This window comes from Pirellulales bacterium, from assembly GCA_033762255.1.
In the GTDB taxonomy this organism is placed as follows: Bacteria; Planctomycetota; Planctomycetia; order Pirellulales; family JALHPA01; genus JANRLT01.
Map to the genome: position 1 here is coordinate 57,672 of JANRLT010000006.1, position 57,671 is coordinate 115,342.

Sequence of the window (57,671 nt, forward strand, 5' to 3'; positions counted from 1 at the left end):
GATATTTTGGATGAAACGCCCCACCTGCGGCAAATGAAATGGCTGGCCACCGATCAATTGGAACCCAATGGTGAAAAGTCATGGCAAAAGCCCCTCGTTAATGGGCAAAGCCTGGCTTTTTTGCAGTATACCAGCGGCTCGACGGGATCGCCCAAGGGGGTGGTGCTGACGCATTCAAATTTGCTGCATAATTCGGCGTTGATTAGCTATGCCTTTGAACATACCCGCAGCGAGGTGGGGATGTTTTGGCTGCCATGTTATCACGACATGGGCTTGATTGGCGGAATATTGCAACCGCTGTACGCGGGCCAACCGAATGTGTTGATGTCGCCGGTTCATTTCTTGACAAAGCCCTTTCGTTGGTTGCAGGCTATCTCGCGTTATCGGGCCACCATTAGCGGAGGACCGAATTTTGCGTATGACCTCTGCCTCAAAAAAGTCTCGCCGCAGCAGCGGGACACGCTGGATTTAAGTTATTGGCGATTGGCCTTTAATGGCGCCGAACCGGTTCGCGAAAACACGCTGGAGGCCTTTGCCCGGTTTTTTGGGCCTTGTGGTTTTCGGCGGGAGGCGTTTTATCCCTGCTATGGCATGGCCGAGAACACGCTGATCGTCAGCGGTGGATTTCGGGCCAAGCCCCCCGTGGTCCGTTATTATGACACCAAGGGGCTTGAGCGGCATCAAATCATCGAAGCCGCGCAGGATGATCCCCATAGCCGCCCCCTGGTGGGCTGTGGTGGACACCTGCTCGATGAAGAGATTGTCATTGCCAATCCGCAGACCTTGGCCCGCTGCCAGCCGGATGAAGTGGGGGAGGTTTGGGTGGCGGGGCCTAGCGTCGCGCAGGGGTATTGGAATCAACCAGAGTTATCGCGGCAGATCTTTCAAGCGCGACTCAGCGATTCGGGCCGAGGGCCGTATTTGCGCACGGGGGACATGGGATTTTTGCGCGATGGCGAGCTGTTCATTACCGGGCGGCTTAAGGACATGCTGATTTTTAATGGCGTCAATCATTATCCCCAGGATATCGAAGAGACATTGGAAATCTGCCATCCCGATTTAAAGGCGGGGGCTTGCGCCGCTTTTGCCATGGAACGTGACGGCCGGGAAGCGCTGATGATCGTCGTGGAAATCGAACGAGGCAAGCATCGCGGCGTGGAGACATTTCAGCCCTTATACGCCGCCATGCAAAGCGCGATCGCGGTCAAACACGAACTACCCGTCAGCGGAATTATTTTGATCAAGGCGGGGAGCATCCCCAAGACCAGCAGCGGTAAAATTCAACGCCATGCCTGCAAGGGCGCGCTGGTCGAAGGATCGCTGGAAATCATCGATCAATGGTGGTCCGGACAGTCGCACGCTCCACAGAATCGCGACGATGGGCAATTCCGCGCGCTTCCCTCTGAAGCCGGGGATTTGGTGTTGGATGCCTGCGGATTTCAAATGAATGGCCAGCATAGCTTTGGCCAGCAAGCCCCGACCCCCCCGCACGCGCAGAATCATCGGGACGAATCCGCGGGGCGGGACCATTTGGGCATGGCACGGGGTCATTCATCCGCCGCAAAGAGCGGCGCCGCCGCGGCGGCATCCGCCGGCGGGGACTATACCGAAAATGTCGCTAAAATCGTTTTTGAACAAGTTCGCCGCGTCGCCAAGGAACGGGCCGGGGCGTTGACCCTGGATACCAATATCTTGGAATTGGGATTGGATTCCATTGAACGGATGGAAATTGTCTCTTCGTTGGAGGATATCTTTGGCGGACGCTTTCCCGAGGCGGTCCTTACCCAAATGGAAACCTGCGGCGAAGTGGTCCGCGGCATCGAACAATATCTGGGAAAAACACCCCGCCAAAAAGGGGCGGCCGCCGCCGAAATTCCCCCCGAAGCTTACAATTTTGAACTCTACCCCGAATACCTGGCCCTTAAGCAGAACATGGCCAATATCGCCGCCGCCGGGGTGATGAATCCCTATTTTAAACAGCATGAACGGATCACCAACGACACCACGCTGATCAATGGCCGCGAGCTGATCAATTGGTCCAGCTACAATTATTTGGGCATGTCCGGTGATCCCGTCGTGCGGCAGGCCGCCCAAGCCGCCATCGACCAATATGGGACCAGCGTGTCGGCCAGCCGGTTGGTATCGGGTGAAAAACCCCTTCACCGGGAGTTGGAACAATTTATCGCCCGCTTTGTGGGGGTGGAAGACGCGATCGTATATGTGGGGGGGCATTCGACCAACGAGACCACCATTGGCCATTTGCTGGGTCCGGGGGACTTGGTCCTGCATGATTCGCTGGCGCACAACAGCATTATCCAGGGTTGCCTGCTTAGCGGCGCGCGGCGTAGGCCTTTTCCCCATAATGACTGGCAGGCGTTGGCCCGGTTGCTCGCGGATTTGCGGGGGGATTACCGCCGGGTGCTGATTGTGATCGAGGGAGTGTATAGCATGGATGGCGATTACCCGGCCTTGCCCGAGTTTGTCCGCCTCAAGCAACAACACAAATGCTTTTTGATGGTGGATGAGGCCCACTCCGCCGGCACGATGGGCTCACAGGGACGCGGGATCGCACAGCATTTCGGGCTGGATCCACGGGAAATCGATATTTGGATGGGGACCCTCAGCAAGTCCTACGGCAGTTGTGGCGGTTATATCGCGGGATCGCGGGCGTTGGTGGAGTATCTGAAGTACACATCACCGGGATTTGTGTACAGCGTGGGTATTTCGCCGCCGAATGCCGCCGCGGCGCTGGCCGCGATGCGGCTGCTGACCGCCGAACCCCAACGGGTGGCCCGCTTGCATGCCAATGCGCGGCTCTTTTTGCACTTGGCCCAGGCGGCGGGGTTGAATACCGGTTCCAGCCAGGATTCGCCGGTGGTGCCGGTGATCCTGGGCAATTCGTTGCATTGTCTGCGGTTGTCGCAGGCGCTGTTTCAACAAGGGATCAATGTGCAGCCGATCTTGTACCCCGCTGTCGAAGAAAGCGCGGCGCGGCTGCGGTTTTTTATCACGTCGCTGCATAGCGAGGCCCAAATTCGCCGCACCGTGCAGGCGGTGGGTGAGACTTTAGGGCAAATCGATCCCCGCCATCTCCACCAGGCCCCCACCCGCTTGCCCGCCACCCGTGGTCCCCAGGTGGCCGTGGGAGGGAAAGACGCCTAAGTGGACGCCGTGGTACAAAAGTGCCCGGGCAGGCCCGGAAAAAACACTTCTTGTCCGGCTTTGTTTTCAGCGGTGGTTCACTTATGATACCTGTTGGTTAAACTGGACGGTTGTTTGATAATATTTTCCCTCTTTTTTATTGGCGAATGTTCCCGTGTCCGCCGTTACTAGTTCGCATCGCTTGATCCTGCCGGCGGATGCCAATCATCATGGCACGCTGTACGCCGGATCGTTATTGCGGCTGGCATTGGAGTCGGCCTATGCCACCTCCGCCCGGGCCGTGGGGCAGGGGGCTAACTTGCTGTTAAGGCGAGTGCTAAATCTGGAGTGTTATCGCCCGGTCAATGTGGGGGAGATTGTCGAAATCCGGGGCCTCCCCCTGCATATCGCCCGCGCGTATATGGTGGTAGGTCTGATCGGCGCGCCGGGGGCCCACCATAACAGCCCCTGGATGGATGGCCTGATGGGTTTTGTGCAAGTGGACGCCGAGGGTCGACTGTGCGAATTTCCGCAGGAATTATCATTGCCCAAGGCAGGTGCCGAATGGCAGCCGCTGCAAGAGCGCATGCAGCGACTCTTAAAAATTCGTGTACGCAACGGTAAAAAAGTGAGCGGCGAGTGGTGAAAAAAGTTTCCAGGGCGTGCGGGATTGCAGGCACCGCGGGGCTGGTCTGCGCGGTGTTGATGGGCCTAGGTCCGCATTCCGTCGGCAGGGGACAGCCAGAGAAGGCTCCACCATCCTCCGCCAACGCCCCGCCCGCCAATCCGCCGGCCTCCCGCGCGCAGCCAGCCCTGCCCGCCGCGGTGACACCCGCGCAAAACTTGTTTGGCTGGTTGGCGGAGTTGGAGCGACTGTTAGTCACGCGTCCCGCGGGAGTCCGAGGACTGACCGGTGTGGATCTGCCCGCGGTCGTAAAGGTTGCCAACAGCATCGAACAATGGTCGGTGGAGGTGGCCCGCATGGGGACGGCGCAGATTCCCGCGGAGGGCGCGCTCTCTCCCGTTCAGGCGACGGAACTGCTCAAGCAGACGGGATATCTGCTGATTGCCAAACAAAAAGTTGATCGCCAGTTGGCCGGTATGTTGGAGCTGCGCGTCCAATTCGCGGATTGGCCCGTCCCGGACGAGGCGGCCCGGTCCGTTCGGCAGGCAGCCCTGATCACCTGGCTGCAAATCAACACCACGCTAATCGACCTGGCGGGCCGGTTGCGGTATTTGCAACGGGACGCGGTGGAGGGGGCGGCTAACGCCCTGGCCGAACAGCCGGCGGATTACGAACAGTTGCTGGATATTTGCGCGCGGTATGAGTCATCTATCGCGGCGATTGTGCTGGCGGATGCGGTGATTGACCCCGTTCCGCGAGAGGGAGAACAGCTAGCCCCGCTCGATCCCCGGATCAAACTGAAAATATTGCGCATGGCGGCCGCCACCCGGGCGGTCGATCTGTTCCCCACGCTGGTGGAAGTGCTAAAAACCCCGGCGCAGCCTCCCGCCGTCCGCCTGGCCGCGGTCCAGGCGATTCGCGCGGTCGGATTGCCCCAACCTCCCCGGGCTGACGATGAAGAGTATCTGCCGGCCATCACTCCGGCCCAGTGCTACGAACAACTCTCCCGCATTCCCCGTGATCAACTTTCCGCCGCCGAACAGGCCGAATTTGCCGATCTACGCGCCTGGCTGGACCAGCGTATGCGCCGGGGAGTTACCGAACCCGCCTTTCGCTATGGACCGGTCGAGGTCATGCCCGGCGATTGGCTCCTCATGCGCAACCCCTCTCCCTATAATATGCTGACCGAGCTATCGCCGGGGCTGTTCACGCATGTGGGCGTGGTCGCGGAAGAAAAAGACGCGGATGGCCAGCGGCGCATGGTGATCGTGGATCTGCCGGAACGGGGTTCCAGCATTCCCGCGACCAATGTGGATAGTTACCTTTCGCGGACGTTGCATTATTGCTTTTTGCGGCACGAGGATCCCCGCTTGGCGGCTAAAATTGGCAGCGCCGCGGCCGAATGCATCGGCAATCCCAGTTCGTTTGATCTAAATTTTCGCACGGATCGCGTCTATGAACTGCGGGATAAGCCGCTGCGGGGAACCCGGATCCACACGTACTGCGCGGGATTTTTGCTGCTCTGTTCGCAGACCACCGGCCGACCCCGCGAGGAATTTTTTCCCATTAGCGAATCCGGCTCGATCGGCCTGACACAAAAAAACTTTGCCCAGTTGGGCCTGGCGTTTGGCGAGGACTTTATTAGTCCCACGGGCGCGCTGTTGGCTCCGCGCATGCAATGGGTGGGGCAGCGCGAACCGATGTATGATCCCCGGCGCGAGGTGGAAGAAGCGATTTTTGACCACTTTGCCATGCGCTGCCGGACAGTGCCGCTGAATGAATCTCCCGACGCGCTGCAGTCCCTGCGAACCAAATTGGCCCAGGCTTCCACGGGCAATCCCCTGTTAGCGCAGGCCCTGGCCAATACGGCGAACGTGTCCGCGCAGATGGATTTGGTGGCGGCCGCAAAGACCGGAGCCGTGGTGGAAACGCTGGATGAGATCGCCTTTGGCAATAGCCGGGATTATGCCAACGCGCGGCTAGCGATTCTGGAAGGGCCCAATCCCCCGTCGGTGGCGGGGCGCACCCGGGAGCAAGTGGCCGCGCTGGCCGCCGCGCGGACCACGCACGCGGCCCTGGCCGCGCGCTGGGATGCGGAGCAACTCTCTCCACGGGCGTTGCGTTTAGAGTTGGTCGCGTATTACATCGCCCGGGGACAGCGGCAACTGGATGAGCGATTTTTTCAAGAAAAGTGAAGTTTACAGATGCTCTATTCAAAAGATGCTCTGGAATTAAATACTTCTTTAAACAGCTATTTTGCCCGGGTCAAATTCCATTCCCCATCAAAGTAAACTTTGCCCGCCGTGTCCGTGACCCGTACATACCATGTTTGATGATCGGCATCCTGGATCTCTCCCGTGCTAGCGGATGTGAGGCCGTTTGGCAATTTGGCTGCAAATGTGAATTTGCGGGCTTTATCGTCCCAGTCTCCGTAAGACGTGTTGTGATGCCCCGCATCGCTAAACCACCAGCTGCGGTAACGTTTGGACTGGGGATCAAAAGAGAACAGCGATAATCCAGAGAGCTTCTCTGTGGAGATCGTGGTATCCTGCACAAACCACCCATCTAATATCCATTGACGCTGGATTTTTATGGTTGTTTGAATTTCCGCCGGTGTCCATTCCGCTCGCCGCGATACATGCCGGCAATCCCAAATCCCAATCAACTGCTCCAACTGTTTGATTTCGGCTGGAAGCGCAACGGTCGGCTCCGCATTTTTTGTCCAGGCGGCCATTTCGGCTTTACCCCAATCCGCTGTCTGCCGCGTCTTGGTCGCCTGGACCGCAAACTCGGTCTCCCCCCGGTTATTTTTTATCCACATGTCCACTTGGGTGGTATTTGCGTCGGGAAATTCATTTTTTCCGGCGCTGGTCCACCCCGGGGGCACATCCGTGGAAACAAAGTCCAAGCTTTTATTCTGCGCATCCCAAGTACCCCGCCATTGTCCCCCCTGGATTCCCGCATTACTAAACGCCCACAAAGGATACTTTTGGGTTTGTTGATCGTAGGTCGCCAGCCACAAAGTTTTCAGGCCGTTTTGCTGGCGGCGAATGCGTCCCAGTAGAAAGCGATCACCCAGGGTCCATGCGGCTAACTCATGATCGGTGCCTGTGCCACCGTTGGGTGTTGCACGTGAAGGCAACTCTTTGATGTCATTTTTCCAATGACCGGCCAAATGATTCAAGGCCCACAAGGGATCATTTTCCGCTGGTTCGGCGGCTAGCAGCAAAGCGCCATATCCCAACGTCAGAACCCAACAAACAAGAGCGGGAATCCCAATAGAAATTGCGCGCGACATGCTAAAACCCGGATCTCAATAAGTATGTATGAACGGAACTTTAGCTGTAACATACCAAAAAACATGTTAAGAAGAAGTATTGCGTTAGAACAACACGAAATAATTAAATAGCCAGTCTAACGCTGGTAATAACCACCCGTGGATTGGCGGCTCTGAGAGATTGGAAGATGTCCACTGTAATTACCGCGCGAGGCATTCCACAAATCACAAGAAGATTACTGCGCTTTCCAGCGATAAGCGGTTAAGGCCAGCAATTCTCGTACGAAGAGTTGGTCGCCGCTTATGGCCAGGTGAGCCCACGTGTCGGTTTGGCCAACTTTGACCGAGCCTAGCAACTCAAATTCGCGGGGATTAGCCCGCACTAAATAGAGGGTGCCATTGGCACTGAGGCATAAAATTCTATCCCCCTGGGCGATCAAGCTGGAATATTTGCCCATCGGCTGGGAGGTCCAGGTGCGTTCTCCGGTTTGCAAATTGACGCATCCCAGGCGTTCATTTTGCAGATGGATATAGAGGTGGTCGCCAATCACCACGGGCGTTGACATGTATCCCTTGGCATTATTGCTCCAGGTTTCATTGAGGCGCCATTGGTCTGATTCTTTTTCCACGGAAAACAGCCAGGATTTGTTTTGATAACTGCTGGTAAAAATGGTATCGCCGCGCACGACGGGGGTTAAAATGTTCATGCCACGAAAAGCGGGGATTTTTTGCGACCAAAGCACTTTTCCCTGCTCAAGTTCGACGCCGGACAAGTTTTCGCGGCCTTGCACCAGTAATTGTTGCTGACCGGCCAGTGTCGCGATGACCGGCGAGGAAAAAGCGGAACCATACATGCCGCCCCCATCCTCCAGCGTTCGCCAGAGAATTTTTCCGGTTACTTTATCCAGTTTGACGGTGGATGCGCCGGCTTGGACATAGACTGCCTGATCCACGACCAACGGGGACGAGACAAACCCAAAGGCGGGAAGCGGGGACTTTAGCTCTTTGACAAAATCAACGCGCCATTGTTCCTCGCCGTTGGCCGCGTTGAGGCAAACCAGCACATCCCGCATGCCCGCAACATAGACCCGTTCGCCATCATAAGCGGGGGTCGAGCGAATCCAACTGCCATTGGACGCGGCAAAGAAAGGGACGGACATGGCCCCTTCCCATTCCGCCTGCCACCGTTGCTTACCAGTCTGACGGTCCAAAGCCTGCACGACTTCGCGTTTTTTTTCCCGGGTCTCGGTGGTAATCACCACATCATCATAGACAATTGGTCCCGAATAGCTGGACTCCAGGGGGACAGACCACAACTTTTCCAGGGAAGTGTCATTCAAAACAGTGGGCCAAGTAGGTCCCCCAACTTGGCCATCCCGCGTGGGGCCGCGCCACTGTGGCCAATCAGGTGCCGCAGGCTGGCCTACCACGGCCGCAGCTTGGTTTTCTTCCGCAATGACGCACCGTGGCCCGTGTAAATTAAATAGTCCGGCGCAGATTAGCAGAAAAAGGGAGGCAAATTCTGGCCGCAAGAAGGTAAAGAAATGCATGTAAGTCAGATACTTTCGCGGGCAAAGATGAATTCTGGCCGGGGAACAGTCGGACGCCATCATTAGTAAATCATACTAAGCGGAACAATGCTAGAGTAAGAGCGCTTATTGCCAACACGCCTCCTTGGCCAATTTGCCACGCCATTGTAAGGGCATGGGCTTTGACAACGATTCGATTTCGGATGAGTCGTAGGGCGCTAGCCACGGTTGGAGCGGTAAAAATCGTGGGCTGCCCCCAGCGGCAGATTTGCCTAACTCGCATCTTTAACTTTGATACAGCACGAGGGTAATTTTTTGAAGAAGTGCCGACATCAGTGCAATGAGGATAGATTGTCCATAATTAAGCCGAGTACGGTATATACCAATTTATCCCTAGCAAATGCGGTTTAACCATTGATGCCAATAAAATTACATTGGTCCGACTGCGATGCTCCGCGAAATACTGGCCGCGCACACAGCAACTCACCAAATTCAGGCCGTAAATGGTCCTAAGCGTCATTTTTCAGTCTGCGGATCATTGGCATTCCCTTTCCAAATTACCGATATTTTACGCTTTTGCTGATAGCAATCGCGTAGTTACAGACTTATCTGACTTTGACAGGGAATGCCCGATTCCTGCGATTGCTGCTGAAAATAATCTAAAATATCCCCGGTTAGCCGCACCGTGACGGATTTCTTAAGCCGGCTAGCGAAAGGATTCTTGCGGGATTTGAGTTTTGATAAATCGTATTCGGCTTTCATGGACGACTCTCTACATAGTGGGTAGTTTCAGATTTTGTTGCCCGACGGGCGGAAATAATTCGAATAGTGTCTCCACTATCGCGTTCGCAATGACAGATCAACAACAAGTTAGCTAGACTACCCATACCTAGCAATAAAAAGCGATCTTCCTTAATCGAATGCTCTTCGTCATAAAATTGAATCGCGAATTCATCAAAAAAAACAGATTTAGCCTCTTCAAAGGAAACACCGTGCTTTCAAAATGGCCGCTGCTTTTTCAGGATTCCATTCAAATTTAATCATATAAACGAATTACGTTGATTGAGTCTCCACAAAAAGTGCCCCCCCTCTAATCCATCTTCCGCACCACGCCTACCAGTACGCCTAGGATCTTAGCCTCTTTCACATAAATCGCCCGCATGCTGCTATTGGCGGGTTGCAGCCGGATGCGATTATGCTCTGGATACCAGTACTTGAGCGTCGCCTCGCCATCCTCGGTCTGGGCGACGACAATCTGCCCTGGGCTGGCGTCCTTTTGCTTGCGCATGACCACGTAATCGCCATCGGCAATCTGGGCGTCAATCATGGAATCGCCGGAGACGTGCAGGACAAACATGTTCTTTTTGTTAAACATCGCCTCAAAATCGACTTTTTCCTCTTGCTCAACCGCCTCATGCAGAACGCCCGCAGCCACCCGACCCCGCAAAGGAAGACCCCGCTCTTCTTCAAAGCCGCCGGTAATTTGAATGGCCCGTGACATGTTTGGCTCGCGGGTGATGAGGCCCTTTTTCTCGAGCGCCTTGAGATGGCACATAACGCCATTAGGACTGGCGATGCCAAATTCCTCGCCAATTTCGCGCACGGTTGGACCATAGCCCCGCCCCCGGATTTTCTCCAGGATAAATTCATAAACGGCTTTTTGACGTTTGGTCATTTCGGAAGTGGCCATGGTGGAAACCTGAATTCAGATTGTGGAAAGAATGTTGCCCCATGAGGGATTATAATATACGTCCGTTCATAAACAAGTGCATCTGTACAGTATTTTGCCAATTTTGCGATTTTTTGCAAGATTTTAGCTCCGATTTTTGGTACTCACATGGATTAATCCTTAGTATGTAGCTGTGAGTTTGCTGCTGCGGCTATCCGCAGGCGTTCAGTTCCTTAATTTTCTTGCTTTTTCGGCTACAGGGGTGAGTTCCCGCGTGGTCATTACCGCCAAAACGCGTAGGCACAGTGGCAGATAGCCAGTCCGTGGGTTAACATCATTGTTTATGGGAATTTTGCATTTCCCAATTTACCCGCCTCGATTGTTCCCGCCTGTTGACTTATCACGGCCGCGTTTTTTCGCTTGCCAGTTAGGCCGGTGGTAAAGTTGTTGTGCTTTGTCCTGGAATGAGTCTCTATGTTGCTAGCGTTTTCCACAAAGTTTTTGTCGCGGCCCTGTCCGGGAGCTAGCCTGTGGGTCGGCTTTTTTTTGATCGTATCAAGCTCCGCCGGACCTTCCCTGGCGCAGGAATGGACCAGGTTTCGGGGACCTAATGGCACGGGACAAGGCCAAGCGGATAACTTGCCTCATCACTGGCAAGAAACGGATATTTTGTGGAAGCAAGAAATCCCTGGTAAAGGGCACGCTTCGCCGGTGTTGTGGGGCAATATCGTATTTATGGTCAGTGCCGACCATGACCAAGGGACTCGTACCATCCATGCGCTGGATGCCACCACGGGCAAGTTCCTCTGGTCCAAAGAATATCCCGCCGCATCACACCGCATCCATGCCCAGAATAGCTTTGCCAGTAGCACGCCCACCTGCGACGCCGAGAAAGTCTACGTGGCCTGGGCGACGCCCGAGGAATACACGGTGGTCGCTCTCACCCATAGTGGTGAGCAAGCCTGGAAATTTAGCCAAGGGGGATATTCCAGTCGGCATGGATTTGGCAGTTCGCCCATTTTGTACCAGGATTTGTTGATTACGACCAATGACCAGGATGGCCCCAGTTCGGTCCTGGCATTGGATATTGCCAATGGTAAACCGCGCTGGACCGTCCAGCGGCAAGTGCACCAAGAACAAAACGCCAGTTATGCGACGCCTATCCTATTTCAGCCGGGAGGGGACAAAGCCGCGGCGACGGAATTGATTATTAATAGTTGGGGACATGGTGTCAGCAGTCTGAATCCGGCGAATGGCCAAACAAATTGGGAGTTTCGCGCGTTCGAGCGCCGTCCGGTTGGCTCGCCGATCGTGGTGGATGGCCTGATCCTGGGGAATTGCGGCGAGGGTGGCGGCGATAACGCCGTGGCCGCCGTCCGTCCCCCGCGCGATGGCAAGCCAGCGGAATTGGCGTTTTCCCTGGATCGTTCTTCCGCCCCGTATGTGCCGTCGCTGATCGCGCGGGACAATCTGGTGTTTTTGTGGGGAGATAAAGGAATCGTTATTTGTATCCGCGTGGTCAACGGTAAATATGAACTACTCTGGCGCGAACGCGTCGGCGGAAATTTTTCCGGCTCTCCCGTCTTAGTCGGGGATCGACTGTTTTGTGTCTCGGCCGATGGCGAGGTCGTCGTTCTGGCCGCGACCGAAAAGCCGCAAGTGCTAGCCCGCAATCAACTAGGCGAGGTCTGTCGTTCCACCCCCGCCGTGGCCAATGGGCGGATGTATATTCGTACCGAAAGCCACTTGTTCTGTATCGGGCGATAAATCTTGGCGTCGAAATATTTAGAAGACTCATTTACTTACTTTTACTACGGTAAGATTATGCTCTTGCGCACACCTTGGTTGGCGGGATTGTTTGCGGCGACGCTGCTCTTTAACCAGGGGTTTCGCGTTTTGCACGCAGCAGACTCCCCCGCCACACCCAAAGTTGATCGCCAGCCATTAAAAGTGCTGTTAATCGCCGGTGGCTGCTGCCACGATTACACCGAACAGGTCAAAATCCTCAGCGAGGGGATTGCCGCGCGGGCCAATGTGCAAGTGACCGTGCATCTGGATCCCAGCACCGGCACCGATGCGAGGTTTAAGGTTTATGATAGTGAGAATTGGGCCGACGACTATGACGTGGTCATTCACAACGAATGTAACGCCGATGTCAAGGACCCCCAATTTACCCAGCGCATTTTAAAGCCCCATCACGCGGGCAAACCGGCGGTGGTGATCCACTGCGCCATGCACTGTTACCGCGACGGCACCGACGAATGGTTCAAGTTTTTGGGCGTGACGTCGCGTGGGCACGGCGCGCATTACCCCTTTACCGTGGTTAATTTGGCGCGGGACAACCCCATCATGGCCAAATTTGGCAAGGAATGGAAAACGCCCAAGGGAGAGCTGTACCATATCGAAAAAGTGTGGGATACGGCGACTGTGCTAGCCCATGCGGAACGTGAAGGGGACGGGCCGAATAAGACGCTGGACGCCACGATCTGGACCAACCAGTATGGCCAGGGGCGGGTCTTTGGGACGACGGTCGGCCATTATAACGAAGAAATGTCCGATCCGGTGTTTCTGGATTATGTGACGCGGGGGCTATTGTGGTCCTGCGACAAACTGAACGACGATTATCTGAAAACCGCCGCGGCAGCGGGGCCAGAACAAGATCAAATCGGGGTAAAATCCCCGGGGAGTGCTGCGGATGCGCCCCAACCAACCCCCGCGCCGGAGGGCGCTTCCGGCGAAAATGTCGCGGTCGCAACCCCGCTGGATCTGACTCCCCATGAAGCAACGATCACCCCCAAAGAAGAACTTCTCAAAGGAATCAAAATTCCCGCCGGATTTAGCGCGCGACTGTTTGCCGCGCCCCCGCGTGTGGGTTACCCCGTGGGGTTGTGTGTCGCGCCGAATGGGGATGTGTATGTGGCGGTCGATGAGAATAGCTCGATTGACCGCGAACCGAACCGGGGTAGGATTCTCCGCTGCCGCGATACCAATAAGGACAACGTGGCGGATGATATTACCACGTTTGCCACGCTCGATTCCCCGCGGGGGTTATTCCATGACGGCGCGCGGTTGTATGTCATGCATCCACCGACGCTGTCGGTTTTGACCGATGAAAATGGGGACGGCGTCAGCGACAAACAACAGGCGCTGGTCGAGGGATTGGGTTTTGACCTGAAGTTTCGCGGAGCCGACCACACCACGAATCAACTGCAGATGGGTAGCGATGGCCGGTTGTATATCGCGGTGGGGGATTACGGTTTTACCGCGGCCAAGGATCGTTCAGGTAGAAAACTAGCCCTGCGCGGCGGAGGGATTGTGCGCGTCGGGACGGATGGCACCGGCCTAGAGATCGTCTCGCGCGGGCAGCGCAATATTTACGATGTGGCGGTCTCGCCCATGCTGGAACTTTTTACCCGCGACAACACCAACGACGGCGGCGGCTGGGATGTTCGGCTGACGCACGTGCTGCCCGGCGCGCAGTGCGGCTATCCGTCGCTGTTTACGAACTTTTCAGCGGAAATCTGGCAGCCCCTGGCGGTTTATGGGGGCGGGTCGCCATGCGGGTCATATTTTATTGACGAGCCGTTGCTGCCGGGAGAAGTGGGCCGGACGCTGTTGACCTGTGATTGGGGGCGAAACTTTGTGTATCGCCACCCGCTGACACCCGCGGGGGGGAGTTATGTCGCCCAACAGGCGGAGTTGTTTGAGCTACCGCGGCCGGTAGACATTGACTATGACGGCGCGGGGCGGTTCTTTGTCGCCAGTTGGAAGGACGGAGGCTTTACCTTTAGCAACGAAAACGTCGGCTATGTGGTCTGTATCCAACATGACGCCACGGCAAAAAACTCCCTGCCGCACGATCCCGCCCAGCAAGATATAGAAACGCTCATCGCCGATCTGCAAAGCGAAAGCCACCGCCGTCGCCTCTTTGCCCAATGCGAACTGCAGCGGCGTCTCTTCCCCCTCTCCCCCCGGGAGAGGGATCCTGTGGCGGACATCACCAACACCAAAAATCCCGCCATGATGCTGGCCAATACCGAACGTGCCAAAATACTTACGACCTTGCGGGAATATTTCTTTGATAAAAATATTCCCGCGCCGGGCCGTTTGGCCATCTGGCCCTTGCTGGCTCGGGATCTGCGCGACGCGGGCGAACCCGAGCAGCGGGATTTTATCAATCGCTTGACCCATCAACTCTTGGCCAATCACGATCCGCTTAGCCCGTTTATCGCACAGATATTGATCCAGCACCCTTTTGCCGAACATGAATTAGCCCCGCAAGCCTTGCGGCAAATGCTGGCCGATGCCGATCCCCGCGTCCGGTTAAACGCCGTCAGTTATGCGGCTGGTTTGCCGATCTCTCGGTTGCTATTAACCATGCTGGTCAAACGCCTGGCCGATGAGGATCCCGCCGTCGCACATCTGGCGGAGCGGACGCTATTACAGTTGGGGGGTAATCTGTCCTCCATTCGCGGTTTTGAGCATCCCTTTAACACCTCCACGCAAAATCCCGAATTTTTAACCGGACTGATCGCCACACTGGGGACGGGCCTAACCGACGACCAACCCCGGATCGTCGCCGCCACCGCCCGCATCCTGGGTCAAATTCCCCTCGCCGCCGCCGTGCGGGAACTCACCACGGTTGCCAAATCCTCGCGGGCGACCGACACGCAGCGCGCGGCGGCATTGGCCGGGCTGTGCCGGGCGTACTTTACCGATAAACAAGCCGGCGAGTGGTGGGGGACCCGCCCCGACACCAGTGGGCCGATGTACGATCCGGCAAAATGGTCGGAAAGCGACGCTATCGGCAAAACACTGACTGAACTGCTGGCCGCCGCCGAGGGGGACGCGCGGGGAGCGATCTTACGTGAGCTGATGCGACACAAGATTGACCTGCCCGAGTTTTTGCCCGCCGCGCGGCGGTTTGCCCGCCAAAATGCGATCTTTCGGGCGGAGCTTGTCCGATACTTTCAGCGGCGGGAACCGGCGGAAGAAGACCGGCTGATGTTAAAGGTGGTGGCCATCGATCCCCAGACGCCGCCGGAATTGCGGGCGCTGGCGCTATCGATCTTGTGGCAGCCGGATCCGGGGAAAGAAAGTTTCAGCGATGGGCTTTCCGCGCTGGCCGCGATCCACCAAGGAGGAGTGGCCGTTGAGCAAATCACTCATTTTGAGAACGAACAATACAACGACAATCGCTGGCGGCGGCACGTGGGGGAATTGACCAAATTGCTTGCCGAGAGCCAGGTGCCAGAGGAGCGCGCGATCCTCGTGCAGCTCTTAACGGCGGCGGCCCGGGGCAAGGAAGAACAGGGAGCTGAGCGCGAACGCTGGATGGCCGCGCAAGGGGAGGTGCGCGCGGCGTTGCGATCGGAAACCTTGGCAACGATGGCCCTGGCCGCCATCGCGCGGCAAGAGGCGCGGGAATTTGCCGAGGATGTCCGCGCTTGCTGCAAATCCCCCGACCAGGCCATTCGCGCCGCGGCGGAGAAAGCCGCCCTGGCCCTGCGGCTAGATCTGGCCGCGGAAAGCAGCGACCAACCGCGAATCGGCCCGCTCAAAGTAGAAGATGTCCTGGCCGCGGCCCTCAAACTACCCGGCGACCCCGCCCGGGGAGAAACGCATTTTACCCGCCAACAATGCGTCAACTGCCACACCGTAAAAAAGGCCGACTCGCCCAAGGGACCCTACCTGGGCGATATTGCCAAGCGTTACAAGCGGGCGGAATTGCTGGAAAGCATTCTCAAACCGAGCGCGAAGATCGCGCAAGGGTTTGAGACGCAGTATTTTGAGCTGGCGGACGGCCTGACGCACGAGGGGTTTGTGGTGCGGGAATCGGCGACGGAGGTGGAGATTCGCAATAGCAAGGGGGAACAGTTTATCTTGCCCAAGGAAGAGATTGCCAGTCGCGTCAAGCGTGAGCAATCTGTCATGCCCCAAGGAGTGGTGGACCAACTGACCGTAGAGGAACTGGCGTCGTTGGTGGCGTATTTGGAAGGGCTGATGGGAGAGTGAGGGGGCGGGGGAAGTTAGAAGTATGAATGAAGAATGAAGAATGGGGTGGCGGGGGGCAGCTCTAGCGGAGCGCAATCTTTATAGCTGGCGACAACCCTGCCTAACATTTTTTAATCCAATTTTTCATTCTTCAATGATCCCCATTCGACGCCAGGCAAAGAAAGCCGCCGATGGCATCGGCGGAACGCGATTCTAGCGAGGCGGGAATCCGGATTTGTTTAGCCGCGACGCGCAGCGGAGCGCGGTGTATTTGGTTGGCTGGCATTTGGCGTTAGGTTACCTGCGCAGTTCCGGAGGAGCGACATCTTTCTAGCCAACGTATTCTATCCTAATTCCTTTCTTGAATTTTCATTTTAAATGACCCGGGTCAGCGCGCAGAGGTGTGCTGACGGGAAGAACCATAAAGCATAATCATGCGGGGGCAGTGGATGAATCATCGTCTTCAATGAATTCCACGAATTCATCCAGGTGCTGAAAGGCAAATTTTTCGATTTGATTGGCAAACTCCGTATCACTAACTTCTGATTCAACGGGTTGCATGAGTTCCAGGTAGACATCCCCGGCATCCGGGTTCAATTCATACTGCTCATTGCAATCAACAGCATAGGCATGCCTGTCCGCGTGGTACTTGCCAACGACTAGCGTTAAAGAGGCTTGTAATTCCCGGTCATCGACAGCATAGCTAGAGTCAAAATAGTGCGACAAACCTCCGCCACAGGTCAAATTGTGATAGGTTAGCACATGTCGGAGCGCACGTTGTATGGGACTCATATCATTAAGCTGAACCGAGGAGTGAACGCAATTGATAACAGCGTTCCACACAATCCAAGGAGTTTTAGCGGATTCACTACGTAAAACTTTGATGCGCTTAACCATGATGATTCTACATATTGGGGATTAACGGTTTGCGATGTAAATTAGGACCACGGTTGCGGCATAAATTAAGCGCGAACGCAAAAAATAAGGGGCGCACGATAAATAACTTCCCGGTGAAAACACCCCAAATATCGTGCTAGCAGGCATTCGGAGTATCATAATCCGGGTCCTTATTTTTCGAGCGATCCTAAAATACTTGCTTTAATAATTGTTCGGCGACCTAGTTCCTAGGCCGCTAACCAATTCGGCAACAGAGTTGCCTCCTACATATTGCCTTCTCCGTGCGCCTGGGTGTCTTCTCCGTTCCTCCGTGATAAATGCATTTTCCGGTCACGCGGGCCCGCGCTCCAAGGCTAACCAAATTTCTCGCTCCCGCAACTCGCATCCCGCCGATGCCATCGGCGGCTTTGTGACGCACATTGCCGAAGCTAGACAAATACCAGCAATCAAACACCAAACATAACTGCGGCAATGAAGTCGCATTCAAAAAATTCAATAAACCACTGCGCACATTATCCTCAATCGTTCAAGACCACTTATAAACATGCCCTGAGTATCGCAAGTGCATGTTCCGTGAATTCTGATGGCGCGGAGGAAATATATTTGGCTTGTCGGGCCTGATAGTCCACGGACTTTGCTTGTTCAATCACGGCAAAGCCTGTCAATGTTGTGTCCTGCGGCACAGCTAAATGAAATGGAATACCTCGATCCGTATTTGTCAAAGGGCAAACAATGGCCATGCCTGTCGCTTTATTAAAGGCAGAATTGCTCAGAGTCAGTGCGGGACGACGCCCGCGCTGTTCGTGGCCGGCTTGTGGGTCAAAACTGATCGAAATAAAGTCTCCTTGTGCGGGTGTATAAACCGCCATCACCAAACTTCCTTTCCTTGGGGTGGACCAAACTCTTCCTCATTCACCTGAAAGTTGGTTGGCATCTTGTTCAGCAAGGATTCCAGATCAATATTTGCTGGCGGCAGGGTGGTCGAATTCAACGGAACGACAACATACACGGTTGCGTTTTCAGGTAAAGCGGCGTTACCGATCAAGCGGACTTGCCCATTCCGCACAATTCCTTCAAACGTTGTTACAGGCATGTTTGACTTTCCATAAAATCCAGAAAGGTATCTCATTTGAAAATTTATTATAAATCTAGCAATGATTGAGTGATAGTGCCATAGAAACGTGGATTTGGCAACGGTGACGCCTTCTCCAAATTGCCGCCGTAAACAATGTATTCAATGGTCCCGCATGTCCGCGCTGCGCATACTACCAAAAACCAGTTTCCAAAAAAAACTCCACCTTATAAAGGGCTCGCTGAGGCTCGACTCCTGCCTCCCACCTCCCGTCTCCCCGCCTCTCGTCTCCCGCCACCTCCCCCTCACGCAAATACCTCTTCCACCACCCGCCCCGCGATCGCCAAGGGACGCTGCTGCGCGTCCCGCACTTCAGTTTCCGGCGACAGGCCCAGGGCCGCGAACATGGTCGCCGCCAAGTCGTCTGGGCGGACCGGGTCGCTGGCGGGATACGCCCCGTCCTTGTCGCTGCTGCCGTATACAAAACCGCGCTTGGTTCCCCCGCCCGCCAAGAGCGCCGTGTAACACTGCGGCCAATGGTCCCGGCTGGCCTGCCCATTCAGCTTGGGCGTGCGGCCAAACTCACCCACCCAGACGACCAGTGTGTCGTCCAGCAGCCCCTGTTCCCGCAGGTCGGTCAAAAAAACCGGCAGCGTCTGGTCCAGCAGCGGCAGGTGGAATTTTTCGATAATGGGATACATGTGTGTGTTATTAAAGCCGTGCGTGTCCCAGCCCCCTTCTTTGGTGCTTTGACCGCCGATCCCCTGGGCAAAGTAAACATTGATAAATTTCACGCCCGCCTGGACCAAGCGGCGGGCCAGGAGCAGGCTCTGGCCATAGGTGGTGCGGCCGTAGCGGTCGCGCATGGCGGCGGATTCGCTGGAGAGGTCAAACGCCCGCTTGACGGCGTCATTAGTGATGAGCGCCAGGGCCTTGGCATAGGTTTCGTCCATGTTCTTGGCCGCGGTCGATTGCTCGCGCAGACGCAACTGATCGTCAATGAGAGCTTGCAGCGCGCGGCGGTCCCGTAGCCGCTCAACCGACACATCGGAAGGCAGGCTCAATTCCGGCAGGCGAAAATCAGCCCCGTTGGGGTCTTCGGTCACCAATAGCGGATCGTGCCGCTTGCCCAGAAAGCTGGCGTGCTGTCCGGGAGAGACGGAGCCATCGCTAATCACATGCGGCAGCGCGGCAAACGTGGGGACGCCCGGCGCGTTGGGGGACAGATGATCGACGATGGAGCCGTACGCGGGAAATAGCTCGATGGTGTCCCGCAGACGGATGTCGTCCACCGGCGGAGCCTTGCCCGTCAGGGCGTAGTACGCGGCGGAGTTATGGTTTTTCATGGTGTGGGTCATGCTTTTGATCAGCGTGACCTGGTCCATGATCTTGGCCATGTTGGGCAATTTGTCACAAACAGGCATTCCCGGCACGACGCTGGACATCGGGCGAAATTGCCCGCGAATGCCGTCCGGCGCATCGGGCTTCATGTCGAATGTTTCAAACTGCGTGGGCCCCCCCCATTGAAATAGAAACACCACGCTTTTGGCGGTGGGCTTGCGGGCGGGGAGGGGTTCCATGGCCCGGGCGGTGCCGGGAGTCAATAGGCCCGAGGAAGTTATTCCCGCAGGCAAAAAATGCTGCATCGTCAGGCCCAGCATCCCCAGGCCACCGATCTGCAGCGCCCGACGCCGCGAAAGCCGCAATTGGCGGAGAGTGGCGGCGTGCTGGAAAGTAACCGGCAAATCCCCAGCGGACTGGGATAAGTGGTTAAACCCAGAAAGGTTATCATCAGGAGTCATAAGCGCGGATTCTCCTGCGGGAATGGAGGGGATATGGGATTTTGCGAGCTACTGTTGTCTTGGGGAGGTTAACCGTTATGTGAATTGCCGTAGGTCAAAACTTCTTCCACCTGCCGTTTACTAACATCGGGAAATCATTCCACAAGGTCATGCACCGTGGCTCCCGTCTCTAAATTCTCAAAGAGTGCCACCGGGACGCGCGTCCCGCTAACCACCCAAGCGCCACTGTAAATGGCGGGATTTTGGGTGACCGCGGGGCAGTGGGACCAGTTAAACATGAAGTCACCTTTTTTTAGCTGTATTCCTTAAATCCTACGGCGCGTATGGATTATCCGATAGCGGCTTGCGAAATTGCGGTGGTGTGGGTGGTGGGGGCGGGGTAGTATCAATCAGATCCAGATCGGTCAATAGGGCCACTTCGCCGGGTGGGGAAATCGGAACCGCATAGTTTGACGCGCTAACTAAGATGATGATCAGGCCCAGTACCATAAAGCCCAACGTCGTAAATGTCCCATATAAGCTAGCATAGTCGCGGTGCATTCCTTGCAAGTGAAAAATCACCCCGGCAATGATCCCCGCGGCAAATGACAAAAAGGGTAAGGCAAACAAAATCCCGCCAAAAACGCGGGCCGTTGTCCCCACCAACTGTTTGGTACGCGAGAGTTTGAACTTGCCGTTAATGATGACCAGCAAGCCCATGACTAGGGGTATTCCCAAAAAGGCATACAGAATCATCGCGCCCCCCGCGTGAAAAGATGTGGCAAATTTATGAAAAAAATTGCTTGTTAAATGAGTGCGGGAGTGGAACAGGGGATAAACCTACGCCCAATCGCGGCCGCTGGCTTTTTTGATGCGGCGTTCGTAATCGCCGATCAGGCCGCCGACCACATCCCAGCGGTCGGGGCGGCGGACTTCGATATCGCCTTGCAGGTTGATCCGGACGAGGCAATTTTCGGTCAGGCCAGCGGCCTGCAGTTCCTCGGGCGAGACCTCGCCGGGAGTCAGGATGGACATGAGCGATTTGCCAGAAAGTTCGATAAAACGCATGGTGGTGGTCGTGCTGGAGTGAGTAAAATCCTTGCCCGGCTAGACTTAGCTTAGATTACTACGGTTTGCCGGGTCAAGCAAGCAGTGGGGGGGCGGAATGGGGTTTGTCGTGGACTTGTTACTATGAATTTACAGAGATTCCCGCGGTCGGACTGTATCCTGGAATAGTAGGTGTAAGAATTATCCGTTCCGTGGTCCTTCGAGAGTTGCCAAATTGGCAAATCATAGCAAACTTTTTCTAGGAGATTTGTGATGCACTATGTATGGCGCAGTTTGGCCGTGGGGAGTTTTCTGCTTGCTAGTGGAGTGGTCTTTTGGCAGGCGGCCGCCGCGGAAAATGAGAATCCGGTGGATCAACCGAATATGGACAGGGCAAAAAAAGAAAACAGGGCAGATACGGACGACAGTGCCGACAATCCGCCGCTAACCACTCAACAACAAACGGAGCTACTAAGCGAACAGACAAGCCAGTCGATTGTCGATCGGATCTCGCAGCGCGCAAAAAATTTGGTGCGGGTGACGGATGCTCCTTACAGCATCGATTGGAAAGTGGCGCAATTATGCAGAGAGCCCACGCCCCAAGAACTACCGCTGGAAAATCCGCATCGCGCACATTGGATTCACGTCCACGTGAATGCGCTGGCGGAAAAACCGATCCAAACGGGCACGGGAGTCTACCCACCCGGCAGCCTCATCATCAAAGAAAAATTTGCGGGTACATTACCCTGGGCTCAACCGGCTCCCCGGAATGAGGCGAATTTGCAAAATGCTCCAGCCAGTCGCAAAGAGCGCCTCAAAACCCCCGAACTCTTCACCGCCATGCTCAAGCGCGAGCCGGGCTACAACCCCGACTGCGGCGACTGGGAGTTCTTGGTCATCGACGGCCGGGCCACACAGGTCCTCGCCCGTGGCAAAATCGAATCCTGCATGGACTGCCATAAAGACTATAAAGGGACCGACTATGTCACGCGGGCGTATCTGCCGGCGGTCACAGAAAATAAACCCCCGCAATAATCCCACTTCGACTGGCTACCCCGCGACGCATTCTCTCACCGGGTAGCCAACAGCGCTGCCCGCCCCCCAAAAATCATTGCACGGCCTGCCACGGTTGCTTTGGCAAGAATGTCGCTCCGTAGGATCGCCATCGTTATAGAAGTAGTGTTTTGTCAACGATTCGTTTTCGGATGAGCCGTAGGGCGCTAGCCCACGGTTTGAGCGGCAAAAACCGTGGGCTAACGCCCAGCGGCTGATCTGCCTAACTCGAATCTTTAACTGTGACAAAGCACCAGTGTTCATGAGCAGTATTTATCCCTCGGGGTCGGGAGTCGTGGGCAGTGCAAACGTCTTTGGCTAAGCAGCCTGATACGCCCAGGACTCCTGTCCCCCTCATGGTTGTCAGGCCGGAGGGGGACGGGAATCCTTGGCGGCAATCCTGTGCAAATGACAGCGCCATCCGCGTTCAAAGCTTGGTTCTGCCGACTGAGCGCGTCAGTAGCTCTCAAATAACCGCGAAACATTCCCGTTTACATCAATGAACAGGTAAATGCTACCCATATCGCCAAACACGGCACAGTTGTCGTCGCCGTAGATTCCATTATTGTTGAAATCAAGTCCAAGCGGGTCGCGCTGGTTTACCCAAGGGTACGGCGCGTATGGAGCGGCTTGAATTGAACCAAGTTGGCAGAGGAAATAATTGTCTGTATCCGCGCCACCTTGAATGAAGTGTGGTAGCCCACCGATTTTTGTACCGTTTAAGATCGGCAGATTGTAGTTTTGCGACACAGCTAATTTGTGGGCAGCATCTCCAGCATCAGGGTAATCGGCTGAGCGGTGGATAGTGCCGTAGAATGAACCAGAAGAACCGATGGCGGAAGGAACGATTAGGTTTTTGGCGGGACTAATGTCCGCCGACATCCAGTGAAAGGAGAGACCATCCTCACACCAGAGCCAATCTTCCTTTGAATCGGTGAGAAGCAAGAGCACCGTACCCGGCAGATTGTCGCCGATGATGTCTATCGAGTCGGCGAAATTAAATTGAGCAAGAAAGTGACACGGGGAACCATCCGGTGCGCTGGGCCACTCTTGATCGGCGGGCCAAAACGGACGGCCACCGACCTTCGTACATGATGGATCATCAGGTTCGCCCTTGCCAAACACGAAAATATCGGTGGGAAACGCCTCGCCAATACGAAGATTATGTCGTTTCCGGAGTGTTTCGACCGAGTACAGATCCCACACGCTAGTGACTAGTTCGCCAGTCAGCTTCTCTGCGGCAGCATATGCGGCGAACGCCTTTGCGGCCGCAGCCATATCGAGTTCGGGATGTGCTTTGGAAGACTTTTTGACGATCATCATGGTGGTCCGTTACGGCAGAACATCTAGTATTCAGATGCCTGTAAATTACCAAACTCACCATATTCTGTCTAAACCATGCTCGTAGTCAAGAGTTTTCTACTAAATCCTGGTCTCTCCTTTTGTATGCTTTCTAGCTAAACGCAGCACGGCTAGCAATTTGTGAAGGCACCCAGCATTTATGGGTTATTTTCGCATGACGCAACCGCGTTGCGGTAGAAATACAGCGGCGGAACACGTTCCGCCCTACGGGGCTATCGGAAGAAGGGGAGGGGGCGAATTCAAAAGCAGGAATGTCGAAAGCAGAATTTCACCGCGTAGCGGTTTCGTATCGTAGCCGTGGGTGTCAACCCACGGTTTGGATAAGCCAGAAAAGTCTAGCCGCGTAGCGGCGAAGTCGTTTTTGGTTGGCGTTTATTTGTGGCTAGGAGAAGGTACATCCGTCACCGCAATGAATGTAGCAGGCACCGTCCCCGGTGCCGTGTCATTCCGTCGCCGCTGCGCGGCTCTGCATCCTGCCCATGCTGCGATCCGGGGGTTTGCACCCCGGCTAGCATCTTGACGCCGCTGCGCGGCTAACCGAGTTATTTTGCTTACCCCGGGTAGTCGCTGCGCGGCAACCCGGGGCTAAGTGCTGTAACCGCTGCGCGGTAGGAAGGCATTCAACCAAAAACTAAATGCCATCCACCAAAAACTAGCAGACACGCGCTCCGCTGCGCGTCGCGGCTTACCAAATTCTTGTACGGCGACGAAACGTCGCCGCTACGGGAGGATCGGCGAGTACAACTTGCCAGCTACGAAGAATACGGCGACGAAACGTCGCCACTACGGGGAGATCGGCGACGCCGTCTGGATGTCTTCTCCGTGCTCCTCGGTATTTTCTTCGTAACTCCGTGATAAACGAATTATCCGGGTCTCTCAATTCTCGCTCCACGTGGCGGCTAAACAAATACTAGAAGTGCAGCGGCGGAACACGTTTCGCCCTCCGAGACTCAATTTTGTTACGTCACCCGTTGCCGCCAGTAATCTGGCAAATTCCGCAAAACGATGCTGGCGAATTTGGGCTTTATGCGCAATCTTCCTCATTTGATTTTGCATTACCCGGCCAATTTGCTTGAAATTAGGCCACGCCCTCTGGTAAAATAAGGGGAGGAAAATCGAATTGCCATGCGGTAAATCGGTTTTCGCCATACAACCGCTACCAGGATAGCATCCTGTGGCCTGTGCCGCTTGGTCGAGCGTGGGGTTGATTCCCCCGTTCCGCTGCTAGGCTGGCAGGGTATCTCGTGGACTGGGAAGAACTGCCCATATGGCATCTTCCCCGCGGTTGAAGGAGTTAATCAGTCCGGCAATAGGTTTACCGTGGGATCCTCTCACTCCGTGAGAGTGGAACTAAGATGAACCGGGCCGTTGGTCCTTACCGCTTGGTTGACGCTTGACCTAGGGCGGCGCTGCGCTTGCCCTAGGCTGGGATAAGTCGGGCCTTTGGCCCGCAAAGAATGAACCCCCCTTTTAGTTGAACGGTAATCCACGAAGCTATCCTCTGTTCCTGTTCCCTGTTCCCTATCCCCTGTTCCCTGACCCCTATCCCCTGACTCCAAACTCCCCCCATGCCCATACTCGCCCAATATTGCCGCTGGTATCCTGCAACGTGCGCAGTCCTGTGGAGTGCGATTACGTTGCTGGTGGCATGTCCCACTTACGCAGAGGATGCGCTCGGAAAGTCGGCGGACCAGCCTCAATCAGCCGATCAACTGATCAAGTACAATCGCGACATTCGGCCAATTCTGGTCGAGAATTGTTTTGCCTGTCATGGGGCGGACTCGGCCGCGCGTCAGGCTGAATTGCGACTGGACAAGCGGGAAGCGGCGATTCAAAAGGGGGCGTTATCTCCCGGCGCGCCCGACAAAAGCGCGCTGATCGAGCGTATCCTGAGCAGCGACCCGGAAATGGTCATGCCCCCGCCCACCACGCATAAGACTCTTTCTCCCGAGCAAAGAGAATTACTGCGGCGGTGGATTGCGGACGGAGCGGAGTATGAGCCACATTGGTCGTATCAAACTCCCCGTCGGCCAGAGCTTCCCCCGGTCAAAAACACCTCCTGGCCACGCAATCCGATCGATCATTTTATCTTGGCCCAGTTGGAAGCCGCCGGCCTGCAACCCGCCCCAGAGGCGGACCGCCGCACACTGGCTCGCCGCTGGAGTCTGGACATCACGGGTCTGCCGCCGGACCCGGCCGATGTCGAGGCGTTTGTGAATGACAACTCCGCCGACGCGGCCGAAAAGTACGTGGATCGGCTGATGGCCCAGCCGGAATGGGGGGAGCACCGCGCCCGCTATTGGTTGGATTATGCCCGCTATGCCGACACGCACGGCATCCATTTTGACAACTTCCGCGAGATGTGGTCTTATCGCGACTGGATGATCAAATCCTTTAACGATAACAAGCCTTTTGATCAATTCACGATCGAGAATCTGGCGGGGGACCTGTTGCCCAACGCCACGCTGGAACAACAAATCGGCAGCGGGTTTAATCGCTGCAACATGACCACCAACGAAGGGGGAGCCATTGATGAAGAGTATCTTGTCCTGTACGCCCGCGATCGGACGGATACGACGGCGCAAGTGTGGTTGGGCTTGACTGCGGGCTGCGCTGTGTGCCATGACCACAAGTTTGACGCCCTCGCGCAGAAAGAGTTTTACGCGCTGTCGGCGTTTTTTAACAACACCACCCAGCGGGCAATGGATGGCAACATTCGGGACACGCCGCCAATCGTCCCTGTGCCGCAATCCGCCGACCGCGCCCGTTGGGAGCAAATCGGGGGAGAAATTGACAGCGCCCGCAGTGCGCAGGTCGCGCGCCGGGAAGCCGCGCGGGGGGACTTTAACGCGTGGTTGGATGCCGCCCAGCCTGAGGAATTGTCCGCGGGGATTCCGCGGGATAAGTTGCAGTTGCACGCTCCTTTAGCCGAAGGATCCGGCGCTAAAATTCAGGCCGTGCAAAATGGCGAAACCAGGGAGCACAACCTGATTGAGGGGGCTACTTGGTCCCCGGGACGGGCAAATCTATCCGCGCTAAAAATCGCCGGCCAGGCACCATTGTCACTTGCCGATGCGGGAAATTTTGAATCGGATCAGCCTTTTTCCTTTGGCGCTTGGATCAAATTACCCGACATTGACGTCACCAGCGCGGTCTTTGCCCGCATGGATGACGGCAATGGCTATCGCGGTTGGGACCTGTGGATCGATAACAATCGCGTGGGGGCCCATCTGGTCAACTCTTGGGCGGGGGACGCCATCAAGGTTTTTAGCAAAGCCCAACTCAAGAAACCGCGCGAATGGCAACATGTGTTTGTCACGTATGATGGGTCGAAAAAGGCCGAGGGGGTAAAAGTTTATATCGATGGACAGCCGCAGCCAATCGAAATCGCCAACAACAATCTCAAATCGACGATTAAAACCGATGTGCCGCTTAAGTTGGGCCAGCGGCACAATAGTTCGCGGATAGAGAATCTCGCGTTGGCCGATGTGCGGCTCTATGACCGCGAACTTTCCGCGACCGAAGTCGACTCCCTCGCGCAGGCGGAGCGCGTGTTGCCAGCCGTCCAAAAAGCCCGCGACCAGCGAAACGAGGCGGAAACCGCGGAGTTGTTCGCCTGGTGGCTGCAAAACCAAGACGCCCCGTCCCGCGAAATTCAAACTAGGATCGCAGCGCTAGAAAAGGAGCAGAACGAAATCAAGGCCCGCAGCACCATCGCCCATGTGATGCATGAAAAGCCGGACATGCCCAAGGCGCATGTCTTGTTCCGGGGCGATTATGACAAGCGGCGGGACGAGGTTGCGGCCGCGGTTCCCGCCGCGCTGCCGCCGTTTCCCGCGGACTTTCCGCGGAATCGCCTGGGCCTGGCCAAATGGCTGCTGCTGCCCGAACATCCCCTGACCGCGCGGGTGACGGTGAATCGCATGTGGCAAGAAGTCTTTGGCCTGGGTCTGGTGCGGACCACGGGTGACCTGGGCATTAGCGGCGAGTTGCCGTCGCATCCGGAGTTGCTGGATTGGCTGGCGGTGGAATTCCGCGAGAGCGGTTGGGATATGAAAAAGTTTTATCGGATGCTGTTGCTGTCGGCGAGCTACCGTCAGGCGGCGCTGAACACGCCGGAGAAATTGGCCAAGGACCCGCAGAATCGACTGTTGTCGCGCGGACCGCGGTTCCGCATGGACGCCGAGATGGTCCGCGACACGGCCTTGGCGGCCAGCGGTTTATTAGTCCGCAAGATTGGCGGCCCCAGTGTCCGCCCCTATCAGCCGGAAGGAGTGTGGGAGGCGGTGGCGATGCTGGAAAGCAACACGCGTAATTATCAGCGCGACCAGGGTGAAAACCTGTATCGGCGGAGCATGTACACCTTTTGGAAGCGGGCCGCGCCGCCGGCTTCGATGGAGATTTTTAACGCCCCCAACCGCGAGACCTGCGCGGTCAAACGGGACCGGACCAATACACCCTTGCAGGCGCTGGTGACGCTCAATGATACTCAATTTGTGGAAGCCGCGCGTAAGCTGGCGGAAATGGCACTGGCCCAGGGAGGACCAACGACCGAAGAGCGGTTGCGGTTTGTCGCCTTGCGACTGATTGGCCGGCCCCTTTCGGCGGCGGAACAAGAAATCCTTTCCCGATCCCTAGCGGATTTTGCCGCGCATTACGCGAGCGCACCGGCGGACGCGGCGGCGCTTTTGGCCGTGGGCGAGTCAAAATCCGACCCAGCCTTTCAGGCGGAGGAACTAGCCGCGTGGACGATGACGGTCAATGTGCTGCTCAACATGGATGAAGCGCTGTGCAAATAACTTCCAATTTTACCACGGATTAGCACGGATGAAACACGAATTATGTAGTTCCCCGAACCTCATTCCCTAACCCCTGTTCCCTCGCCCCGCATCCCTAGCCCCTCGACCCTCGCCCCGCATCCCTCTCTCCTCACCCCACATCCCCCCATGCATCCCCTCGACCAACTACGGCTAAATCTGACCCGTCGGCATTTTTTTCAGGCTGGTTCGCACCTGTTGGGCGGGGCGGCCTTGGCCACGCTGCTAGGACCGCGCGGGTTGGCTTTTGGCAGTGATAACGCAACGCGTGATGCCACGGCGGGAAACACGGGCGAAAGTGCGGGCGCCGTTGATCCCGCACTGACCAGCACGCTGGGCAAGCAAGCCGCACTCTCCGCGACGCATCTTCCGCCGAGGATCAAGCAGGTGATTTATTTGCACATGGTCGGCGGTCCTTCCCAGATGGACCTTTTTGATTATAAGCCGCAAATGGCCGAATGGTACGATAAGGACCTGCCGGAAAGCATTCGCAACGGCCAGCGCCTGACCACCATGACCAGCGGCCAAAGCCGGTTTCCCATCGCGCCGTCCATGTATAAATTTAAACAACATGGCCAGTGCGGCATGTGGGTGACGGAGTTACTCCCCTGGACGGCCAAAATGGTGGACGACATGTGCTTTGTGCGCAGCATGTGCACCGAAGCGATCAATCACGAACCGGCCATTAGCTACATTCAAACCGGCAATCAAATCACGGGACGGCCTTGCCTGGGCTCGTGGTTATCCTACGGGCTGGGGACGCTCAACGAAAACCTGCCGACATTTGTGGTCATGGTGGCCAAGCCCACCAATACCGAGCAGATGCAGGCAATTAGCGGGCGACTCTGGAGCAGCGGCTACCTGCCTGGAGAACATTCTGCCGTCACATTTCGCTCTAGCGGCGATCCGATTTTGTATATTAACAACCCCGCGGGCGTGCCAACGGACATTCGCCGCAAGTCGCTGGACAGCCTGAATCAGCTCAATCAAATGACGTTAGAGCAATTGGGCGATCCCGAGACGCGCACCCGCATCCAGCAGTACGAAATGGCGTTTCGGATGCAAGCTAGCGTGCCGGAACTGACCGCGCTCGAAACCGAACCCGCCAGCACGTTTGAATTATACGGCGAGGCGGCCAAAAAGCCCGGAACATTTGCCAATACCGCGCTCCTGGCCCGGCGAATGGTCGAACGCGGTGTCAGGTTTGTGCAGATTTATCACAACAATTGGGACCATCATGGCAATGTGGCGGGGCGGATGCCGGACCAGTGTAAGGATGTGGATCAAGCCTGCTACGGCCTGGTGCAAGACCTGAAATCGCGGGGACTTTTGGATTCGACCCTGGTGGTGTGGGGTGGGGAATTTGGCCGTACGATTTACTCTCAAGGGGGCCTCAGCAAGACCAACTACGGCCGTGACCACCATCCCCGCTGCTTTACCATGTGGATGGCCGGCGGCGGGTTCAAGGGAGGGACCATCTACGGCGAAACCGATGATTTCTCTTACAATATTTTGGACGAGGCCAAAAAAGTTCACATGCGGGACTTTCACGCCACGGTGCTGCACCAACTGGGCCTGGACCACGCCCGGTTTAGCTACCGCGTGAATGGCCTGGACTCGCGGTTGACCGGGGTGGAACCGTGCCGCGTCGTGCGGGAGCTGCTGGCGTAGGGGGGATGATTGTTTCGGTAACTTTGTGTGGTTGTATTGTATTAGTTGAACAAGGAATCGAATATGTGCAGATTTTTCATCCTGTTCATTCTGATTGCACTTCGTGTTTATAACGCTTACGCCGCCGAAAGTCCCCTCGCCCAGGCCCTCTCTACCAAAGCCGCCGAAGTCAAAAAACTGCTCGCCGACGACCTGCGCATGATCGTCCGCGAGCCATTTATCATCGCCGGAAACTTGAGCGAAAAAAATCTGGCGACCTGGCACCAGCAAACCATTCAACCCGCCGCCGCGGCGCTGGGCAGGCAGTATTTTACCACTCCTCCCAACGCTCCGATCGTTATTTGGCTCTTTACCGACGCCGACACCTATACCCGACACGCCGAGCGGATTTATGGTGATAAGGATATTTCCGTTTACGGTTATTACAAGCCCGACCAGCGGGCACTGGTGATGAACATCGGCACGGGGGGGGGTACGCTCATACACGAACTGGCCCACGCGCTGGCGGCGGTGGACTTTCCGGGCCAGCCCGATTGGTTTAACGAAGGTCTCGCCAGTTTGTACGAGCAAAGTCGCTTCGCCGGAACCGGCGAAAAGCTGCGCATCTATGGGCTGACGAATTGGCGGCTGCCCAAATTGCAAGAGGCGATCAAAGCGGGCAAACTGCAATCGCTAACGGAACTCATGTCCCTGCGGGATTTTCGCGGGGCCAACATGGGACTCAACTACGCCCAAGCAAGATATTTTTGCCAATATTTGCAAGAGCAAGGCAAGCTGGAGGAGTATTACCGGGCGTTTCGCGATAATCGTGAAGAGGACCCCCACGGCCTAAAAGCGGCAAAAAAAGTCCTCGGCGCGGAGGCCTGGCAAATCATCGATGCCGATTATCAGAAGTGGGTCTTGGGGCTGAGGCCAATTAAGAATTAAGAATGAAGAATTAAAAATGAATAAGCATTTCCGCCGCTGACTTATCCAAAAATAGTTCACACCTAGCGTGCCTTTGCAAAATACTGGCCGGGACATCCGGGGTGATTGGCCCCTCGACCGCCCGCGCGACCGCGACGGCTTTGCGTTGGTCGGGAACGGTGCAAATGATCTCCCGGCTGGACAGAATTTGCCGCACGGACATGCTGATGGCACGGCGGGGAACATCGTCCAGCGTGGCAAACCAGCCTTCTCCCAACTGCTGGCGACGGCAGGCCTCGTCCAGATTTACCACCAAATAAGGGTCCGTCGCGTCAAAGTCCGCCGGCGGATCATTAAACGCCAGATGCCCATTCTCGCCGATGCCCACAAACGCCACATCAATGGGCGTGTCGCGCAGGATCGCGCCGACACGCTGGCACTCGGTCTGGGGGTCGCGGTCACCGTGCAGATAATGAAAGTCCGCCAGCGGCAAGGGAAGTTTACTAACAAACCTCCGCCACAGATACAGCCGAAACGAGGCCGGATGCGTGATCGGCAGGCCGATATACTCGTCCAGATGAAAAGCCGTGACGCGCGACCAGTCCAGGTCTGGCTGCGCGACCAGGTTTTCCAGCATTTCAAATTGCGACGCGCCGGTGGCGACAATAATCGCCGCCGCGCCGCGCTCGGCGATTGCCGTGCGGATCAGGCTGGCTCCGGCCGCGGCGGCCGCCCGCCCCAGGGTCGGTTTGTCGGGATGGATGTGGATTTGCATGGCGCAAAAAAGAGAGTTTTAAAATACAAATTTAATCACGGAGAATTGGAGGAGTCACGGAGAAGCATTTAATAAAAATTCAGTAAAGGAATTACCAGTCCATAATTTTAAATTTCAAATTTGACATTACAAATCTTGCATTTCAAATTTGATTTTTCAGGTCTGGCTCTGCTCCGCCAACTTTGCCAAGAGCGTCTTTGCCGCGCCGCTGGCTATTGCCCGCTCTGCCCGCGCTGCGCATACGCGCGGGTCCGTCGCCGCGCCCGCCGTCCATAGTCCCGCGGCGGCGTTGAGAATCACAATCTCGCGTGGCGGGCCGGGTTCGTTGTCCAGCACGCGGTGGATGAGCGCCGCGCTGTCAGCGGGATCGTTGATTAACAGGCTGTCAAGCGGACTTTCTTGCAAGCCAAAATCGGCGGGCGACCAGGTGAATTCGGTTATCTGGCCATCTTGCACGAGCGAGACATCTGTCGCGCCGGCCAGGGTCACTTCGTCCAGTCCGTCCCGCCCACTGACCACCACTGACCGCCGCGTTCCCAGTTGGGCCAGCGCGCCGGCCAAAAGCGGTCTGTACGCCGGCTTTCCCACGCCTAGCAGTTGGCAAGGAGCGCTGGCGGGATTGGCCAATGGCCCCAGCAGATTAAAGATGGTCGGCACGCCCAGGGCGCGGCGGACGTCGGCGACGCGTTTCATCGCGGGGTGGTAGAGCGGGGCAAAACAAAAGCCGATTCCCAGTTCGGCCAGGCAGCGTTCGATAACAGGGAGGTCGGCCGAGATATTGACGCCCAGCGCGGTAAGGACGTCGGCGGAACCGCTTTTGCTGCTGATGCCGCGGTTGCCATGTTTGGCCACGGGGACGCCGGCAGCGGCGGCAACGAGCGCGGCGGCGGTGCTAATGTTAAAAGTCCGCGCGCCATCTCCGCCGGTGCCGCACGTGTCCAGGAATGTCGCGTGGGGGGAGCGGATCGCCCGCATGTGCCGCCGCAGGGCCATGGCGGCGCCGGCGATTTCATCGGCGGTTTCCCCTTTGTTCCGGAGGGCTAGTAGAAATTCTCCGATCTGTTCGTCGGGAATGTCGCCGCGCATGATGGCGTCCAGGGCCTGATCCGCTGTTTCAATAGACAGCGCCTGCCCCGCGATGAGATTCTGACACAACTCGGTCCAATGCTGGATGTTATTCATCGGCGCGGAATTTCAATTGAAAAATCCCCCTTACCCCACGCCTACCATGCTGGCCGCCGGTTGGTGGGCTTCGGCCAGCGCCGTGTCCGCCGTCAGCCGCAGGGTGATGCTCCATTTGCCTTGGGCGTCCCCGGTCACATGCCAGTGCGGGACCACCGCCACCGATTGATGCACCAGTTCAAAGCCCCCCTCGCTTTGACTGACCGTTTGCACCGGGTACGTCCAAAGATGCGTGGGTTGCGAAAAAGCCAAGCCGACGTCGATTCCCAGCCACTCATCGACCAGGCTCAGCTCCGTTTGTTGGCGTAGGTCCAGGCTGGTCCCCAGGTCTCCTAGTCGTTGGCGGCTGGCGTCTAAAAAGTAACGGTCGCTGGCGCCGCCGGGTAGTCCGGCAAAATTAAATTCCACGGCAAAGTGAAACGTGCGGCCGGGGGGAAGACCTTCGATCAAGTAGCCAATCTCGAATGCGGAATGACCCGCCTCCAGGGTGATCCCCTTGGTAATCCGTAGCGGCACACCCCAGGCGTTCCCCGCGCGGGTCATCTGCACCTGAATGCGTCCCGGATTGCGGCGAATTTTGGCCTCGTAGCCACCATGCAAAAAGTCCCCCCGCTCCATCGCTTGGCTGGCGGCAATTGTAGTCAACGACACATCGTCATCATAAAAGTGGTCCAGCAGGCTTTTGCGCTCATAGGCGTCATACTGGGTGACGCGATGTTCCAACCCGGCTTGCTTGAATTTGACCGGCGCGTTGGCGTCAATGACGCTTCCGCCGGCGGCGTTGGGACCGGCTAGCACGCGTTGGTGGTAGGCCTCGGGCCGACGGGTCAGCGTGGCCAATAGATTATGTCGGATCGCGCGGACATCCAGTTCGTAGATTTGGCCGCCGCGGGCCGGGGCAATGAGCGCCAGCAATTTATCATTTGCCAGCCGGACTTCGGGCCGACCGTCAAAGTTGTAATCGTCGCTCGTCGCTTCCACCCAGGGATGGCGGCGGTTTTCCGCCTGATCGAGCAGGTTTTCGGCCTGGATCAGATGTTCGTAAATGGCATTGCGCAGATGGGGCAGATAAATTCCGCCAAACGCGCCATGCCAGTAGGGGCAATTGCACTGGCCGCGATACAGTTCGGTTCGCGCCTGGCGAATCAGGCCCTGGTCAGCGCCATTGGCAACCGCTTCTTGCAGGCGTTTGCTAATCAGCATCATGCGGGCATACATTTCGTTCGCTTCGGGGTATCGGACCTTAAAGTTGCGCCAAAAACCCCCGCGCATAAAATGCGACAGCGTGGGCCAACGGGGATCATCGCGCAGCGACGCCCGCGCTCCTTCGTATTGGATCAGTTGTTCGGGGGGCAACACCCATTCTGTCATTTCGCGGTAGCTTCCCTCGGGTAGATAGACAGTCCCCTGGGGTGGGACGCTGTCGATCAGTTCGCTGGGGAGTGTCAGTTGGATCCAGGGATTTTGGGCGAATTGCTCAAATAATTGCGCCAGCCAGCCGCCGGGTTGCACGGTGTGGCCGGTATCGGGCCATACGCCAAATTTCTCGCCATCATCGGCAAACAGCGCCGCGCAGCCCGGCGCGCGGTGCGATAAATCGCGCAGATAGTCGATCGCCTGGTAAACCGCGCCAAACGGGATGATATAACGCAAAGGCTCGCTCCCCGGCAGGACGCGCAAAGTGCGGCCGTCATCCTCGGTCAGATAATATCCATGCAATTGATCGGGTCGTAACCCGGCGTTTTTAAAGTGTGAATCATCCAGAATAATGTAATCGACCCCCGCCTCGATCAGGTCGCCGGTCATCGACTGTTCCCAGACCCGCTCGGGAATCCACATGCCGCGGACGGTGGCTCCCAAGCGGGTTTCCAGCCATTCGCGAAATGTGCGGATCTGCCCCACGCGGTCGCGGGGGGAAATCATCGACAGGATCGGCTCATAAAACGCGCCGCCGATAATTTCGATCCGGTTGGCCGCCACATAGCGGGCCAGCCGATCCAGGTATTCGGGATGATGCGCGTCCAGCCACTCCATCAGCGGTCCGCTGGTGTGCAAGCCGACCCGCAACTGGGGATACTGATCCAATAGATCCAAAAACGGCCGGTAGCTGTCCTGATATGCCTGTTCAAAGACATGGTCAAAGTTGCCAATCGGTTGATGGTCGTGCAAGACAAAGAGCAGGCGCAGGGAGTTCATTTGATGCAATTAAGAATTAAAAATTACGAATTAAAATGGACTGGGAAAGCTGTGAACATTCGTCGCAATTCAGCGGCCGCGGATTCGGCGCCGACGGTATTAATATAATAACCGCTGGACCACTCAAAACCGGCCTGGATAGTTGTGCGCGGAATAACCTCTATATGCCAGTGATAGTGTGCCAACGGCAAACTGTCAAACGGCCCGCTGTGAATCCACCAATTCCACGCCGCTTGGCCAAAAATCCGCTCATATGCGACTAAAATTTGTCCAATCAAATTCGCCAAATCGGCAAGGTCGCCGTGAGCCGCAAACTCAAAATGACTGTTATGCCGTTTGGGTAAAATCCAAATTTCATACGGGACACGTCCCGCCGCGGGACAAAGCGCGACAAAATTCGCGCTCTCCGACACCCAGCGATCACCTGCCGCTTCACCGGACGCCAGCAATTCGCAGAAGGGACATTGACCTGTTAAGGCGTGACGCTCGGCGGCGGCGAACAGCTCTTGGCGGGGTATGAGTGGAACGGCGGGGAGTGCCAATAACTGGCAATGCAGATGCGCGATTGACGCTCCCGCCGCCGCGCCGCAATTTTGAAAAGCGGCCAACCACTTCCACGGGGCAGTGCCGTTAGCCGCTCCCTTCCGCAATTCGCCATACCGCCGCCAGAGCGCGGTTAATGTCAATTCCCATTGCAATAAGCTGAGGCCCGTGGCCGTGGTCACATGTTCGGGACAACAGACAAGGACCTCGTGTTGGCCCGTATCTCCGCGCGCGGCGGGGTAACGATTGGGGATTAGCCGCGTCAGCCAACCTGGCATGTCGACGGCGGAGCCCGCGGGTCGGTCGGCCCAGACTTCGGGCGGTGTCGCGGATTCGTTTCCCGGACAAAAAGGGCAGGGGGGTTCTATTGGATTTTCAAATGCATTGCCGGGGATTCCGCTCAACAGTGCTTGCGGCCGCGCCGCGCGCTCTTCCGCCACCAGCACCGTATGGGGCAAGAGCCAACCAGGCTGGGTGAATGGTTCGGGTGGCATAGGTTTTACCAAAAAATCTTTATCGCGGGCTTTATCTAGAATAACCGAATCGCGATGTAATTAAATCTACGCAAAGTTGCGAGTAAGACATCTTAGTGGGCCAAAGGCCCAACCTGTCTCAGCCTAGGGCAAGCGCAGCGTCGCCCTAGGTTTATGGCAAGAAAAAAGTGGAAGGGCCAACGGCCCGATTCATCAAATTTGGCTGACAGCAGTTTATCCGCCTCTCTCTTGGGTTGCGGATTGAATTGCCACACCACGTTTCATCAGTGCTTAATCGTGGCCCAATATGATTTCCTGGTGTGGACGAAGTTGATGAAATGGCATGTCGCGCCTTATCCTGCGAAATTATTAACTCCTCCCGCTTTCCTGTCTGCCCCAATCGCCGTCAGCGTGCTAAAATTCCCTGCTGCCGTAGCTTACCAGACAGCCCCCCACTAGAGATTCTTCCATGCCTGTCAAATCGCTTCCTCCCCGCGATAAAGTCAAACCCGCCGATGCCTGGGATTTGACACCCCTGTTTGCCAGCGATGCCGCTTGGGAAAAAGCCTTTCGCAAATGGGTGGCGCTCATTCCCAAGTACCAGGAATTTGCCGGCAAGCTCGGCGATAGCGCCCAACAACTGGCCAGCTTTTTGGACTTTGATAACGAATTTGAACGTCTGGGTGAGCGGCTATCGACTTATGCGTTTCTGAAAACAACCGAAGACCAGGCCAATAGTAAGTATCAGGAGCTACTGGGACGGTATCGCCATGCCGCCAGCCAGGCGGGCCAGGCGGGAAGCTTTTTTCGGCCAGAATTGATGGCCATACCCGCGGCAAAGATGCAAAAATTCCTTAAGTCCGCGGAGTTGGCCCCGCACTTGATCAGCCTCAATCGTATCCTGCGGTACAAGGCCCATACGCTGACGCCGGGGGAGGAAAAGTTATTGGCGATGCAGGCGGAAATGTCGGAAACGCCGAACTTGGTCTTTCGCCAATTAAATGACACGGATCTCAAATTTGGCGTGGTGGAAAACGAGCGCGGACAAAAGATAGAGCTCAGCAGCGCGACGTTTATGAATTTTTTGTACTCGCCAGCGCGGAAGGTGCGGGAGACGGCGTTTCACCAGTTTTACGAGGAATACGCCGCGCATGCCAACACGCTGGCCGCCACGTTATCCGGATCGATCCAGCGGGATGTCTATTATGCCAAGGCCCGGAATTTTCCTTCCGCGCTGGAGAATGCCTTATTTCCGGACAAAGTGCCGCTGGCCGTGTATGACAACCTGATCGCGGCCGTCCGACGGCATCTCCCCGCGCTGCATCATTATTACGAGGTGCGGCGGCGGCGGATGAAGCTCAAGGCCATCCATCACTACGACACGTATGTCCCCATCCTGGCCGAACGCCAAACCAAGCACACCTGGCAGCAGGCGGTGCAAGTGATTTTAAGCTCGCTCAAGCCCCTGGGGAGCGAATATTGCGGTGTCCTGGAAAAAGGCCTGAATAACGGTTGGTGCGACCGCTATCCCAATCGGGGCAAGCAAAGCGGCGCGTTTAGCTGCGGCTCGTTCGATGGTCCACCGTACATTCTGATGAATTATCAGCCCGAGGTGCTGGATCAGGTCTTTACCCTGGCGCATGAGGCGGGGCACTCGATGCACTCGTTCTACTCCGCTAAGCATCAGCCGTTTCAGTATTACAACTACACGATCTTTGTGGCGGAGGTCGCCAGCACGTTTAATGAGCAATTGCTGGGACGAATGATGTTGGATCAGGCCACCGATGACGCGCAGCGGGCTTATTTGCTCAATCGCGAAATTGACGCCATACGCGGCACCATCTTTCGCCAAACGATGTTTGCCGAATTTGAAAAGTCCACCCATGCCCTGGCGGAGGCGGGCGAAACGCTCACGCTGGACCGGCTGCGGGGGACCTATCGCGAATTGCTGGACGCGTACTTTGGGCCAAAGTTTGCCATTGATGATTGCTTATCGCTGGAATGCCTGCGGATTCCCCACTTTTATCGAGCATTTTATGTCTACAAGTACGCCACCGGCTTGGCGGCCTCGATTGCGCTCTCGGAAAAAGTCTTGGCTGGAGGCAAAGCGGAGTTGGACGCGTATTTGGGCTTTCTCAAGGGAGGGTGCTCGCGGGACCCGCTGGAGCTACTCCGCGGAGCAGGGGTTGATATGGAACAGGCAGGCCCCGTCGATACCGCCTTGGCCCGGTTTGAAAAATTGGTCGACGAGCTGGATGAATTGTTATAAGTTTGCGAAATTTTGTGTGAGTAGAAGTACCCGGATTTTCGTAGTTCGGGCTTTAGCCCGACACCCAGAGGAGTGTTGAATCGTTGGTCGAAGCGGATGAATCGGACCGTTGGCCCTTCCTTTTGAAATGCGCTGTTAACCTAGGGCGACGCTGCGCTGGCCCTAGGCTGGGATAGGTCGGGCCTTTGGCCCGCAGAGAAACAAACGCCTTTGGCCCGCAAATATTTAGTCAACCAATTATCTTTGCACCTTGCGAAGATTTTGAAAGGTTAGTAGTACGGTATTCTGCGATTCCGCGGGGCACGGGAGGCGATTTTGCGAATCTAGTTAAATATTGCCATTTCTTACGGTACTTTGCTTGTCAGGTATGCCTCGTATTGAATAAAACCAAATTCCAAACTCCATAAATCAAACACCCAGCCCCCCCACCATGTCCACCACCCGTCAACTTATCCGTGTCGGTCATAGCCCCGATCCCGACGACGCATTCATGTTTCATGCCCTGACCAATGGCAAGGTCGATACCGGCCCGTATGAATTTCGCCATGAATTGGTCGATATCGAAACGCTCAACCGCCGCGCGTTTGCGGGCGAACTGGAACTTACCGCCCTTAGCCTGCATGCCTACGCCCATTTACACCAGATTTATGTCCTCTGCCCCTGCGGCGCCAGCATGGGTGACAATTACGGCCCGATGGTGGTCGCCCGCCAAAAATTTGACCGGGATTCCCTGCGCGGCAAGACCATCGCTGTCCCCGGGACGCTAACGACCGCGTATCTGGCCCTGCGCTTGTGGCTGGGGCGGGATTTTCAGGAGGTGGTCGTCCCCTTTGACCAGATTATCCCCGCACTCTTGGCGGGCGAATACCAGGGAACGCCCCTGGACGCCGGGCTGATTATTCATGAGGGACAACTGACTTACGCTGATGACGGCCTGCAACTAGCCGTGGACCTGGGTGTGTGGTGGCAAGCCGAAACCGGCCTCCCCCTGCCGCTAGGGGCCAACGGCATCCGCCGCGACCTGGGCCTCCCCACGATGATCGCCGTGACCAAGCTCCTCAAGCAAAGTATCGAATATGGACTGAAAAACCGGGCCGAGGCCCTGGATTATGCCATTCAGTGGGGGCGTGACCTGGATCGGCCCCGTGCCGACAAGTTTGTGGGGATGTATGTGAATGACTGGACGCTGGATTTTGGAACGCGGGGGAGGGAGGCGATCCGGGTGTTGCTAGATAGGGGATTTACCGAAGGTGTGATCCCCCAACGGGTTACGCCGGAATTTGTAGATTATTAGGCTGTAGCGGCGACTTTTAGTCGCCGAAACTGTTTAGTCGCCAAACTTGTTCGCAAGACTTTAAATCCCTCTGAAGCCTTATTTTCTCTCAGCTTAAAGCCCAGGCTGGCGTAAGCCGTCCACCCGAACTGTCAATTATTAATTCTTAATTTTTAATTATTAATTCTAAACACTGGCATTCCCCGCAATATTCCGAAATAATAAAATTTGGAACAGAGAATCTCATCTGATTTGGGCCAGAGAGCGATCGGAGCCGTGGCAAGCTAGACCGTCGCTCGACTTTTGTGGCAGGCGGAAATCAAACTCGATTTTGGGATTGCGCACGCCTATACTGGAAGTTGGCGGAAGTTTTTCTTTTCTGGCTCGGCTTTTTTCGCGATAGCATTGCAAATTTGGCAATTTTGCACCGCACTTTTTGCACAGCGTTTTTGAATAAGGATTCTGTCATGCGCAAGCGCAGCGTCGGCTTTACGTTGGTGGAATTGCTGGTGGTGATCACGATCATCGGCATGCTCATGTCGCTGTTGCTTCCCGCGGTCAATTCTGCCCAGGAAGCAGCCCGCCGGGCGACGTGCAATAATCGGATTCGCGAGATTTGCACCGCGACGATCGCCTACGCCACGGCCAAGCAGTATTTTCCCGGCTATCGCAATCCGCCGGTGTTTAGCAATAACAACACCCAAGGCCCGGCTGTTTCTTGGCAGGTGACCCTGCTACCGTACTTGTCGGAACAAGCTCTCTATGACAACTGGGTCAACAACCAGAACGGCCCCGTGCCGGTTCCCCGCAGGGACATGTTTGTTTGCCCGTCGGATGCCAACGCCGCCGCCAGTCTGACGGGCACCACCAGCTATGCCGTCAATTCCGGTCGACAGGATCGAGTTGATCAAGCCAACACGAATCAGGGAACGGTGACGGTGTCCGGTACGGAACGGTACGAAGGTATTTTTAACTTTCTCTCCCATCCCGCCACGAATAAGCAACTACGGTTGCAATTTGGCACCATGCGGGACGGCGACGCCACCACCGTCATGGTCACCGAAAATCTGGATGTCAACGAATGGGGGACGCCCAACCCGACCGAGGACCTGATGGGCGTGATGTGGGAGCCAAACGGCCCCTCGCTATTCCTGCGAATCAATAAGGAACGGGGCAAACGGACCGATTTTAACAATCCCGCGACGATTCGGTTTGCCCGGCCCTCCAGCAATCATCCCGGGGTTTTCCTCACGGGGTTTGTCTCGACTAACGTCCGTTCAATCGATGAAAATATTCAGTCAACCGTTTGGGAACGGCTGATGACGCCGGACGGGCAGAAGCTGTGGCAAATCAATAACACCCTGTATGCCGCGCAAAACGTGCCTGTCTCTGATAGCGATTTCTAAATTTTTATTTTGCACCCCAACTTTTTTGGAAACCGGAACATGGCTCCCACAACAAAGCGGCGTTCGTCCGCGCGTGGTTTTACGCTGGTGGAACTGCTGGTGGTGATCACGATCATCGGCATGCTGATGTCGCTTTTGTTACCGGCGATTAATGCCGCCCAGGCGACCGCCCGGCAGCGGGTTTGTCAAAGCCAGATTCGCGATCTGGCCCTGGCGGTAATCGGCTATGCCAGCGCCAAGTCCAAGTATCCCGGCTATCGGGGGAATCAACTGCGGGAAAGGAACGTCTTTGACGCCCCCTGGACCGTCATGGTGCTGCCGTATAAAGAAGGGCAGGGGATCTATGAGCGGTTTCAAAATTTGACCAATCAACCCGCGGCGAATGTGGGTCCCAATTCGCAATTAGCCTGGCCGGGGGGGAACACCGAAGAACTGTACCGGGCGGATTTTATCTGCCCGGACAATTTACCCAACCGGCCGGATAATGCCTGGACGTCGTATTGCATCAATAGTGGTCGGCCGATGCCGGTGCCGCCGACGGGTAATAATCCTGAAAAGCGCGGGGACGGTCTGTGTCATGACACGGCCAGCCCGCAACCCGGGGCCAGCAATAGCCGTCAGGGGCAGCGGATCTTTAACACGCCCGACACGGTCACGGACGGCAAATCGCAGACGATTCTACTGGCCGAAAATATCCAGGCGCAATTTTATACCGACCGCGATCAAAAGTATCACACGATCATGTGGCATCCCCGCGGGGGAACCGCCCAGCAAGAGGCCCTGCGCAAGGTCAACGGCCGCGACCCGGCCCGTTACACGCCTTATCCGCCGGATTTGGCTATAAATGACGACGAGGCCCGCCCCAGCGGTTACCACGCGGGAGGAGTGAACATCGCGACGCTGGATGGTTCCACCCAATTTTTGCGTGAAGATGTCGATTACGAGGTTTACCGGCATCTGTTGACCGTGTCCAACCAAGACATGAGCGCGGATCTGTTTGGCGATACCAATGCCAATAACGTGCTCAATCGGGTGATCAGCGACGGGGAATTTAGGTAGGAAAAAGTTTAGGATTCATGTATTTGGCAATATTCAAGCTAGCATTCGCTGGCAGATTCCCGCCGATTTTGCCGCCATTTCCGATTTTTCCATTTTTCCCCGCACGCCTGTTGACGCGCGGGGTTTTTTTATTCCATACTTACTGGTTCGGAGCATTTCTTTCTCCCCGCGACCGGACGCTGGCGCGGGCGGGGGACTTCGTCTTTAGACCCGCGTCCTACTTCAGGAGAACTTAGCCATCGACAAGCCGCAACGGATCAATGAACAAATTCGCATCTCGCCAATTCGTGTCATTGGAGCAGACGGACAGCAATTAGGCGTCATGCCCACGGATCAGGCCATGGCCATGGCCCGCGATGCCGATCTGGACCTGGTGGAGGTCGCGGGGAACGAGCGCCCGCCGGTCTGCCGGATCATGGACTTTGGTAAATTCAAATACCAGCAAAAAAAGAAGCACAATAAAACGCACGGCCATCAAAGCAAGCTAAAAGAGCTACGCGTCCGCCCCAGCACCGGCGAGCATGACCTGGAATTCAAGGTCAACCAGGCCCGCGGCTTTTTGCAGCATAAGGATAAGGTCGTCTTTTCGGTGATCTTTCGCGGTCGCGAGAACGCCCACATCGACGAGGGGCATCGCGTGGTCAACCAGATCATTCACACACTGGAAGACGTCTGCAAGGTGGAGTCCCCCCCGCAGCAACAGGGTAAGCGGATTGTGTGCGTGCTGGTGCCGAAGTAACGCAGGCACTTTACCCGCCCCGTGTTACTTCTTGCCTAGTTTGCGCTGCGCCTGAAAGAACCGCGAGAGGATTTCTCCGCATTCCGCCGCCAGGACTCCCCCCGCGACGGCGCACCTGTGATTGAGCCGCGGGTCCGTGAGAAGCTGAAATAGCGACGCCGCGGCCCCCGCCTTGGGATCGGCCGCGCCATACACCACCCGCGGAATCCGCGCCTGCAAGATCGCTCCCGCGCACATCGGGCAAGGCTCCAGCGTGACATACAGCGCGCACCCCTCTAACCGCCAATCCCCCAGCTCCCGCGCTCCCCGTGTGATCGCCAGCATCTCGGCATGGGCCGTGGGGTCATGCAATTGCTCGCGCAGGTTATGGGCCGTCGCCAAGATTCGCCCCTCGTGGACTAGTACCGCCCCCACCGGGACTTCCCCCGCTTGTGCGGCTAGGGAAGCTTCTGCGAGTGCCATCCGGATGTAGTCTTCGTCGGTGTTATGCATGACCCAGCACCTGTCCCGTTCGGCGCAACTATCCCGTCCGGCGGACGGGACCTACTGACTCACTCCCCGATTGTGACGGTCAATGGCGGGCTGATCACGTTGCTGGTGGTGCCGGAATCTCCCATCGCCATCACCCGCAGGGTTACCGGTCCCGTGCCTAAAATGGTCTTGGCCGTGGTGGGAATATTAAAAGTGGTCTGGCCGCCGACCGCCTGGGCCAGAATGCGGCCATTGGAATAGGCCAGCAGGTTACGGGCGCCGGGAGCGGTGACTTGGATGCTAATCGGCTTGCCCGCGGCGACGGTGGTGGCGGCCAGTTTGGCGGTCAATTTGCGGTTGGAATTGACAAACGGGGCATTGATGACTTTGCGTCCCTGGGTTTCGATCAGCGTGGCCGTCAGCCCGACGACCCGCAGTTCATGGTAACCGTCGGGATATTGCGCGGTGTTGAGTGTTAACTTTTCTCCCGCGCCACAGCGGCCGACGCGCGCTCCATCGACAAACAATTCAAAGCGATCCACAGCGGCCCCCCCGGCCCCCGCCACGGCGGTGGGAATTAATTCTATGGTCCCCTGCAACGGCTGACCGGTGAGCGCTGCTCCGGCCTCCCCCTCCGCGCCGGCCAGGGTTACATCCACCTGAGGGACTACTCCCCAGGGGGCGCACAGGGGGTCCCCCACAATCAGTAGCTGGTAGGGCCCCTGAACCGATTGATAAAACGATTCCGCCAGGTTGCATCCCCGGGCGTAATGCACGTGCAGTTGCGGATGGGGAAACTTTTGCGCTATGGCGTTGGGTTCGTCCACGGTGCCGCTGGAACCGGACGCCCCCGCGCGGAGAAACTCGGTAAGTAGTGTCTGGCCGTGTCCCTTGTCAAAGCGGCCGCCAAAGCTGGTCAGGTTTTCGACAACCGCCCCGGGCAATATCGTCGATCCCGACGCCGCCACGTTGAACGTGGGAAACCCCAACACCCCGCCGGCGATATCGGGTTTTTCGCGCGGGAACAGGTCCTTGATGATTTCCACTTTTTGGTTCATGGCTTGGAGTTCTTTGGCCACCACGCCAAAGTAGGGAGCCCGCGTTCTGGCCCGGACATCGGCATGGTCCGAAAAATAGTGCGTCCCGCCGGGCCGGGTGCCATCCGCGGCGGCGGACCGGGTTAGCACATTGACCGCCTCGGCCAGGGTGTTGCCGGGGGCGTCCCTGGTCGCCGTCACGCCCAGGGCCACGCACAGGACGTAGTGTTCGCCGCCGTTTTCCAGCAGTTCGCCTTTGTTTCCCCAGCCGTACCAGGATCGAAAGCCCAGCGATGGTTGCAGGTTGCCTCCCGTGAGTTGCTTGCGAAAATAAAGATTGCTGTTGAGGTCTTGAAATAGTTCCATGCGGCGGGCCAGGACATCGTTGCGTAAAAAAGTCAGGGCGGTCAGCGACGCGCTAAAGCGTCCCTTGGCCGAGGCTCCGCCGGGGACATCGGCCCTGAAATCCACCACCCAGGGGAATCCGCTGGAATAAGCGATGATGTCGATCTGCGCGGTCAGCCCGCGGGTTTGCATCATCTGCAGCGTGGGGAGGAGGATTTTCTTGCGAAAATCGAGGATGTCGATGGTCCCTTCGGTCTGGTCGATATCCAGATACAGCACGTTGCCGGGGGGAATTTGCCGCAGGGCGATATAATGGTTAGCCAGCGAAATGGAATCGGCGCTGCGATTATTGACGACTACAAAGACATTTTCCGGGCCGCCGCCGGCAAAAAGCGCGCCCGGCCAACCCAGCGCTAGTAATCCAGCCATCAGGCAGCCCAGGAAAATTGCGCGCATGGGGTATTCCTTTTGTTTTTTCAGATCGTCGCTAGGCAAAAAATATCCCGGCGATTAAAGCCAAAACTTGCCCGGAAAGAACGCCCTGGTGAATTGTTCGTCAACCAGGCACCGGGCAAAATCATAGCACGTGGGGGGCGTGGCGGCAAACTGGTCGGATGGCCCAGGCGGGATCAAGCTACCGTCGATCCGGGAACCCCGAACCTTTTTTGCAAAGGAAACCAGGGGCCGGATGCACGATAGAGGGCGCCGGCGAAACCTGGTTTAGCGGCCCGTGGGTAGTAGGTTTAGCCAACCTTATCTGAACTAGCCCCCTTTTCAGGATTGGTTTTATCCTTGTCCGAGGGTTGATTACCGTCTTCGCCGCTAGTTGCCGTCGGAGATTGCACAAATAACACTTTATTCAGCTCGGGAATAAAGGCCGCTAAAAAATCCTGCTGGGGGAGCTTTTCTTGGGCGGTTGGGACGGTCGTTTCGTCAAAAGCGCGGGTCAGGTAAATTTTGTACATGGCCCGGCTCGAGAAGTAATGGCTGCGGGGGTTGCGGGGACCTTCCCAGGTGCCATCGGCCGAAAAGCCCCACCACACCTCGCGCGAGACCTTCACCCCATTTACATCTTGGTGGTAGGTCTGGTTGAGAAATTCGGCCACCAGCTTATTATCATCATTATAGACTTTCATGGCAGTCGGCTGGTGGCTGGTGTCCGCCCCATGTCCGGGATAACATTGCTCTGGAGTGTGGATGCAGATTTCGTTGGTGGGACCGGTGGCCACAAAGATCGATAAATGTTCGTTGGTGTTCAGGTTTTTGTAGACGGCTTGCACCACGCTGGTGATCCCCGCCAAGCGAATCTCTTTTTCATTGACGGGATCAAATTGCACAAATTCCCAATTGCCAAAACTTTTTGGTATGGCGTCTTTTGTCAACCGTTTGGCAAATTCCGCTTGCTGCTTGATGCTGACTTCATCCAGAAATCCCCAAAATTGCAATTCCCGCCATTGCAAGAATGTAAAACCGGCCAAAGCCAGCGCGATAAAGGCGGAAAAAGTAATTTGCGTGAGCAAGTGGGGTTTCATAAGTTGCCTGCTGGAAATGCGGTGGCGGGCGATCAAAATGCCCAATCCGACCAGTGAAAATCAGTCCAACGATGGGAAAATAGCCAGCGTCAGTCACCATGTGGCCGACGCTGGCGCGTGGGGTAAATCTAGCTGATGTGGATGGAACAATAAAACCTGGGGACGGACTAACCGGCCAGCGCCCGATGGACTTTCTCGGGAGCCCGGCCCACGACGGTTCCCAGAATGGGGATGCCAACGGAATCCAACCGTCCGCGGGCTTCGTTAACCTTGGTGATTTGGCTGACATCCCGCAATACGGACAGCACCGCCGTGTCGGCGTAACCACCCAGCAGCAGGGCGTCGGCAAAGCCCAGGACCGGTCCGCTGTCGATAATGATATAGTCAAAATCAGCCCGCAGCGTGCGGAAAATCGCCTCGGCGTGTTCCTTGGCCAGGGCCGCCAGGCTGTTATGGTCGCACACCCCCGCTTGCATGAGATACAGACCCTCGACATGGGCGGGATGGATCACGGCTTCCAGTTCGGCTTCGCTTCGCAGGACCTCGCTTAGACCGGCGGACTGGGGCAGGCCAAATAGGTGGTGAATGGTGGGCTTGCGCAGGTCACCGTCGACCAGCAGTGTGCGGCGTCCGGCCCGCGCGAGACTGGCGGCCAGGTGGGTGGCGACGGTGGTTTTGCCCTCTCCCTCGCTGGGGCTGCTGACCAGGACGATTCGCAGGGCCTCGCGGTTGCGATTTTGCAGAAGCATGGTCCGCACGCCATCGATCGACTCGGCCAACACACTAGAGGCGGTGTCGGAACCCAGGCGAGCCAAATTGGGCACGGTCCCCAGGACGCGCAGGCCGCAGGCGGGGCTGCCAATTTCTTGGACGGTGTTCACGCGGTGTTTGCTATTTTCCCACAGCACCACCGAGGCCACCCCCGCCAAGAGTGAAACCACACCGGCAAAAGAGGTCAGCATGATCTGGTAGGTCAGGTTGCCACGGGGGGGGACTTCCGGTTCGCTGTACAGTACCACGGTGGGGCTGATTTTTAGCCCTTCCAGTTTGCGCTCCGCTTCGTGTCGGTCGTTATTGAGGTTCCGCAGTTTGGTCTCTAGGTCGTGACGCTGGATCCGTTTGTTTTCCAGGTCGGCGGAAATATAGCTTTTCTTGGTGAATTCCGCTTGCTTGGTTTTCAGGGCCTCGGTCAAGCGGGCCATTTCGCCTTCGATCCGCTGTTGATTCTTTTTGAGAACGGGCAGGTATTCCTCTAAACGGTTGTTATTTTGGATTGTGTGTCTAATCACGTTCTCTTTGTTTTCTTCCCAAAGCTGATCCATGCGGGCTTTGGTATTGACAATTTGGTTGTCCAAGCTGCGAATGGTGGGGGTGTTTTTATTGCGGGAGGTACTGACGGCGTCGTTGAGTTGCCGCTGCATGATACCCAGGGCGTCGGAAAGTTCCTTATATTCCGGGACGATTTCACGTAATTTTGCCTCGTAAATGCTTCTGGGAATTTCGTTGGTGTTTTTTTCGTTCTCCATGTATTCGTACAAGTCAATCCGTTCCAGGATGTCGTTTCGCTTGCGATTGAAATCCATTAGCATCGCCTCGTCGCGGGCGATTTCGCTGCGGAGTAATTCGATTTCCCGCATCCGGCCCTCATTGGTCAAGGCCCCGGAGACTTCCTCCATGCTGCGAATGGCGTCGATCACCGTGCCGATCTGCGCCTGCTCGGCCTTGATCTGCGCGTCGAGGTTGGAAATGCTCAGATTGGCCGCTTGCTGTTCCTCATCAGTGTGATACTTCAAATAAGATTCGGCCAAGGCCCGCACGATTTGAACCACTTGCGCGGGATCGGATCCGGTCATGCGAATCTCGATAAAATCGGACCCCTTGAGATTGACCACGGTTAGCATCTTGGCCAAATAGCCATTGATATTTGACTGTTGGGCCAATAATGGCAGCGAGGTAATCGGGGTCGGGACGTGTTTGGGATGGGTGTATACCTTTGCCAGGTTAAACACTTTTTCGTGTTTGAGCATCGCGATTTGGGTCTCGCGAAATGTTTGCCGCTGACCGTGGTCGATCACCCCTTGGCGCTTGCCGATGAAGTCATTCACGTCGTAATTACACTTGAGGAGGGCGCTTACCTCGTAGCTGTCGGGTAGCATAAACCAGACACCCAACGCGGTGGGTATGGCCAAGAGCAAGCCCACAAAACTCGCCAAGAGCCACTGTCGCCGAAAGGCGTGATAGAGCTTGGCAAAGGACATGGCCGTGGGAGAGGCGTCCTGCGCGTCGGCCGCCAAGCCGGGAAACCCATAAGGGTTGTAGGGAGCCAGATCGGTCGGTTCCGGGCGGGGGATGAGGGCGGTCCCCCCATAAATACCGTTGCCGTTGCCGTGCCCATTACCACCATAGGTGGAGCCGTTAGGGCTATTTGCCGAGTACAAGCCGGAATGCTTGCCAGCACCATCGTTGTGCAATTCGGGATTGTCGAGGGTTGAGCTAGCCACGCGGTACCATCCTTTTTACGAAAACCTGGCGATTCGTTGGCAAATCGGACTCTCCGCGTCGGGTGCGGAGAGCCGGGACGTGATCGGTTCTATTGCAAGTCTGAGGCCGATCCGTGACCAATAACTGGCGGTTGTTTGCAAGCTCTTATGATCTAAGGCTTTATAAAAATGCAACTGGCCGGGAATGGCTTCCTATCAATGTCCCGCCAGGGTAAGCATGGTGTTAAAGGGCAACTTCCCGAGGAGGGGATGTGGTGAAAAGTGAACATTTTGTCATTCTACATACGCACGCCACTGGTTCAAAGTTCTGTCCGTTACGCTCCGCAAATCCAGAAATATGCGGAATTTATTTGGTCATTCAACCCTTGACGACCGTCGCGCGGCCTACCGTTTAAACACCGGCGGTATCGCGGGTTTGTTGACAGGAACAGGGGCTTTGGGGGGGACCAGACCGGCGATGGGGACTCCCGCGCTGGCGGGATTGGGCATGGCCCCCAGGGTACTGGCCGGAGTCATGGACCGCATGGGGATCGCGGTGGCATGTTCATCATCCAGGACCAAGTTTCGCAGAATTACATATTCGAGATACATCAATCCGAACATAATGGGAAAAACCACGAAACCGGCGGCATAATCATGAAAGAATTGCCCCGCGCCATCGGACATCATGGAGGCAAAACACTGCAGGATAATTCGCACGACATTGGCCGCCATGGCAATCACCGGCGCGCTGGCCACCATGACGATTTTTATCCAGAGGTCCACGTTGACCAAAAACGACCAGCAGAGCGTGATGGACAGCAGGGTCAACATGCCGCGAAAACCGGCGCAGGCCTCGGCCACGCTGAGTTTTTTCTCTTCGTTATCGCGGCGTATAAGTATGTCATTTCCATTGCTGGTGACATCCACCCCCATGGTTTCCATGGCGTAAACGCTGGCGCGGGTGGAGAATTTTTGCAGATTGTCAAAGCTCAGGCGTTCCATTTTGCTGGAAAAGGGAATCGCCAACAGCAAGAGCAACATCCCCGGCCAAGTCCAGCGGAGCATGTTCAAGCCGCCAAACAGCATCACCAAGCCGGCAATAACCAAAACCGAGGAATACAGGGCAAATTGCTCGGAACGGTAAGCGTAGACGGTGACAAACCGCACAATTAAACAAGCTAAAATGATCCCCAGCCCGACAATCGCCTCCCAGGTTTCCGCGGGTTTGTATTCCCGCCGCCAGACCCACAACACCACGACGGCCATGATGGGAATCAAAAACCCGGACTCATACTCGAGCCGTGTCCAGGAACTGATGATGCGGTAAAGCTCGTAGGCATAAGAAAAAACCACCAGGGTCAGCATCATCAGCGACAGATTTAAGCTGGAGCGGACGGTGTTTCCCTGCTTGATGCTGGTCGTCAGGTCGGCGGCACAGCAGGCTAGGGCCAGCCCGCACAGCGCCGTGGAGACCCAAAAACAGATGCTATTGGAAAATTCCAGCTTTTGTCCCGACTCGCCACCAATCTCCGGCTTAAAAAAGCACACCACAAAATAAAAGAGAATGGTCAGGCTGAGCAAACCCATCACGATTTGCTGCAGGATCGGCAACTCCCGGAATTTTTGCAGGGTCGCTTTGATTTCGCTGAGGGGATCAGACATAGGTGCCATCGCGCGGGTGTGGGGAAAAGGGGACACCCTCCCCGTCTCTTGCCAGGGAAAATGCCGATTCTATCCGCCCCAGTTGACAGTGGGGGGAAATGTCCGGGTACGTCCCAACCCGGAGGTGCTCGGGGCAAAATTTTTCTTAAACTAGGTTCAAACCAAACTAATTTTGCCCGTGCTGCTTCGACTCACTCAAATTTGACCATAAGCAGATTTTGACTAGCTGTCAAGAAACCAGCAAAAGGCTAATAATCCCAATAAAAATGGTAGTCTGGGTAATTCGGGTAAAAATGACCGTTGGCGTAAATTTTTCTCAAGAATTCTCCGGTTTAATCCGCTTTTCCAGCAAAGTCCCAGGCGGGGTTGACCGATCTTAATGCCTGTATGAATTGCGCGGGCGGATTTTCCCCAGGGACTATTACGCCGGCTGTAACGAACGGTTCAGCAAGAACGTTCAATTATGCACTTTTCTGAGATGTGGCGTTGCATGACCCCCTATCGTCTCCCCGGATCGCTGCGACTTTTCGCCTGGATCTGCCTGTTCGCGGGGATGCTGGCGGGCTGCCGTGCCAATACCCTTAATTCGCGCTACCAGCTCCCCGGCGATCAACCCTCCGCCGTGGCCCGGGAACAGGACTATGTCCAATTGCCAGAGTACCGGCTGGAACCGCCGGATATTATTTTGATCGACGCCCTGCGAATCGTTCCGCGGGAGCCATTTAGGATCGAGGCGCTTGATATCTTGTACGTGCAGGTGGAAGGCACCTTTGAGGACCAACCCATCAACGGGCAATTTAGTGTGTCGCCCAATGGGGCGATTGACCTGGGACCGGCTTATGGCCGGGTAAAAGTGGCGGGTCTGAGCATTGACGAAGCTATTCAAGAAGTCGAAAAGTTTCTCAGCCGCACCTTGCGCGAACCGCAAGTCAGCATCACACTTTTGCTGTCGGGGGGACAGGCCCAAATTGCCGGTCAGCGCCTGGTTGGTCCCGATGGCTATGTCAATCTGGGGACCTACGGGATGGTCTATGTCGCGGGATCAACCATCTCCGAGGCCCAGGAGAAAATCACGGAGCATTTGCAGCAGTATCTGCAAAACCCCATCATTTCGGTGGATATCTTTGCGTACAACAGCAAGGTTTACTACGTTGTTTCCGAAGGGGCGGGCTCCGGGGACAATTTACAGCGATTTCCCATCACCGGAAAAGAGACCGTCCTGGATGCCATCGCCAATGTCGGCGGGTTGTCCCGGTTTTCGGATAAGCGAATTTGGATTGCCCGTCCCGCTCCGAGCGGACAGGAATGCGACCAGGTATTACCCGTCCAATGGAACGACATCGTCCGCGGCGGACAAACAGCCACCAATTACCAGTTAATGCCCGGCGACCGGGTATTTATTGCCGAAGAGCATATGTCGGCGGTCGATTCCCGCTTGACTCAACTCTTTGACCCACTCGAACGGATTCTGGGCGTTACCATCCTAGGGTCCAATGTCGTCGCCACGGGACAACGCTTTCCAGGAGGGTTGCAAGGACAAAACAACCCGGGTTTCTAGCGCTGTGTTAAGTTGAAAATGTGAGTTTGGCAGATCAACCTCGGGGCGCGGGCCTACGGTTTTTGCCGCTCCAACCGTGTGGCTAGGACCCTACGGCTCAGGCAACACGATATGTTGATACGGCACTAGGAGCGGCGCATGAGGCCGGTGATCCAGCGGCTGCCATTGCCAGAAAACGTTCAATTGAAGGCAGATGAGTTGCTTTTCACTGCGTAACGAGCCGGGGACTGGGCATGAAGCCCGTATGACACCACTCGCCAACGAACTGTAACATTTACATAAGATTATTGACGCCACGCGTACCATACGCCGGCGGCGTTTCCTTTGAGGGAAATTTGTATGTCACCAACTAAACGCTTGCTTACACGCCGCTTGCTCAGCCGGATGATCACCGGTTGGGGAATGAGCTGTACGATTTTTATGGCCGCCGCGGGAGTATTCGCGGGCGGACCGGGAATGCCCTACCATCGCGAACCGGGCTGTATTGATGGAATTTGCGTTCCCAAGCGGGAGACCAATGGATTTCATGAAACGCGTTGGCGCCCCTGGCCCGGGACAGAGCAAGGTCCTCCCCCCAAGCCCCGTTACGAAGGGGTGAATGCCCCCAAAAGCGAGCTTCCTCCCCCCAAGACGGAACTGGATCTTCCCGCCGCGGAACCTCCCGGGGGTGCGGCTGCCAGTCCCACTCAGCCAAATGGCGTTAACCCCGCGACACCCGTGGTTCCCGGCAATCCCTTTCCCGACGCCGAGCTTTCCCCCGAGTTGCGGGGGACCGTTCCGGCGACACCACCGGTGGAACGTCTCCCCCCGATGGGCCAGCTACCCCGCAACAAGCCTTCCCGGCGTTTGCCACAACTGGCCACATTGCCCGATCATAGTCCCCCACCGGTGTTAAAATTGCCGCAAACCGAACTGACCCCCTCGGCGCGGGTGGTCCCTCCGGCTTCCCCACGGTCCACCAAAATGCCGTTGGCCCGGACAAATGTTGGTACGCCCCGCAGTGGTTCTCCCAGCCAGACCGCCCGTAACTTGTTAGCGGAATTGCAAAATCCCGCGTCCGCCGGTTTACCCCCCGCGTTACGACCCGAAGATGCGCCCCTGAGCGGGAATCCGCGTCTGAGTCTGGATCAAGCCTTGCGAATTCAAGAAGTGCCCTCCCGTGGCGGTCCGCGCTTGGCGGGACATGTATCCGTTCCCGACGCGGGACCAAAACTTCCGCCAGTTGCAAAGGAAAAACCGCAACAGCCTACCACACCTTCCACGGGACCGTTGGCCAGCGCGGATTTTGTGTCACAGCATGCGGTGGCGGCGATCCCCAGTCCTGTCCGCAATCAAGAGCAGCCCCGCGCGGGATCCGTGGAAAAAATCCGTCCGGCTGGCACACCCCCTATAAACACGTCCAGCCAAACGGTACGGATAACGGAAGCGGCAAGCGGGGTAAGTTCCGTCCCCCCCAGCGGACAACCCACCACCAGTCTGCGGATCAAGCCCCAGTCTGAATCTCCGACCAGTGATGGATTGGTTAACCCCGCCAGTTTTTCAGAGTTGGCCACTCCCCCCCGATCCGAGCAGAATCGCGCGTCAGGCTCTACTCTCGATCCCCACGTGCAGCCCGCTCAAAATCTTGTTCCCGAATCTTCCGCGGCAAACGCCGCTCAACCTTTGCCCCCCCGCAGTGGCAGTTCACCCTTGCGGGGTAAAAGCCACGGCAACCCTCTTCGTTAAAGATCGTTACTAATACTTGTTGATATTTTCTAACCGTACAAATCGGGGGAAAATGTATTGGCACATAATCAAAGCTAGGTTGCGTAGTCATGTTGGAATAACCCGATTCCCGCATCTCCCGCAACCATGCCCGCTTTTTGTGCAAATAGCTCGAAATTTCATGCCGTAATCATTTTCTGACCCGGGTGAGTGGAATTATTTCCTGCCACAGTCTTATATATTTTCTCTCACCGCTCCCAGCAATTGGTATCTCTGAGAATGCCGGAGGCGCGGTTTTTTAGATCGCCCGGACTTTTGGCATAATCTTTGCCCATTAATTTTTGTTGGTCGCTTCTTGTCGCGGATCTATCGACCTGACCGTTGCGGGGTGAGGGTTATTCAACCACGCCCAAAAGAGTTAAATTGATATCTCCGGGGCGGAAATTTCTTGGTGCGATTGTTCACAGGCGGAATATGCAAACTCAAGATTCACTTAGGCGGGATGTCCGGCAGTTGGGCGATTTGTTGGGCCAAATTATCACCGAGCAGTCGGGAACCGCGACACTGGATTTGGTGGAACAGGTTCGTCAACTGGCGCGTGGCCAGCGGGGAGGCGAAACCGCCGCTGGCGATGAACTAGCGCGTCTACTGGGGCAGTTGCATCCGCGGCAGATGCAGCCCCTAGCCCGCGCGTTTGGGGTTTTTTTTGATCTGGCGAATTTGGCGGAGGATCGCCAGCGGGTGCGGGTCCTGCGCGAACGAGAGCGTTCGCTACATCCCCAGCCCGTGAGCGAATCCATTCCCGCGGCCATTTTGGCCCTGCGCGAGGCGGGTTGGCATCCCGCGCAGGTCCAGGCCGCGCTGGACAAACTATCGATCGAGTTGGTCTTTACCGCCCACCCCAGCGAGGCCAAGCGGCGGGCCATTCGGGCCAAGCTGCGCCGCATGCGAACAGCGGTGGAAAGCCTGGATGACGATCAGTTGCTTCCCCGCGAACGCCGCGAATGGGAGCAACGCTTGCGCGCGGAGCTGACATCGCTCTGGGAGACCGAGTTTCTCAAAACCCGCCGTCCCACCGTGCTGGATGAAGTCGCGCGCGGGTTGTCGATCACTCCCCGCCTGGTCGAAACCGTGCCGCGAATTTACTCGGCCCTGCGGAACGCCCTCGCCCAGTATTATCCGGGCGTGGATTTTCGGCTGCCGGTATTTTTGCGGTTTGGTTCATGGATTGGGGGGGATCGCGACGGCCATCCGCATGTGACGGCTCCGGTCACGGCGGAGACCTTGCTCAAATTGCGCACCGCCGCCTTGGATTTGCAGTATGAGCAATGCCAGCGGTTGTTTGACGCCCTGAGTCTGTCGGCCCGCTTATGCGGGTCGGATGAACGGTTGCAAAATGAAATTGACGCCGCTTGCAAACAATGGCCGGCGGTTCAGCAAGAACTGAAAAACCTGGACCCGCGCGAACAACTCCGTCAATGGCTGGCAATTATCCGCTGGAAGCTCAAAAATTCCTATTTGCAATCCTGGAATGACGTGCTTCCCCCCGGAGCTTATGCCCAAGGAAGCCAACTGCTGGCCGATCTAGAGTTATTGCAATCAGCTCTGCTGGCGCAAGGGGGAAAGGTATTACTTGAGACGCAATTGCTTCAGTGGCGGGACTTGGTGGCGGTTTTTGGACTACAGGTATCGCGGCTGGATGTGCGGCAGGATTCGCGCCGCCTGGTCGAGGTGCTGCACGAACTGTTGACCACCGACCAGCTTTGTGCCGATTACCAAAACCTGTCCGAGGAAGAAAAACAAGCCCTGCTCATGCGGACCATGCCCTGGGCCGGTCCCCTTAACGAAGAACGCTTGTCTCCCTTAACGCGCGACACGCTGCAGTTGTTTCGCCTGCTGCGCCGCGTGCTGGAATACCTGGGGCCGGACACCATTGGCGGTTTTATTGTCAGTTTGACGCAATACCCCAGCGACCTGCTTGGCGTGTTGTGGCTATGGCGCTGGGCCCAAAACGAGACCAGTTCCGCCCGCGATACCGTCTGTTATGTGGTTCGTCCGGAATTGCGGATCATTCCGTTATTTGAAAAAATCGGCGATCTACAACGCGCGGCGCAGACTTTGTGCGCCATCTTGGATCAACCCGTCTATCGCGCGCATTTGCAAAAACAAAACTCCCGCCAAATTGTCATGGTGGGGTATTCAGACAGCACCAAGGACGGGGGATACTTATCCGCCTGTTGGGGCCTCTATCAAGCCCAAAGCGCCCTGCACGACGCCGCGGCCGCGCGCGGCGTGCAAATCACGTTTTTTCATGGGCGGGGAGGCTCGCTGGGACGCGGCGGCGGACCGGCCGCGCGGGGGATTATTTCCCTGCCCACCGCCGCGCTCGATGGCACATTACGCCTGACCGAACAAGGCGAAGTTCTGGCCGAGCGGTACGACGACCCGCAAATCGCGTTTCGCCATTTGGAACAAGTCACCTGGGCGACCTTGATTGGCAGCAGCCTACCCCGGGCGCAAGTTCCCCCGGAATGGCCCCGGTTGGTGGAAGAGCTTAGCGCGCTCTCTTATCAGGCGTATCGCGAGCTGGTCGATTATCCTGGCTTTATCCGCTATTTTTCCGAAGGGACCCCCATTGAAGAGATCGAGCAGCTTCCCATCGCCTCGCGCCCCGCGCATCGGCGCGGAGAACGCAGCCTGGCCGACCTGCGGGCAATTCCCTGGGTGTTTTCTTGGACGCAAAATCGCCTGCTGATTCCGGCGTGGTATGGCCTGGGCCTGGCGATCACCCGCCGCGCGGCGGATGATCCCGGGGTGCTGGAGACACTTTCGCGGATGTACCGCGAATGGCCGTTCTGGCAGGCGACCCTGGACAATGCGGCCCTGGCCCTGGCCAAGGCCGACCTGGGGATCGCTTCCCGCTATCAGCAGTTGGTCACGGACGAAGGGCTGCGCGCGGCGATATGGGAGCGAATCTCCGCCGAATATGCCCGCACCCGCGAAGTGGTGGACCGGATGATGCAAGTGGCCGAGCCACTGGCCGGCACGCCGTGGCTGCATCAATCCATCGCCGTGCGCAATCCCTACATCGACCCGCTCAACATGCTGCAGATAGAGCTGTTGCGCCGCCGCCGGGCCTTGCCGGAAATTGCCAACGAGGAACGCGAGCAATTGCGCGACTTATTGCGTTTGACCGTGCAGGGGATCGCCGCGGGAATGCGCACGACGGGGTGAGATAAATTAAAAATTAAAAATTAATAATTAAGAATGGGGAGTTAGAGCACTACGCTTGACTCCCGCGACCCGTCTCCCACCTCCCCACTATCCACCTCCCACCGCACTTGTCCCGTCCGGCGGACGGGACCTACTCCCATCTCCCCTCCCTCACCATGCTCACCGCTGACGAACTCACGATTACGACGCTTGGTCCTTGTCGGATTGATTCGCCGCTGTTGCCGTTATTGCAACATCGACAAATCAGCTATAACAATGTGGAGGAAACCGACCGCGTGCTGTACGACGACTGCGTGCATGCGATTCAGGCGCGGCAGTGCGGGGTAGAGCATTTGCCCGGCTTTGAACCGGCGGGCGCGCGCAAAAAAATCTTTTTTGACCCTTCTAAAACCCGCGCAGGCATCGTCACTTGCGGTGGGTTGTGCCCGGGACTTAACGATGTCATTCGCGGCATCGTCATGGAGTTATACTTTCATTATGGGGTCAAGCGGATCCACGGCTTTTGCAACGGCTTTCAGGGGTTCATTCCCCGTTATGGCCGCGATGTGCTGGACCTGACGCCCGACATGGTCGGCCATATTAATGAAATCGGCGGGACCATGCTGGGCAGTTCCCGCGGCGAGCAAGATGTGCAGGAAATTGTCGATTGCCTGGAGCGCATGAACATTAACGCGCTGTTTGTGATCGGCGGCGATGGCAGCCTGCGCGGGGCGCAGGCCATCGCCTCCGCCGCGCTCGAGCGCAACCTAAAAATCGCGGTGGTGGGCGTGCCGAAGACGATCGATAACGATATATTGTTTATCGAGCAAAGCTTTGGTTTTTTGACGGCGTTTTCGCAAGCGGCGGAATCGATTTGCGCCGCGCATGTCGAGGCCAAGTCCGCGCCCAA

At 56.5% G+C, this 57,671-nt stretch carries 40 protein-coding genes (2 of these 40 cut by a window edge); 18 read left to right on the forward strand and 22 right to left on the reverse strand.

The window, feature by feature from the left end; genetic code table 11:
* From SFX18_00930 to SFX18_00940, 3 genes are all read left to right on the forward strand, one after another.
* Positions 1–3,162, forward strand: the 3' portion of a protein-coding gene (locus tag SFX18_00930) for an aminotransferase class I/II-fold pyridoxal phosphate-dependent enzyme (protein MDX1961682.1). 420 nt of this gene lie to the left of the window's left edge; the window shows 3,162 of its 3,582 coding nt (coding positions 421–3,582); the start codon falls outside the window, past its left edge; the stop codon is at positions 3,160–3,162.
* Positions 3,163–3,316: 154 nt separating this feature from the next.
* On the forward strand, positions 3,317–3,787 hold the full coding sequence (locus tag SFX18_00935; protein ID MDX1961683.1) for a hypothetical protein: 471 nt from the start codon (positions 3,317–3,319) through the stop codon (positions 3,785–3,787).
* On the forward strand, positions 3,784–5,961 hold the full coding sequence (locus SFX18_00940) for a hypothetical protein (GenBank protein ID MDX1961684.1): 2,178 nt from the start codon (positions 3,784–3,786) through the stop codon (positions 5,959–5,961). The genes SFX18_00935 and SFX18_00940 overlap by 4 nt, the downstream gene beginning before the upstream one ends.
* A gap of 56 nt (positions 5,962–6,017) precedes the next feature.
* Here SFX18_00940 and SFX18_00945 read toward each other — a convergent pair whose 3' ends face one another.
* The 4 genes from SFX18_00945 to lexA form a co-directional block, all read right to left on the reverse strand.
* The gene (locus SFX18_00945) at positions 6,018–7,064 is read right to left on the reverse strand and encodes a DUF1579 family protein (protein ID MDX1961685.1); all 1,047 of its coding nucleotides are present in this window, start codon (positions 7,062–7,064) and stop codon (positions 6,018–6,020) included.
* A gap of 215 nt (positions 7,065–7,279) precedes the next feature.
* Complete coding sequence (locus tag SFX18_00950) at positions 7,280–8,383, reverse strand: PQQ-binding-like beta-propeller repeat protein (GenBank protein ID MDX1961686.1); 1,104 nt, start codon at positions 8,381–8,383, stop codon at positions 7,280–7,282.
* A gap of 786 nt (positions 8,384–9,169) precedes the next feature.
* Positions 9,170–9,334: a hypothetical protein gene (locus tag SFX18_00955; GenBank protein ID MDX1961687.1), complete on the reverse strand. Its 165-nt coding sequence runs from the start codon at positions 9,332–9,334 to the stop codon at positions 9,170–9,172.
* 328 nt (positions 9,335–9,662) lie between these two features.
* Positions 9,663–10,262, reverse strand: a complete 600-nt coding sequence (gene lexA, locus SFX18_00960) for a transcriptional repressor LexA (protein ID MDX1961688.1) — start codon at positions 10,260–10,262, stop codon at positions 9,663–9,665.
* A gap of 453 nt (positions 10,263–10,715) precedes the next feature.
* Between lexA and SFX18_00965 the strand changes: the two genes are divergently transcribed.
* Positions 10,716–12,008, forward strand: coding sequence for a PQQ-binding-like beta-propeller repeat protein (locus tag SFX18_00965; protein ID MDX1961689.1), 1,293 nt, complete (start codon positions 10,716–10,718; stop codon positions 12,006–12,008).
* A 57-nt stretch (positions 12,009–12,065) separates the two neighbouring features.
* Positions 12,066–16,256 (forward strand): ThuA domain-containing protein, encoded by a 4,191-nt coding sequence (locus SFX18_00970; protein MDX1961690.1) that lies wholly within the window; start codon positions 12,066–12,068, stop codon positions 16,254–16,256.
* A 411-nt stretch (positions 16,257–16,667) separates the two neighbouring features.
* Here the strand turns inward: SFX18_00970 and SFX18_00975 are convergent, their stop codons facing one another.
* From SFX18_00975 to SFX18_01005, 7 genes are all read right to left on the reverse strand, one after another.
* Positions 16,668–17,132, reverse strand: a complete 465-nt coding sequence (locus SFX18_00975; protein ID MDX1961691.1) for a hypothetical protein — start codon at positions 17,130–17,132, stop codon at positions 16,668–16,670.
* Positions 17,133–17,668: 536 nt separating this feature from the next.
* Positions 17,669–18,001 carry a type II toxin-antitoxin system PemK/MazF family toxin gene (locus SFX18_00980; protein MDX1961692.1) on the reverse strand — a complete coding sequence of 111 codons (333 nt, stop codon included), beginning with the start codon at positions 17,999–18,001 and terminating at the stop codon, positions 17,669–17,671.
* Positions 18,001–18,225 (reverse strand): hypothetical protein, encoded by a 225-nt coding sequence (locus SFX18_00985; protein MDX1961693.1) that lies wholly within the window; start codon positions 18,223–18,225, stop codon positions 18,001–18,003. Before SFX18_00985 ends, SFX18_00980 begins: the two co-directional genes overlap by 1 nt.
* Positions 18,226–18,509: 284 nt before the next feature.
* Positions 18,510–20,006 (reverse strand): DUF1501 domain-containing protein, encoded by a 1,497-nt coding sequence (locus SFX18_00990; GenBank protein ID MDX1961694.1) that lies wholly within the window; start codon positions 20,004–20,006, stop codon positions 18,510–18,512.
* 134 nt (positions 20,007–20,140) lie between these two features.
* Positions 20,141–20,284, reverse strand: a complete 144-nt coding sequence (locus SFX18_00995) for a DUF433 domain-containing protein (protein MDX1961695.1) — start codon at positions 20,282–20,284, stop codon at positions 20,141–20,143.
* Positions 20,285–20,318: 34 nt separating this feature from the next.
* Positions 20,319–20,741 carry a hypothetical protein gene (locus tag SFX18_01000; protein ID MDX1961696.1) on the reverse strand — a complete coding sequence of 141 codons (423 nt, stop codon included), beginning with the start codon at positions 20,739–20,741 and terminating at the stop codon, positions 20,319–20,321.
* Between the two features lie 84 nt (positions 20,742–20,825).
* Entirely contained in the window at positions 20,826–21,053 is a 228-nt protein-coding gene (locus SFX18_01005; GenBank protein ID MDX1961697.1) for a hypothetical protein, read from the reverse strand.
* A 252-nt stretch (positions 21,054–21,305) separates the two neighbouring features.
* Here SFX18_01005 and SFX18_01010 point away from each other — a divergent pair, with 252 nt between their 5' ends.
* Positions 21,306–22,067: a cytochrome P460 family protein gene (locus SFX18_01010; protein ID MDX1961698.1), complete on the forward strand. Its 762-nt coding sequence runs from the start codon at positions 21,306–21,308 to the stop codon at positions 22,065–22,067.
* 474 nt (positions 22,068–22,541) lie between these two features.
* Here the strand turns inward: SFX18_01010 and SFX18_01015 are convergent, their stop codons facing one another.
* A complete protein-coding gene (locus SFX18_01015) occupies positions 22,542–23,408 on the reverse strand; it encodes a DUF1963 domain-containing protein (GenBank protein MDX1961699.1) in 867 nt (288 codons plus the stop codon).
* 915 nt (positions 23,409–24,323) lie between these two features.
* The gene (locus SFX18_01020; GenBank protein MDX1961700.1) at positions 24,324–24,596 is read right to left on the reverse strand and encodes a hypothetical protein; all 273 of its coding nucleotides are present in this window, start codon (positions 24,594–24,596) and stop codon (positions 24,324–24,326) included.
* Positions 24,597–25,015: 419 nt separating this feature from the next.
* Between SFX18_01020 and SFX18_01025 the strand changes: the two genes are divergently transcribed.
* The 3 genes from SFX18_01025 to SFX18_01035 all read left to right on the forward strand — a co-directional run bounded on the left by SFX18_01025 (position 25,016) and on the right by SFX18_01035 (position 30,862).
* Complete coding sequence (locus SFX18_01025) at positions 25,016–28,246, forward strand: DUF1553 domain-containing protein (protein ID MDX1961701.1); 3,231 nt, start codon at positions 25,016–25,018, stop codon at positions 28,244–28,246.
* Positions 28,247–28,393: 147 nt separating this feature from the next.
* On the forward strand, positions 28,394–29,935 hold the full coding sequence (locus tag SFX18_01030; protein ID MDX1961702.1) for a DUF1501 domain-containing protein: 1,542 nt from the start codon (positions 28,394–28,396) through the stop codon (positions 29,933–29,935).
* A 63-nt stretch (positions 29,936–29,998) separates the two neighbouring features.
* Positions 29,999–30,862, forward strand: a complete 864-nt coding sequence (locus SFX18_01035) for a hypothetical protein (GenBank protein MDX1961703.1) — start codon at positions 29,999–30,001, stop codon at positions 30,860–30,862.
* Positions 30,863–30,872: 10 nt separating this feature from the next.
* Here the strand turns inward: SFX18_01035 and SFX18_01040 are convergent, their stop codons facing one another.
* The 4 genes from SFX18_01040 to SFX18_01055 form a co-directional block, all read right to left on the reverse strand.
* Positions 30,873–31,616: a glucosamine-6-phosphate deaminase gene (locus SFX18_01040; GenBank protein MDX1961704.1), complete on the reverse strand. Its 744-nt coding sequence runs from the start codon at positions 31,614–31,616 to the stop codon at positions 30,873–30,875.
* 156 nt (positions 31,617–31,772) lie between these two features.
* Complete coding sequence (gene trpD, locus SFX18_01045; GenBank protein ID MDX1961705.1) at positions 31,773–32,798, reverse strand: anthranilate phosphoribosyltransferase; 1,026 nt, start codon at positions 32,796–32,798, stop codon at positions 31,773–31,775.
* Positions 32,799–32,828: 30 nt separating this feature from the next.
* Positions 32,829–34,994 carry an alpha-amylase/4-alpha-glucanotransferase domain-containing protein gene (locus SFX18_01050; GenBank protein MDX1961706.1) on the reverse strand — a complete coding sequence of 722 codons (2,166 nt, stop codon included), beginning with the start codon at positions 34,992–34,994 and terminating at the stop codon, positions 32,829–32,831.
* 23 nt (positions 34,995–35,017) lie between these two features.
* Positions 35,018–36,031, reverse strand: coding sequence for a hypothetical protein (locus tag SFX18_01055; GenBank protein MDX1961707.1), 1,014 nt, complete (start codon positions 36,029–36,031; stop codon positions 35,018–35,020).
* Positions 36,032–36,479: 448 nt separating this feature from the next.
* On the opposite strand from SFX18_01055, the gene pepF reads away from it, so the two are divergent.
* The 5 genes from pepF (at position 36,480) to infC (ending at position 42,756) form a co-directional block, all read left to right on the forward strand.
* Complete coding sequence (gene pepF / locus SFX18_01060; protein MDX1961708.1) at positions 36,480–38,279, forward strand: oligoendopeptidase F; 1,800 nt, start codon at positions 36,480–36,482, stop codon at positions 38,277–38,279.
* A 430-nt stretch (positions 38,280–38,709) separates the two neighbouring features.
* A complete protein-coding gene (locus SFX18_01065; GenBank protein MDX1961709.1) occupies positions 38,710–39,573 on the forward strand; it encodes an MqnA/MqnD/SBP family protein in 864 nt (287 codons plus the stop codon).
* A gap of 446 nt (positions 39,574–40,019) precedes the next feature.
* Complete coding sequence (locus tag SFX18_01070; GenBank protein ID MDX1961710.1) at positions 40,020–40,958, forward strand: DUF1559 domain-containing protein; 939 nt, start codon at positions 40,020–40,022, stop codon at positions 40,956–40,958.
* A 39-nt stretch (positions 40,959–40,997) separates the two neighbouring features.
* A complete protein-coding gene (locus tag SFX18_01075) occupies positions 40,998–42,017 on the forward strand; it encodes a DUF1559 domain-containing protein (protein ID MDX1961711.1) in 1,020 nt (339 codons plus the stop codon).
* Positions 42,018–42,273: 256 nt separating this feature from the next.
* Positions 42,274–42,756, forward strand: a complete 483-nt coding sequence (gene infC / locus SFX18_01080; protein ID MDX1961712.1) for a translation initiation factor IF-3 — start codon at positions 42,274–42,276, stop codon at positions 42,754–42,756.
* A 24-nt stretch (positions 42,757–42,780) separates the two neighbouring features.
* On the opposite strand, the gene tadA is transcribed toward infC, so the two are convergent.
* The 5 genes from tadA to SFX18_01105 form a co-directional block, all read right to left on the reverse strand.
* Entirely contained in the window at positions 42,781–43,248 is a 468-nt protein-coding gene (tadA, locus tag SFX18_01085; GenBank protein ID MDX1961713.1) for a tRNA adenosine(34) deaminase TadA, read from the reverse strand.
* A gap of 59 nt (positions 43,249–43,307) precedes the next feature.
* Entirely contained in the window at positions 43,308–45,065 is a 1,758-nt protein-coding gene (locus tag SFX18_01090) for a hypothetical protein (GenBank protein ID MDX1961714.1), read from the reverse strand.
* A 287-nt stretch (positions 45,066–45,352) separates the two neighbouring features.
* A complete protein-coding gene (locus tag SFX18_01095) occupies positions 45,353–46,141 on the reverse strand; it encodes an exosortase-associated EpsI family protein (protein MDX1961715.1) in 789 nt (262 codons plus the stop codon).
* A 167-nt stretch (positions 46,142–46,308) separates the two neighbouring features.
* Positions 46,309–48,642, reverse strand: a complete 2,334-nt coding sequence (locus SFX18_01100; protein MDX1961716.1) for a polysaccharide biosynthesis tyrosine autokinase — start codon at positions 48,640–48,642, stop codon at positions 46,309–46,311.
* A 384-nt stretch (positions 48,643–49,026) separates the two neighbouring features.
* Positions 49,027–50,286, reverse strand: a complete 1,260-nt coding sequence (locus tag SFX18_01105) for an exosortase/archaeosortase family protein (GenBank protein ID MDX1961717.1) — start codon at positions 50,284–50,286, stop codon at positions 49,027–49,029.
* A gap of 490 nt (positions 50,287–50,776) precedes the next feature.
* Between SFX18_01105 and SFX18_01110 the strand changes: the two genes are divergently transcribed.
* From SFX18_01110 to SFX18_01125, 4 genes are all read left to right on the forward strand, one after another.
* Positions 50,777–51,844 (forward strand): polysaccharide biosynthesis/export family protein, encoded by a 1,068-nt coding sequence (locus tag SFX18_01110; protein ID MDX1961718.1) that lies wholly within the window; start codon positions 50,777–50,779, stop codon positions 51,842–51,844.
* 339 nt (positions 51,845–52,183) lie between these two features.
* Positions 52,184–53,569, forward strand: a complete 1,386-nt coding sequence (locus SFX18_01115; GenBank protein MDX1961719.1) for a hypothetical protein — start codon at positions 52,184–52,186, stop codon at positions 53,567–53,569.
* 453 nt (positions 53,570–54,022) lie between these two features.
* Positions 54,023–56,782: a phosphoenolpyruvate carboxylase gene (gene ppc / locus SFX18_01120; GenBank protein MDX1961720.1), complete on the forward strand. Its 2,760-nt coding sequence runs from the start codon at positions 54,023–54,025 to the stop codon at positions 56,780–56,782.
* 155 nt (positions 56,783–56,937) lie between these two features.
* Positions 56,938–57,671: the 5' portion of an ATP-dependent 6-phosphofructokinase gene (locus SFX18_01125; protein ID MDX1961721.1), read on the forward strand. Its footprint extends 589 nt past the window's final position; 734 of the gene's 1,323 nt are visible here — the first part of the coding sequence; it begins with the start codon at positions 56,938–56,940; its stop codon lies beyond the right edge, outside the window.

Excerpts from the sequence above, each read along its gene's own strand:
- SFX18_00945 (MDX1961685.1), bottom strand. The coding sequence starts at position 7,064 with ATGTCGCGCGCAATTTCTATTGGGATTCCCGCTCTTGTTTGTTGGGTT.
- SFX18_00955 (MDX1961687.1), bottom strand. The coding sequence starts at position 9,334 with ATGAAAGCCGAATACGATTTATCAAAACTCAAATCCCGCAAGAATCCT.
- lexA (MDX1961688.1), bottom strand. The coding sequence starts at position 10,262 with ATGGCCACTTCCGAAATGACCAAACGTCAAAAAGCCGTTTATGAATTT.
- SFX18_00965 (MDX1961689.1), top strand. The coding sequence starts at position 10,716 with ATGTTGCTAGCGTTTTCCACAAAGTTTTTGTCGCGGCCCTGTCCGGGA.
- SFX18_00970 (MDX1961690.1), top strand. The coding sequence starts at position 12,066 with ATGCTCTTGCGCACACCTTGGTTGGCGGGATTGTTTGCGGCGACGCTG.
- SFX18_00975 (MDX1961691.1), bottom strand. The coding sequence starts at position 17,132 with ATGGTTAAGCGCATCAAAGTTTTACGTAGTGAATCCGCTAAAACTCCT.
- SFX18_00980 (MDX1961692.1), bottom strand. The coding sequence starts at position 18,001 with ATGGCGGTTTATACACCCGCACAAGGAGACTTTATTTCGATCAGTTTT.
- SFX18_00985 (MDX1961693.1), bottom strand. The coding sequence starts at position 18,225 with ATGCCTGTAACAACGTTTGAAGGAATTGTGCGGAATGGGCAAGTCCGC.
- SFX18_00990 (MDX1961694.1), bottom strand. The coding sequence starts at position 20,006 with ATGACTCCTGATGATAACCTTTCTGGGTTTAACCACTTATCCCAGTCC.
- SFX18_00995 (MDX1961695.1), bottom strand. The coding sequence starts at position 20,284 with ATGTTTAACTGGTCCCACTGCCCCGCGGTCACCCAAAATCCCGCCATT.
- SFX18_01000 (MDX1961696.1), bottom strand. The coding sequence starts at position 20,741 with ATGATTCTGTATGCCTTTTTGGGAATACCCCTAGTCATGGGCTTGCTG.
- SFX18_01005 (MDX1961697.1), bottom strand. The coding sequence starts at position 21,053 with ATGCGTTTTATCGAACTTTCTGGCAAATCGCTCATGTCCATCCTGACT.
- SFX18_01010 (MDX1961698.1), top strand. The coding sequence starts at position 21,306 with ATGCACTATGTATGGCGCAGTTTGGCCGTGGGGAGTTTTCTGCTTGCT.
- SFX18_01015 (MDX1961699.1), bottom strand. The coding sequence starts at position 23,408 with ATGATGATCGTCAAAAAGTCTTCCAAAGCACATCCCGAACTCGATATG.
- SFX18_01020 (MDX1961700.1), bottom strand. The coding sequence starts at position 24,596 with ATGGCGAAAACCGATTTACCGCATGGCAATTCGATTTTCCTCCCCTTA.
- SFX18_01025 (MDX1961701.1), top strand. The coding sequence starts at position 25,016 with ATGCCCATACTCGCCCAATATTGCCGCTGGTATCCTGCAACGTGCGCA.
- SFX18_01030 (MDX1961702.1), top strand. The coding sequence starts at position 28,394 with ATGCATCCCCTCGACCAACTACGGCTAAATCTGACCCGTCGGCATTTT.
- SFX18_01035 (MDX1961703.1), top strand. The coding sequence starts at position 29,999 with ATGTGCAGATTTTTCATCCTGTTCATTCTGATTGCACTTCGTGTTTAT.
- SFX18_01040 (MDX1961704.1), bottom strand. The coding sequence starts at position 31,616 with ATGCAAATCCACATCCATCCCGACAAACCGACCCTGGGGCGGGCGGCC.
- trpD (MDX1961705.1), bottom strand. The coding sequence starts at position 32,798 with ATGAATAACATCCAGCATTGGACCGAGTTGTGTCAGAATCTCATCGCG.
- SFX18_01050 (MDX1961706.1), bottom strand. The coding sequence starts at position 34,994 with ATGAACTCCCTGCGCCTGCTCTTTGTCTTGCACGACCATCAACCGATT.
- SFX18_01055 (MDX1961707.1), bottom strand. The coding sequence starts at position 36,031 with ATGCCACCCGAACCATTCACCCAGCCTGGTTGGCTCTTGCCCCATACG.
- pepF (MDX1961708.1), top strand. The coding sequence starts at position 36,480 with ATGCCTGTCAAATCGCTTCCTCCCCGCGATAAAGTCAAACCCGCCGAT.
- SFX18_01065 (MDX1961709.1), top strand. The coding sequence starts at position 38,710 with ATGTCCACCACCCGTCAACTTATCCGTGTCGGTCATAGCCCCGATCCC.
- SFX18_01070 (MDX1961710.1), top strand. The coding sequence starts at position 40,020 with ATGCGCAAGCGCAGCGTCGGCTTTACGTTGGTGGAATTGCTGGTGGTG.
- SFX18_01075 (MDX1961711.1), top strand. The coding sequence starts at position 40,998 with ATGGCTCCCACAACAAAGCGGCGTTCGTCCGCGCGTGGTTTTACGCTG.
- tadA (MDX1961713.1), bottom strand. The coding sequence starts at position 43,248 with ATGCATAACACCGACGAAGACTACATCCGGATGGCACTCGCAGAAGCT.
- SFX18_01090 (MDX1961714.1), bottom strand. The coding sequence starts at position 45,065 with ATGCGCGCAATTTTCCTGGGCTGCCTGATGGCTGGATTACTAGCGCTG.
- SFX18_01095 (MDX1961715.1), bottom strand. The coding sequence starts at position 46,141 with ATGAAACCCCACTTGCTCACGCAAATTACTTTTTCCGCCTTTATCGCG.
- SFX18_01105 (MDX1961717.1), bottom strand. The coding sequence starts at position 50,286 with ATGTCTGATCCCCTCAGCGAAATCAAAGCGACCCTGCAAAAATTCCGG.
- SFX18_01110 (MDX1961718.1), top strand. The coding sequence starts at position 50,777 with ATGACCCCCTATCGTCTCCCCGGATCGCTGCGACTTTTCGCCTGGATC.
- SFX18_01115 (MDX1961719.1), top strand. The coding sequence starts at position 52,184 with ATGTCACCAACTAAACGCTTGCTTACACGCCGCTTGCTCAGCCGGATG.
- ppc (MDX1961720.1), top strand. The coding sequence starts at position 54,023 with ATGCAAACTCAAGATTCACTTAGGCGGGATGTCCGGCAGTTGGGCGAT.